General features: G+C 38.5%; 51 protein-coding genes, 1 tRNA gene and 1 pseudogene. 2 read left to right on the top strand and 51 right to left on the bottom strand.

Annotated elements, in window-relative coordinates; genetic code table 11:
* Window positions 1-400 precede the first annotated feature (400 nt).
* From lysS to spoIIE, 15 genes and pseudogenes are all read right to left on the bottom strand, one after another.
* Window positions 401-1,882: a lysine--tRNA ligase gene (gene lysS, locus AC625_RS00350; RefSeq protein WP_049679514.1), complete on the bottom strand. Its 1,482-nt coding sequence runs from the start codon at window positions 1,880-1,882 to the stop codon at window positions 401-403.
* Window positions 1,883-2,075: 193 nt separating this feature from the next.
* Window positions 2,076-3,074: a tRNA dihydrouridine synthase DusB gene (gene dusB, locus AC625_RS00345; RefSeq protein ID WP_049679513.1), complete on the bottom strand. Its 999-nt coding sequence runs from the start codon at window positions 3,072-3,074 to the stop codon at window positions 2,076-2,078.
* Between the two features lie 28 nt (window positions 3,075-3,102).
* Window positions 3,103-3,318, bottom strand: coding sequence for a helix-turn-helix domain-containing protein (locus tag AC625_RS00340; RefSeq protein WP_049679512.1), 216 nt, complete (start codon window positions 3,316-3,318; stop codon window positions 3,103-3,105).
* The gene (gene folK / locus AC625_RS00335) at window positions 3,270-3,797 is read right to left on the bottom strand and encodes a 2-amino-4-hydroxy-6-hydroxymethyldihydropteridine diphosphokinase (RefSeq protein ID WP_049679511.1); all 528 of its coding nucleotides are present in this window, start codon (window positions 3,795-3,797) and stop codon (window positions 3,270-3,272) included. The genes AC625_RS00340 and folK overlap by 49 nt, the downstream gene beginning before the upstream one ends.
* Window position 3,798: 1 nt before the next feature.
* Window positions 3,799-4,158, bottom strand: coding sequence for a dihydroneopterin aldolase (gene folB / locus AC625_RS00330; protein WP_049679510.1), 360 nt, complete (start codon window positions 4,156-4,158; stop codon window positions 3,799-3,801).
* The gene (folP, locus tag AC625_RS00325) at window positions 4,151-4,987 is read right to left on the bottom strand and encodes a dihydropteroate synthase (RefSeq protein ID WP_049679509.1); all 837 of its coding nucleotides are present in this window, start codon (window positions 4,985-4,987) and stop codon (window positions 4,151-4,153) included. Before folP ends, folB begins: the two co-directional genes overlap by 8 nt.
* A 307-nt stretch (window positions 4,988-5,294) precedes the next feature.
* Window positions 5,295-6,221 (bottom strand): cysteine synthase A, encoded by a 927-nt coding sequence (cysK, locus tag AC625_RS00320; RefSeq protein ID WP_049679508.1) that lies wholly within the window; start codon window positions 6,219-6,221, stop codon window positions 5,295-5,297.
* 202 nt (window positions 6,222-6,423) lie between these two features.
* Window positions 6,424-7,302, bottom strand: a complete 879-nt coding sequence (gene hslO, locus AC625_RS00315) for an Hsp33 family molecular chaperone HslO (protein ID WP_049679507.1) — start codon at window positions 7,300-7,302, stop codon at window positions 6,424-6,426.
* Window positions 7,303-7,357: 55 nt separating this feature from the next.
* Window positions 7,358-8,125: a type III pantothenate kinase gene (locus AC625_RS00310; protein ID WP_049679506.1), complete on the bottom strand. Its 768-nt coding sequence runs from the start codon at window positions 8,123-8,125 to the stop codon at window positions 7,358-7,360.
* Window positions 8,126-8,265: 140 nt separating this feature from the next.
* Complete coding sequence (ftsH, locus tag AC625_RS00305; protein ID WP_049679505.1) at window positions 8,266-10,314, bottom strand: ATP-dependent zinc metalloprotease FtsH; 2,049 nt, start codon at window positions 10,312-10,314, stop codon at window positions 8,266-8,268.
* A gap of 110 nt (window positions 10,315-10,424) precedes the next feature.
* Window positions 10,425-10,970, bottom strand: a complete 546-nt coding sequence (gene hpt, locus AC625_RS00300; protein WP_049683514.1) for a hypoxanthine phosphoribosyltransferase — start codon at window positions 10,968-10,970, stop codon at window positions 10,425-10,427.
* Between the two features lie 32 nt (window positions 10,971-11,002).
* Window positions 11,003-12,397 (bottom strand): tRNA lysidine(34) synthetase TilS, encoded by a 1,395-nt coding sequence (gene tilS / locus AC625_RS00295; protein ID WP_049679504.1) that lies wholly within the window; start codon window positions 12,395-12,397, stop codon window positions 11,003-11,005.
* 104 nt (window positions 12,398-12,501) lie between these two features.
* Window positions 12,502-13,494, bottom strand: a complete 993-nt coding sequence (locus AC625_RS00290; RefSeq protein ID WP_342670977.1) for a protein kinase domain-containing protein — start codon at window positions 13,492-13,494, stop codon at window positions 12,502-12,504.
* Window positions 13,460-14,209 (bottom strand): annotated as a pseudogene (locus AC625_RS00285) (vWA domain-containing protein); the annotation flags it as partial. The pseudogene AC625_RS00285 and the gene AC625_RS00290, both read right to left, overlap by 35 nt.
* A 79-nt stretch (window positions 14,210-14,288) precedes the next feature.
* The gene (gene spoIIE / locus AC625_RS00280; RefSeq protein ID WP_049679502.1) at window positions 14,289-16,760 is read right to left on the bottom strand and encodes a stage II sporulation protein E; all 2,472 of its coding nucleotides are present in this window, start codon (window positions 16,758-16,760) and stop codon (window positions 14,289-14,291) included.
* Between the two features lie 379 nt (window positions 16,761-17,139).
* Here spoIIE and AC625_RS00275 point away from each other — a divergent pair.
* Window positions 17,140-17,210, top strand: a tRNA-OTHER gene (locus AC625_RS00275).
* A 296-nt stretch (window positions 17,211-17,506) separates the two neighbouring features.
* Here the strand turns inward: AC625_RS00275 and AC625_RS00270 are convergent.
* From AC625_RS00270 to metG, 26 genes are all read right to left on the bottom strand, one after another.
* Window positions 17,507-17,962 carry a S1 domain-containing RNA-binding protein gene (locus AC625_RS00270; protein ID WP_049679501.1) on the bottom strand — a complete coding sequence of 152 codons (456 nt, stop codon included), beginning with the start codon at window positions 17,960-17,962 and terminating at the stop codon, window positions 17,507-17,509.
* 79 nt (window positions 17,963-18,041) lie between these two features.
* A complete protein-coding gene (locus AC625_RS00265; RefSeq protein WP_049679500.1) occupies window positions 18,042-18,428 on the bottom strand; it encodes an FtsB family cell division protein in 387 nt (128 codons plus the stop codon).
* 15 nt (window positions 18,429-18,443) lie between these two features.
* Window positions 18,444-19,076: a spore cortex biosynthesis protein YabQ gene (gene yabQ / locus AC625_RS00260; protein WP_049679499.1), complete on the bottom strand. Its 633-nt coding sequence runs from the start codon at window positions 19,074-19,076 to the stop codon at window positions 18,444-18,446.
* Window positions 19,073-19,381: a sporulation protein YabP gene (yabP, locus tag AC625_RS00255; protein WP_049679498.1), complete on the bottom strand. Its 309-nt coding sequence runs from the start codon at window positions 19,379-19,381 to the stop codon at window positions 19,073-19,075. Before yabP ends, yabQ begins: the two co-directional genes overlap by 4 nt.
* Window positions 19,382-19,463: 82 nt before the next feature.
* Window positions 19,464-19,727 carry an RNA-binding S4 domain-containing protein gene (locus tag AC625_RS00250; protein WP_049683512.1) on the bottom strand — a complete coding sequence of 88 codons (264 nt, stop codon included), beginning with the start codon at window positions 19,725-19,727 and terminating at the stop codon, window positions 19,464-19,466.
* Between the two features lie 24 nt (window positions 19,728-19,751).
* Complete coding sequence (yabN, locus tag AC625_RS00245) at window positions 19,752-21,221, bottom strand: bifunctional methyltransferase/pyrophosphohydrolase YabN (RefSeq protein WP_049679497.1); 1,470 nt, start codon at window positions 21,219-21,221, stop codon at window positions 19,752-19,754.
* A 1-nt stretch (window position 21,222) separates the two neighbouring features.
* Complete coding sequence (locus tag AC625_RS00240) at window positions 21,223-22,815, bottom strand: putative polysaccharide biosynthesis protein (protein WP_180320046.1); 1,593 nt, start codon at window positions 22,813-22,815, stop codon at window positions 21,223-21,225.
* Between the two features lie 442 nt (window positions 22,816-23,257).
* Complete coding sequence (spoVT, locus tag AC625_RS00235) at window positions 23,258-23,794, bottom strand: stage V sporulation protein T (protein ID WP_049679495.1); 537 nt, start codon at window positions 23,792-23,794, stop codon at window positions 23,258-23,260.
* A 179-nt stretch (window positions 23,795-23,973) separates the two neighbouring features.
* Window positions 23,974-27,510 carry a transcription-repair coupling factor gene (mfd, locus tag AC625_RS00230; protein WP_049679494.1) on the bottom strand — a complete coding sequence of 1,179 codons (3,537 nt, stop codon included), beginning with the start codon at window positions 27,508-27,510 and terminating at the stop codon, window positions 23,974-23,976.
* Window positions 27,511-27,630: 120 nt separating this feature from the next.
* The gene (gene fin / locus AC625_RS00225) at window positions 27,631-27,861 is read right to left on the bottom strand and encodes an anti-sigma-F factor Fin (protein ID WP_049679493.1); all 231 of its coding nucleotides are present in this window, start codon (window positions 27,859-27,861) and stop codon (window positions 27,631-27,633) included.
* 86 nt (window positions 27,862-27,947) lie between these two features.
* A complete protein-coding gene (pth, locus tag AC625_RS00220; RefSeq protein ID WP_049679492.1) occupies window positions 27,948-28,511 on the bottom strand; it encodes an aminoacyl-tRNA hydrolase in 564 nt (187 codons plus the stop codon).
* A gap of 598 nt (window positions 28,512-29,109) precedes the next feature.
* Window positions 29,110-29,754, bottom strand: a complete 645-nt coding sequence (locus tag AC625_RS00215; protein WP_049679491.1) for a 50S ribosomal protein L25/general stress protein Ctc — start codon at window positions 29,752-29,754, stop codon at window positions 29,110-29,112.
* A 131-nt stretch (window positions 29,755-29,885) separates the two neighbouring features.
* Window positions 29,886-30,839, bottom strand: a complete 954-nt coding sequence (locus AC625_RS00210; protein WP_049679490.1) for a ribose-phosphate diphosphokinase — start codon at window positions 30,837-30,839, stop codon at window positions 29,886-29,888.
* Between the two features lie 15 nt (window positions 30,840-30,854).
* The gene (glmU, locus tag AC625_RS00205; protein WP_049679489.1) at window positions 30,855-32,228 is read right to left on the bottom strand and encodes a bifunctional UDP-N-acetylglucosamine diphosphorylase/glucosamine-1-phosphate N-acetyltransferase GlmU; all 1,374 of its coding nucleotides are present in this window, start codon (window positions 32,226-32,228) and stop codon (window positions 30,855-30,857) included.
* Window positions 32,229-32,755: 527 nt separating this feature from the next.
* A complete protein-coding gene (gene spoVG, locus AC625_RS00200; RefSeq protein ID WP_028390521.1) occupies window positions 32,756-33,052 on the bottom strand; it encodes a septation regulator SpoVG in 297 nt (98 codons plus the stop codon).
* A 400-nt stretch (window positions 33,053-33,452) separates the two neighbouring features.
* A complete protein-coding gene (gene ridA, locus AC625_RS00195) occupies window positions 33,453-33,827 on the bottom strand; it encodes a 2-iminobutanoate/2-iminopropanoate deaminase (RefSeq protein WP_049679488.1) in 375 nt (124 codons plus the stop codon).
* Between the two features lie 21 nt (window positions 33,828-33,848).
* Entirely contained in the window at window positions 33,849-34,667 is an 819-nt protein-coding gene (purR, locus tag AC625_RS00190) for a pur operon repressor (RefSeq protein ID WP_049679487.1), read from the bottom strand.
* A gap of 61 nt (window positions 34,668-34,728) precedes the next feature.
* On the bottom strand, window positions 34,729-35,607 hold the full coding sequence (ispE, locus tag AC625_RS00185) for a 4-(cytidine 5'-diphospho)-2-C-methyl-D-erythritol kinase (protein WP_281177209.1): 879 nt from the start codon (window positions 35,605-35,607) through the stop codon (window positions 34,729-34,731).
* Window positions 35,608-35,891: 284 nt separating this feature from the next.
* Window positions 35,892-36,068: a small, acid-soluble spore protein, alpha/beta type gene (locus AC625_RS00180; protein ID WP_049679485.1), complete on the bottom strand. Its 177-nt coding sequence runs from the start codon at window positions 36,066-36,068 to the stop codon at window positions 35,892-35,894.
* A 466-nt stretch (window positions 36,069-36,534) separates the two neighbouring features.
* Window positions 36,535-36,786, bottom strand: coding sequence for a biofilm formation stimulator Veg (gene veg, locus AC625_RS00175; protein WP_028390526.1), 252 nt, complete (start codon window positions 36,784-36,786; stop codon window positions 36,535-36,537).
* A gap of 497 nt (window positions 36,787-37,283) precedes the next feature.
* The gene (yabG, locus tag AC625_RS00170; protein WP_049679484.1) at window positions 37,284-38,162 is read right to left on the bottom strand and encodes a sporulation peptidase YabG; all 879 of its coding nucleotides are present in this window, start codon (window positions 38,160-38,162) and stop codon (window positions 37,284-37,286) included.
* 339 nt (window positions 38,163-38,501) lie between these two features.
* The gene (gene rsmA, locus AC625_RS00165; protein ID WP_049679483.1) at window positions 38,502-39,380 is read right to left on the bottom strand and encodes a 16S rRNA (adenine(1518)-N(6)/adenine(1519)-N(6))-dimethyltransferase RsmA; all 879 of its coding nucleotides are present in this window, start codon (window positions 39,378-39,380) and stop codon (window positions 38,502-38,504) included.
* Window positions 39,373-39,936, bottom strand: coding sequence for a ribonuclease M5 (gene rnmV / locus AC625_RS00160; protein ID WP_049679482.1), 564 nt, complete (start codon window positions 39,934-39,936; stop codon window positions 39,373-39,375). Before rnmV ends, rsmA begins: the two co-directional genes overlap by 8 nt.
* A gap of 148 nt (window positions 39,937-40,084) precedes the next feature.
* Window positions 40,085-41,158, bottom strand: a complete 1,074-nt coding sequence (locus AC625_RS00155) for a ubiquitin-like domain-containing protein (protein WP_342670976.1) — start codon at window positions 41,156-41,158, stop codon at window positions 40,085-40,087.
* 357 nt (window positions 41,159-41,515) lie between these two features.
* Window positions 41,516-42,283: a TatD family hydrolase gene (locus tag AC625_RS00150; protein ID WP_049679480.1), complete on the bottom strand. Its 768-nt coding sequence runs from the start codon at window positions 42,281-42,283 to the stop codon at window positions 41,516-41,518.
* A gap of 572 nt (window positions 42,284-42,855) precedes the next feature.
* Window positions 42,856-44,853 carry a methionine--tRNA ligase gene (metG, locus tag AC625_RS00145; RefSeq protein WP_049679479.1) on the bottom strand — a complete coding sequence of 666 codons (1,998 nt, stop codon included), beginning with the start codon at window positions 44,851-44,853 and terminating at the stop codon, window positions 42,856-42,858.
* Window positions 44,854-45,577: 724 nt separating this feature from the next.
* On the opposite strand from metG, the gene AC625_RS00140 reads away from it, so the two are divergent.
* A complete protein-coding gene (locus tag AC625_RS00140) occupies window positions 45,578-45,865 on the top strand; it encodes a transition state genes transcriptional regulator AbrB (protein ID WP_049679478.1) in 288 nt (95 codons plus the stop codon).
* A gap of 87 nt (window positions 45,866-45,952) precedes the next feature.
* On the opposite strand, the gene rsmI is transcribed toward AC625_RS00140, so the two are convergent.
* From rsmI to AC625_RS00090, 10 genes are all read right to left on the bottom strand, one after another.
* Entirely contained in the window at window positions 45,953-46,846 is an 894-nt protein-coding gene (gene rsmI, locus AC625_RS00135; protein ID WP_049679477.1) for a 16S rRNA (cytidine(1402)-2'-O)-methyltransferase, read from the bottom strand.
* Complete coding sequence (locus AC625_RS00130; RefSeq protein ID WP_049679476.1) at window positions 46,824-47,105, bottom strand: GIY-YIG nuclease family protein; 282 nt, start codon at window positions 47,103-47,105, stop codon at window positions 46,824-46,826. The genes rsmI and AC625_RS00130 overlap by 23 nt, the downstream gene beginning before the upstream one ends.
* Window positions 47,092-47,835 (bottom strand): tRNA1(Val) (adenine(37)-N6)-methyltransferase, encoded by a 744-nt coding sequence (locus AC625_RS00125; protein ID WP_049679475.1) that lies wholly within the window; start codon window positions 47,833-47,835, stop codon window positions 47,092-47,094. Before AC625_RS00125 ends, AC625_RS00130 begins: the two co-directional genes overlap by 14 nt.
* Before the next feature lie 86 nt (window positions 47,836-47,921).
* Window positions 47,922-48,293, bottom strand: a complete 372-nt coding sequence (gene yabA, locus AC625_RS00120) for a DNA replication initiation control protein YabA (protein ID WP_049679474.1) — start codon at window positions 48,291-48,293, stop codon at window positions 47,922-47,924.
* Between the two features lie 17 nt (window positions 48,294-48,310).
* Window positions 48,311-49,138 carry a competence/sporulation regulator complex protein RicT gene (gene ricT, locus AC625_RS00115; RefSeq protein WP_049679473.1) on the bottom strand — a complete coding sequence of 276 codons (828 nt, stop codon included), beginning with the start codon at window positions 49,136-49,138 and terminating at the stop codon, window positions 48,311-48,313.
* Window positions 49,131-50,138: a DNA polymerase III subunit delta' gene (holB, locus tag AC625_RS00110; RefSeq protein WP_049679472.1), complete on the bottom strand. Its 1,008-nt coding sequence runs from the start codon at window positions 50,136-50,138 to the stop codon at window positions 49,131-49,133. Before holB ends, ricT begins: the two co-directional genes overlap by 8 nt.
* Window positions 50,139-50,192: 54 nt before the next feature.
* Window positions 50,193-50,522, bottom strand: a complete 330-nt coding sequence (locus tag AC625_RS00105) for a cyclic-di-AMP receptor (RefSeq protein WP_049679471.1) — start codon at window positions 50,520-50,522, stop codon at window positions 50,193-50,195.
* 186 nt (window positions 50,523-50,708) lie between these two features.
* Window positions 50,709-51,350 (bottom strand): dTMP kinase, encoded by a 642-nt coding sequence (gene tmk, locus AC625_RS00100; protein ID WP_049679470.1) that lies wholly within the window; start codon window positions 51,348-51,350, stop codon window positions 50,709-50,711.
* A 63-nt stretch (window positions 51,351-51,413) separates the two neighbouring features.
* Window positions 51,414-52,838, bottom strand: coding sequence for an aminotransferase class I/II-fold pyridoxal phosphate-dependent enzyme (locus AC625_RS00095; RefSeq protein WP_049679469.1), 1,425 nt, complete (start codon window positions 52,836-52,838; stop codon window positions 51,414-51,416).
* Between the two features lie 159 nt (window positions 52,839-52,997).
* Complete coding sequence (locus tag AC625_RS00090; RefSeq protein ID WP_082191222.1) at window positions 52,998-53,195, bottom strand: sigma factor G inhibitor Gin; 198 nt, start codon at window positions 53,193-53,195, stop codon at window positions 52,998-53,000.
* Window positions 53,196-53,568: the final 373 nt, after the last annotated feature.

Genomic DNA, 53,568 nt, shown 5'->3' with positions numbered 1-53,568 from the left:
GTTTGGTTTGACTTGCTCATTTGTTGTTATAGTGTGTACTCACTTAAATTTAAACGTTGGCGCTTTGTTTTGTTCAGTTTTCAAAGAGCAATCTTTGTCGTCTCTCTCAGAGGCGACTTTATTATATTACCACGTCGTTTATGTAAGAGTCAATAATTTTTTAAAATAAATTTAATGTTTTCGTAACTCGTTCTTAACAACAGATATAAATATAACACCATAATAATAACGATGCAAGACTTTTTTTAAAATCCGCTTAAAATTATAAGTTAACATATAAAATTCACTTAGTATGTAGGAATGAACTATCTCTTTATTAAAGAACATAATAATTCTAAAACTATTATAAACAAAGGACCGAGTAGATATTATCTAAACGATCCTTTGTTTATATAGAATATTAACGTTGTCTCATAAGTGGGAATAATAACACGTCACGGATGGATGGAGAATTTGTTAATAGCATGACCAGACGATCAATCCCAATTCCTAATCCTCCAGTTGGCGGCATTCCGTATTCAAGCGCTTCAATGAAGTCTTCGTCCATTTCATGCGCTTCATCATTACCTTGCTCTCGTTCTTTCAGTTGCGCTTCAAATCGTTGACGTTGATCTATTGGATCATTTAGCTCAGTGAATGCATTTGCATGTTCACGCCCAACAACAAACAGTTCGAAACGGTCTGTAAATCGTGAGTCTTGTGGATTCTTCTTGGCTAATGGTGAAATTTCAACCGGATGGCCAAAAATAAAAGTAGGTTGAATAAGCTTATCTTCTACCTTTTGCTCAAAGAATTCATTAACAATATGTCCAAATTCCATTGTATCTTTCACTTCAATACCATGTTCTTTAGCCAATTGTTGTGCTTCTTCTTTGCTCATCGTTTTCCAGAAGTCTGCTCCCGTATACTCTTTAACCGCATCAACCATATGCAGGCGTTTCCACTCAGGATTTAAATCTATTTCATAATCTCCATATTGAATAGTGGTTGTACCTAATACATCTTTTGCAATATGAGCAATTAAGTTCTCTGTAAGACTCATGATATCTTGATAATCCGCGTATGCTTCATATAATTCAATCAAGGTGAATTCAGGATTATGACGTGTAGAAACACCTTCGTTTCTGAAGACACGACCGATTTCATATACTTTTTCAAGGCCACCGACAATCAGGCGTTTCAAATGAAGTTCAATTGCAATCCTTAAATTCAAAGGCATATCTAGTGCGTTATGATGCGTCTCGAACGGGCGAGCTGCCGCTCCACCAGCAATAGAATGTAATAAAGGTGTTTCCACTTCCAGATATCCATGATCATCTAAATATCTTCTCATCGATCGGACAATCTGGCTGCGCAAAATCAAAGTGCTTTTACTTTCTTCATTTGTTATGAGGTCGACGTAACGTTTACGGTAACGCTCTTCAACGTCTTTCAATCCATGGAATTTATCTGGAAGCGGACGAAGAGCTTTCGTTAAGAAAACATAGTTAGTCGCTTTAATTGATAGTTCTCCTACATTAGTTTTGAAAACCAATCCAGTAATACCAACGATATCCCCTAAATCGGTTTGTCCAAATGATTGGTATTGTTCTTCTCCAACAGCATCCAACCTTACATAGATTTGAATTTGTCCTGTCAGATCTTGCACATGGGCAAATCCAGCTTTACCCTTTCCTCGTTTTGTCATGATACGTCCAGCAATTGTCACTTCAATTTCTTGCTCCGCTAGATCCTCTTTCGATACTTCATTATAAGCTTGTATAATTTGCTTAGCTTGATGAGTTCGATCGAATCTGCTTCCAAACGGATCTTGTCCATTACCCAAGATTGCTTGCATTTTATCTCGTCTAACCTGTAATTGGTCATTTAACTCTTCAGTCATGAACGTTCATCTCCATTTTTTCTATTTCTCTTTATATTGATTCGCTACTAAATTTAGATACTCTATTATTTTTACACAAAGTAAAGTAATCGAACAGTCTTTTCCCTTAAAAACATCCATATAAAAACTGCCAGTTATCTCCGGCAGTTAGTTTAAGCGTATTATAGGTAAACAGGGAAGTAATGTCAAATTATTAAGCCATTTGAATTGTTGACTCTTTCGCTTCAATTTCTTCCACCATATCGTATAGAAGTGTGACAACGTCTTCTCTTGTATTACATTCATTTATTCCTTTTCTTGCCTTCGCATTGCCGCGGACCCCTTTTAAATACCACGCAGCATGCTTACGCATTTCTCGAACAGCAATATTTTCGTTCTTCAAGGCAATTAGACGATCCATATGAAGGACGCATACATCCATCTTCTCACGCACTCCAGGTTCATCCATCAATTGACCTGTCTCAAGATATTTCACTGTGCGATAAATCATCCATGGGTTACCTAGTGCAGCTCGCCCAATCATGACACCATCTACTCCAGTTTCTTCAAGCATTCTTTTTGCATCTTGAGGTGTTTCAACATCACCATTACCAATAATAGGGATATTTACGGAATTTTTCACCTCACGAATGATATCCCAGTTGGCCTTTCCTTCGTACATTTGAAGGCGTGTCCGACCATGAATGGCTACAGCACTGCCACCTGCGCGTTCAACAGCTTGAGCATTCTTAACAGCGAAGATATGCTCATCATCCCAACCTATACGCATTTTTACAGTTACCGGTTTGTCCACTGCATCTACTACTGCTGATACCATATCATAAATTTTATTTGGATCTAACAACCATCTAGCACCCGCTTCACATCTGATAATTTTCGAAACAGGACATCCCATGTTGATGTCGATAATATCAGCATTCGTATTCTTATCAACGAATTTCGCTGCTTGAACTAATGATTCCTTTTCACCACCAAAGATTTGCAAGCTGAGTGGGTTCTCTCTTTCATCTATATAAAGCATATTCATCGTTTTTTCGTTTTTTAAATTTATCGCCTTGTCACTTACCATTTCCGCACAAACAAGACCTGCTCCAAACTCTTTTACCGTCAATCTAAAAGCAGAGTTACAAACACCAGCCATTGGCGCAAGAACGACCTGGTTATTCATTTCAACATTTCCAATCTTTAACACGCTGTTACCTCCTTCACTGTTGTTTAATTTACTCTTTATCTTCAATTGGCTCAAGTTCCTCTACTGTTATTCCGAGTGCTTCTGATACTTCAAGCAATAATTCATCTGAGGCTAGACGATTACCTCTTTCAATTTCACCAAGAAGCGATACGGAAATACCAATTTCTTTCGCAAACCCTTCCTGAGTAAAACCTTTTAACTTTCGAAAAGCGCGTATGCGCCTTCCCCACTTTTCTGCTTCCATAGTTGGACTCCTTCTTTATCCTCTAATTTCTCAAGAATATCGTTTAAAGGTGTATCTGTAGTCGGTAGCATGATAGTTGGATTTATCTCCAATAACGGAACGAGTACAAACGCCCTTTCCATCATCCGAGGATGCGGTACAGAAAGTCTCTCTGTCTCAATATTTTCATGATTATATAACAAAATGTCAAGGTCTATTGTTCTAGGCCCCCAATGAATATCCCTTTTTCTTCCTAATCTCTGTTCGATTTCTTGACAAACACTTAGTAAGCCTTCTGCACTTAATCCAGTACTAACCAGTATAACTGCATTTAAGAACTGAGGCTGATCTAAATATCCAATGGGTGCAGTTTCATATAGTGACGATGTTTGTACAACATTTACTTCCTTTATTTCATGTAATAGCAAAATGGCTTCTTTGATATATGTCGAACGATCTCCAATATTAGAACCAATCGATAAGTATGAATAATTCTCCATGTCACCTTCCCCTTTTAATCTCAACCGCTACAGATTGATAATGGCCAGGGATTGGTGGATCGGGTTTATATACTTTTACTGTACATGTTTGCACCTTAGAAAAGCGTGAGATCAGTTCTGAAGCTATCTTTTCCGCAACAGCCTCTACTAATTTATATGGTTTTCCTTCCATCACACTCTTACACACTTCATATAGCTCACCATAGTTAATTGAATCCTCAAGATTATCACTTTTACCCGCTGTAGCTAAATCGGTTTCTACAATCAAGTCCACATAAAAACGCTGTCCTAGACGCGTCTCTTCTGGAAATACGCCATGGTAGCCGTAAAATTGCATACTATTTAAATAGATTTTATCCACTGTATTCTTCCTTTCCTACCAAGACATCCATCATCTTCGCTACCCGTGCCATTTCCTTAACATCGTGAACCCTAATCATTTGGCAGCCTTGTTGAATCCCAAAACAAATTGTCGCAGCAGTACCTTCCATTCTCTCATTTGGTGGTAAGTCAAGAACATTACCAATCATGGACTTCTTGGAAGTTGCTAATAGTACCGGATAACCTAACGCGACGAGCTTATCAAGATTTCTCATCATCTCCAAATTCAAAGAAGTATCCTTCGCAAAGCCAATTCCAGGATCAAGAATAATATTCTGATCCAATACTCCTGCATTTTTCACAAGGATAATACTTTCATATAGATCATTAATGGCATCACGCATAAAAAGTTGATAATCGCTCTCCTTGCGATTATGCATTAATATGATAGGAACTTGAAATTCAGCAGCGATATTAGCCATGCTAGAATCTGCCTTAGCCCCCCAAATATCATTGAGAATATGCGCCCCTGCTGTTAGCGCTTCCCTTGCTACAGCAGACTTATACGTATCGATCGACATCGGCACGTCAATATTTCGTGAAATTGCTTCAATGATAGGAACAACCCGTTCAATTTCTTCTTCATCTGAAATTCTATCATAATTAGGACGAGTTGACTCTCCACCTATATCTATGATGTCTGCTCCATCCTTAACCATTTGCTCAACATGTTTCAAAGCCCGATCAATTCGATTATAACGCCCTCCATCTGAGAATGAATCTGGAGTGACATTTAATATCCCCATAATTACTGTTTTTCTATTTAAGTCCAGCGAATATGGACCACATTTAATATTTAGCAATGGCATGCATCCGTTCTCCTTATCCAAATAAAGTTCTCATATAACGAGTGTACCATAAGACGACTCTGTATTTAAGGTTGAGCAATCACATACATCAATACATAAAGCCATAAGAAACCCTAATAACCATATTCACACTTGCTTGCTGCCATTTCTAATTATTGACCAATAAAAATAAGATGTCTCAAGACAAAGGTCAGATCCCGTAATAACTAAATTCAGTAGAATATAAGTGTACGAAACACTACATACTGATTTAGAGTACGGGATCAGCCCCTTATGAGACATCCTCCTATTTTTATGAAACTAAGCCTTAATCAAAGTGATATAAAGGCGTGCTCAGATAACGTTCTCCGTTATCCGGAATAATAGCTAAAACTTTTTTTCCTTTACCTAGTTTCTTCGCCACTTGTACCGCTGCGAAAATAGCAGCTCCTGAAGAGATCCCACCTAGAATTCCTTCTTCTTTGGCAGCACGTCGGGCATATTCGAATGCTTCTTCAGTACTGATAGTAATTATTTCATCATAAATTTCAGTATTTAACGTTTCCGGAACAAAACCTGCACCAATTCCTTGGATTTTGTGCGGACCAGGTTTACCACCTGATAGAATAGCTGAATCAGTAGGCTCAACTGCATAGATTTTAATATCCGAGTATTTCTCTCGCAATATCTGACCTGTACCAGAAATGGTTCCACCAGTACCAATACCAGAAATAAAGGCATCCAGTTTTCCCTCTCCAAACGCTTCTATAATTTCAGGACCAGTCGTGTTGCGATGTACTTCAGGGTTTGCTTCATTTTCAAATTGTTGAGGGACGAAGTAGCCATTTTCCTTTGCAAGCTCATTCGCTTTTGCAATCGCCCCTTTCATCCCATCAGGACCAGGCGTTAACACTAATTCCGCTCCATATGCACGTAACAGGGAGCGACGCTCTATGCTCATTGTTTCAGGCATGACAAGAATTGCTTTATATCCTTTGGCTGCCGCCACCATCGCTAAACCGATCCCTGTGTTTCCGCTTGTAGGTTCAATAATGGTATCACCACTTTTTAGTTTGCCGCTTTTTTCTGCTGATTCGATCATAGCTAAAGCAATGCGATCTTTTACACTGCTTCCTGGGTTCATATATTCAAGTTTTACATATACGTCCGCACTATTCTCATCTTGCAGTCGGTTTAATTTTACAATTGGTGTTTGGCCGATTAATTCAGCAACAGAATTTACAATACGTGTCATTATCCACACTCCTAATACCTAGTAGTTTTATTGGTTTTATATAAAATGTACACCAACAGCATAGAACTGTCAATTTTTTTACACTATTCTGCCTATTAACCAAACCTAGTAGTAAGCAAAACCACATCGGAATTTTCCATCTGTCGGCACACCCGCGCCAAACGAAAAAGGGCTTCTTTTGGAATTTTCCCTACTCTCCATTTTACTTTAATTCTTCAATTATTGATTCAAGATCTTCCTTCGAGAAATGATAAGTCTCATTACAAAAATGACATTGAGCCTCAGCCTTACCATCTGTAACAATCATATCCTGAATCTCATCTTTACCTAAACTAACTAATGTATTCGAAATTCGTTCACGCGAGCACTCACATTTAAATTGAACAGGCATTTTTTCAAGTAACCTAACATTACCTTCACCTAATACTTCATCGAGTATTTGTTCTGGTGTTAACCCTTGTTGAATCATTTTTGAAATAGGTGTAATTGTTTTTAATCGTTCTTCAATCGCTGTTATCGTCTCATCTTCCACTCCTGGCATAAGCTGGACAACAAAACCACCAGCAGCAAGAATCGTATTATCCGGATTAACTAAGACGCCCACGCCAACTGAAGATGGGACCTGTTCAGATGTAACAAGATAATATGTAAAGTCCTCTCCAAGTTCACCAGATACTAGTGGAACTTGGCCCGTAAAGTAATCACGGAGTCCGATATCTTTTACAACTGACAGCATTCCGTCCGTCCCTACGGCTCTTCTTACATCAAGCTTCCCATGTTCATTGAGATCAAAATGAGTCTGAGGATTCGCTACATATCCTCTTACTTGACCTTTGGCATTTGCATCAACTAAAATAACCCCGAGCGGACCGCCACCCTCAATCTTAATGGTTAGTCTTTCTTCTCCTTTAAGCATAGCCCCTAACATTAGACCCGCTGACATTGAACGACCAAGTGCAGCAGATGCAGTTGGCCATGTATAATGGCGTCGTTGTGCTTCTCCCACTGTTTTTGTCGTTGAAACGGCATAGGCACGAACTTGGCCATTGTAAGCTAAAGCTTTTACTAAATAATCTTCCATCTCCATACGCCTCCGATTTGATATATTTAAAACTTACTACCTGTTAAAAAAGGGACTATCCTTTATTTTTCTTATATATTAATTGTAATCCTTTTAATGTTAAAAAGGGATCGACGACATCAATAATTGTGGATTCAGTGGCAATTAATTGCGCTAATCCTCCTGTCGCAATTACTTTAGGCGGTAACTTGCTTTGGGCTTTCATCCTGGAGACAATCCCCTCTACTTGTCCAACAAACCCATACAAAATTCCAGCTTGCATAGCCGTTATTGTATTTTTCCCAATAATTTCATCAGGACGTACAATCTCAATCCTAGGTAATTTAGCTGCTTTTGAGTATAGAGCTTCCGTTGAAATCCCAATACCTGGGGCTATCGCTCCCCCCATATATTGTTTATTCTCGTCAATGTAGCAATACGTCGTCGCTGTACCAAAGTCCACGATAATCAACGGGCATTCATATTCATCGATTCCCGCAACAGCATTAACGATTCGGTCAGCTCCTACCTCTCTTGGATTGTCATACTTAATATTCAAACCAGTTTTAACTCCTGGTCCAACAATAATTGGTTGAATACCGAAATATTTCTCACACATATTTTCAAGAGCAAACATAATTGGTGGAACAACTGATGAAATAATAATCCCATCGAAATCCTCAAAGGAAATCTGTTCGTGTTCTAATAGTGACTTAATCGTTATGCCATATTCATCTTCTGTTTTATGGCGATTCGTCTCAATACGCCAATGGAATTTCAGCTCATTTCTTTCATATACCCCTAACATGGTATTCGTATTCCCGACATCTAAAACAAAAATCATCGATCTCACCACTCCGGCAAATTATTCTCAAACATCATAACATAATGCTCTGTTTAGACGCTAACAGACGAACTTTCCATGCTTATTTTCCCCTGGAATAGGAAAAGGTATTTCCTCGGAAGGAAATACCTTTTACACTTTTATTTCTTCTGACCATCTTCGTTAGGAAATGCATTAGGTACATCATCAGAATGCTTCTCTTCGATCGGTGTATCTAGAAGAGCATCGTTTGTTACTTCTAAGCTCTCTGGATTTCTTTCATCCAAAGGCTTAAGCAACGCTTCCTTCTCTTCTTTCTTATTAATGGTAACTTTCAAGTCGCCATCATTGCCCAATCGACCGTTAAGAGCGGTATAATCACGTTCTGGCAATTTGCCATTATCATAAAGACTTTTGATTTGTCCAGCATCCAATGTTTCGATTTCCAATAACGTTTTCGCAATAAGATCTAATTTATCACGTTTTTCCGTGATGATACTTTTTGCTTTTTGGTAAGATTCTTTAATAATTCGTTGAATTTCAAGATCAATTTCATAGGCAATCGCATCTGAATAATTCTGCTCATTATTGAAATCACGCCCTAAGAAAACTTGACCCCCTTGAGACTGTCCAAACTGAAGTGGTCCGAGTTTGTCACTCATCCCGTATTCAGTTACCATGCTTCGTGCAATAGCAGTAGCCCTTTGGAAGTCATTATGGGCACCTGTGCTAACTTCACCAAAAACAACTTCTTCAGCTACACGTCCACCTAAAAGTCCAACAATTTTATCAAGAAGCTCCGGTTTTGTCATAAAGAATCGATCTTCCTTAGGTAGCATAACCGCATAACCGCCAGCTTGACCCCGTGGAACAATTGTTACTTTATGGACCGTTTCAGCATCGTCCAGTACTAACCCAATGATTGTATGGCCCGCTTCATGCCAAGCAACGATATTACGTTCTTTCTTGGAGATAACACGGTTTTTCTTGGCCGGTCCTGCAATAACCCGATCAGAGGCTTCATCAAGATCGGACATGTCAATTTTTTTCTTATCTTGTCGGGCTGCCACAAGAGCAGCTTCATTTAATAAGTTTTCTAAATCGGCACCGGAGAATCCTGGAGTACGTTGAGCAATTGCTTTTAAATCAACACTTTCTGCTAAAGGCTTATTGCGTGCATGGACTTGCAACACAGCTTCACGACCTTTAACATCTGGACGCCCTACCGTAATTTGGCGATCAAAACGACCCGGACGCAATAATGCAGGGTCTAGAATATCCGCACGGTTTGTTGCTGCTATAATGATGATTCCTTCGTTTCCACCGAAACCATCCATTTCAACAAGTAGCTGGTTAAGCGTTTGCTCACGCTCATCATGACCGCCACCTAGACCCGCACCACGCTGACGTCCAACTGCATCAATTTCATCAATGAAGATGATACATGGAGAGTTCTTCTTCGCATTCTCAAACAAATCACGAACACGAGACGCACCGACACCGACGAACATTTCAACAAAGTCAGAACCGCTAATTGAAAAGAAAGGAACTCCCGCTTCTCCCGCAACTGCTCTTGCAAGCAAAGTTTTACCTGTTCCCGGTGGCCCTACAAGTAAGACACCTTTAGGAATACGTGCACCTAGCTCAACAAATTTGCGAGGGTCTTTCAAGAATTCAACTACTTCAACAAGTTCTTGCTTTTCTTCATCTGCACCTGCTACGTCATTGAAGCGTACCTTTTTCTTGTCATCATTATACAACTTCGCTTTACTTTTCCCGAAGTTCATAACACGACCGCCGCCGCCTTGTGCCTGATTAAGCAAGAAAAAGAATAAAATAAAGATGATCACGAAAGGTATAATGGACGTGAAGAATGTCACCCATCCGCTTGTTTGCTCTGCAGGAATTGTCTTAATAGAAACTCCCTTTTCTTCCGCAAGATCGTATATACGAGTTTGCGTAACCTCACTATTGGTTACATAAGTAAAGAACTTATCTGTGCCCTTTTTGTAATCTCCTCTAATTTCATAAACATTACGTACAGGCTGGATTTCAAATGATTTTAATTGCCCTTTTTCCAATTGACTATAAAATTGGTCTTGGGATATTTCTTTAGTCGGCTCATTATTCGTATTAAAAATACTAACAATTCCAATGATGACTAAAAAGATGAGTAAATAAAATATTGTATTACGGAAGATCCGATTCATCCCTTACCTCCTCCCACTGGTAAACAACTATAGTAAATAGTATCATAGAAAATAATGGAGTTACAATAATTTAACATCGCTACTTAATTTAACGAAAATCGTTGATTAAATCATTCACCTTTTTCGTAAATTTTTGGTTTAAGAATGCCGATATACGGAAGGTTGCGGTATCTTTCCGCGTAATCCAGACCATATCCAACCACAAATTCATCTGGTACGATAAAACCAGTATAATCAGGTGTTATGTCAGCCTTTCTTCCAGTAGGCTTATCTAACAATGTTACGATACTTATTGATTTTGCTTTTCTGTAACGGAAAAGTTCTGCAAGATAACTAAGTGTTAGGCCGCTATCAATGATGTCTTCGATAATTAAAATATCACGACCCTCTACAGATGCATCCAAATCCTTAATAATCTTTACTTCACCTGAGGATACTGTGGAATTCCCATAACTAGAAACATCCATAAAATCCATTTCTAAATGTGCATCGATACGTTTTAACAGGTCACTCATAAATGGCATTGCACCCTTTAAAACCCCAACAGCTAAAGGAAATTTGTCTTTATACTCTTGTTCCAACTGCGATGCTAGCTCTTTAATTTTATCCTGTAGTTCTTCCTCAGTGATTAACACTTTTTCAATGTCGTTTTGCATGGTCATTGTAATTGATTGCCCCCTAAGAAGATTTAAGCTTTATGGTATTCTAAATAAATTAAAGATTGTTCATCATACGTATCAACAAACTCCAGATTGGACTTTTTCAGACCAGGAATCCAAACAATCACCCCTGATTGATCAGTTAGAACTGGCCAATTCCGCCTCATTTGCATCGGGATTTTTTCATTAATAAAAATATCCTTCAGCTTTTTTGTATGATTGCCTTTGCCCTTGATAACCATATGGTCACCAGTTCTTCGGTTACGGGCGATGAGTGGCAGTGTTGTTTTATGGACAGGCAGATAAAAAGAATAGTTTCCAGTTAGACTAGGAATTTCTTCTAAATACTGTGCTTTAATTTTAAATCCATTCGGTAGAAGAGTCTCTCCAGGAATCGTAATGTTGATGGAATAATCAGAGCTTTCTTTTTGTTGAAATCGAAACGTACACGTGCCATAAGATTTCTCGCAAATAAGCCCTTCTGGAAGATGTGATTCTGCTGATGGATGAGGATTAAAAAACAAAGCAAAAAGCTGATCAATATGTAATGCTGAAAGTGATGATGGTCTCTTTACATAAAGATAGTTTAATATTAGTTGAATCGCTCTTCTTTGTAAAGGTTTTGGTATCATAAGTAGCTGATTCAAATCAATTGAAGACTCACCCTTCGTTTTACTAAGCCAAATCTTTTCCATATAGCGTTCTGTCATTTGTTGCAAAAATTGCTCGTCCTCCGTTAACTCTTCACTAAACCTTTGAAAGTGCTCATGTACTTTGGGATTTTCCCGTTTCAATACCGGCAATACATCATGTCGAAATCTATTTCTCACATAATCATTATGTTCATTACTTGGATCCATTCGAGGAGTCAGTTTATAGCGACTGGCGTATATATTGATTTCCTCCTTGGTCACGACAAGAAAAGGTCTAATAATCTCTCCGTTTAGAAAAGGGCGTTTAACGGCAATGCCTGCTCGCGCCATTCCTGACGCTCCTCTCGTCATCCTCATAAGCATCGTTTCAATTTGATCGTCACCGTGGTGACCAAGCGCTAAGATGGGCAGTTGATACTTCTTCATTATTTCTTCAAAAAAAGCATAACGAAGTTTTCTTGCTGCTAATTGAGAACTGTTACCCGACCTTTCCATATAAGTAGGTACATTTATTCTTTTTCCCTCAAACGGGATATTCCATTCCTGACAAATTTTCTCGACGAACTGATAATCCTCATATGATTCCTCTCCCCGGAACATATGATCGATGTGTGCAACAACGAGCTCCAGCTCCAATCTTTCTCTTAATGAACAAAGAAAGTGCAGAAGAACTAGTGAATCAGGACCACCAGAAACACCTACAAGTAGTCTGGATTTTCGTGGGATTAATTGATACCGGTTTATCTCGGACAATACCTTCTGTTCGAACATCCTATCTTCCTTCTTTACAAACTTGTTTTATCTATCCCTAAATTGTACGCATTAGATAGCATAATTTTTCATGGGATTTACAATCCCTTAATTTTTTTACTATATCATAGGAACTGACTATATACATACAGAACATACAATATTGATACAAAAATAGCTAAGATAAGTGTCTCAAGAACGCCTCTCCCTTTCTTCCCTTTTCTTTTTCTCATTGAGCGTGTTTGACTAGTGCTGTTTTTATTTTTTTTACTTTGGGATGTTAAATTAGTTTGAACTTTCTTGCGTTCATGCTCCCTGTTTAATACGTTCAATAAATCATTTCTCATTTCATCTGCCGAGTGATATTGACCTCTCATTGCACCATCGAGTACTTTACTGTAAGGGTGAAGACCCCTTTTTTGCTTAATCAACTCATTAAGCTGTGTATATCCGTCGCCTTTTTTCGAAAAACGTTTTGGATAGAAAGAATTGATGATAATCATCGCCACTGCAAATAAATCATATTGCTGGTCTGCTTTTCTTGAACCCATCCCCCAATACCCTCTATCAAAAAATTCCGTGAACTCTTTGATAGACCGGCCGAATAATGTAGTCCCACCAACATCGATACAACGAATTTTATATGCAGGGATTGTAACGATCAAATTCTCTGGCTTCAAATCCCCAAACGCCCACCCTTGCTTGTGAAGTGCACCCAAGCTTGACAGAAGTTGCAGCATTAATACACCAACCCACGATTCCCCTTTCTTCTCAATAAACGCTAAATATCCTTCACCTCTTATGTATTCCATTACATAGAACGGAAGCGGCCTTCCATTCTTCAACCAATCGTCTGCTTCAAAAAAAGAAGGTCCAAGAGAGTGTCCCTGGACCTTGGAAAAGGATTTTAGTATATTCATTTCTGAACTAATGGACGAATAATCATCACTTAGTTTTAAAGCGACCTTTCCGTAATTGCTTTCTGCAAGATAGACAATTCCATTTGCCCCATACCCTAATTCCTCTTTAATCTGGTAAGGGTTCTTATTCCACTTCCCAGTTATGAGACTACCGGGCAGAAGGTTACACTGTTTCCTCAAAGTATGATTCGTCATCATGAGACAACAATCCCCTTAGTGACCGTTTTTTTTGAAAATACCCTAGTGCTTCGTTGATGGCAGGACCCGTCGGTGTTATTCCTCCAGTTGTAAGTTTCGGAAATATTTTCGTAAGCACCTCAAGCTTCGGAGTCCAATCCAATAGTTTCTCGACATCTTTTCTTTTCCCAGGAAATACGAACACAGAAAATTTATTATCACCCATTCTGGCATTCATACTTAGCGATAAATCCAAAAGAGCATCTTTAACAGTCGGAAGCTTATGTTTCATGCTCGCACTTGTATCTACGAGAATGAGTACTTCCAATTTGCTTGTCTCACCAAGCTCATCTACTACTTCCATAACTTCTCCGCGCTTATCAGGTGGTAAGTCTTCCATGGATGTTGAAGTGCCAAGTATTTGTTGTAGCTCTTTATTCACAAGTCCCTGTATTGTTTGCGTCATCGCCTTTCTCGTGACCATTTGGACAGTATGAGACAGCTGCTTTGAATACACAATCTGACTTATTCCTCCACCAGATAATGCAATAGATTCGATTTCCTGCAACCCTTTTTCATCAATTGTATCATTTTCCATAACCCCTATAACATTAACCGAAATCCCTTGTTCTCTTGCCAAGGCTGCCATTGCAGCAGGATCTTCACCTTGATTTGAGCAACCATCTGTAATTAACAATATTTGCTTCAATGTTCCTGTTTTCATGTTCATTCTCCCCTCGAAAAAATACTGTTACCATTTTCGACAAGAAAATAGAAAATTATACTTTTAATCCAGTTCCTTTCTTGTGCTTTCTTCATGCTCTTTTCCGACGTGCATGTACAGGAATGGTTGCCCATTTCGGTGTATTATGCATAATTTTCGCCGTAACCACTGTCATATCATCATCAATATCCCCTTTCGTTCTAACTACCTCTTCTAAAATTAAATCGGAAATCTCCTGTGGATCTTCTGTTTGTAATTCCTTCAATTTTCTTTTAATCCAAAACTCAAAGTTCTCCACATGAGTAGGACCTTCGAAAATACCATCGCTCATCATAATGAGAATATCTCCTGCCTTCAGCTCTTCACAAACTACATCCACATCGAATTCCTGAATAATGCCCATTGGTAAATTACTCGCTTCAATTTTAATTATTTTATCCCCCCTCTTTATAAAGCTAGGTATTGAGCAAATTTTCAGAAATCTAGCCTTTGCATCTTGTAAATCAATCATAGCTAAATCTAAGGTTGAAAAAATCTCATCTGTCGTTCGAAGAGAAAGGACGGAATTCACCGATTTAATTGCAATTTTTTCCTCTATACCAGACATAAGGAATTTTTGCAGAAGTTTTAACGTTTCCGTGCTCTCAAAATGAGCTCTTTCTCCATTTCCCATCCCATCACTAATGGCAATGGCATATTTGCCAAATCCTATTTCCGTCGTAGTGAAACTGTCTCCCGAGACTAGACCTCCCCCTTTAGCTGCATGGGCCACTCCAGTTTCCACTGTATACTTCTTAGCTGAACGGAAAACGACTTCACATTGTCCGTTAGGGAAAGTTGCACATTCCTCTGAGTGTACAATCACTGTTTCACCTAGAATATCAGAAAGCATGGGTGCAATTAACTTTTCACTTTCACCTCTTCCTTGACAGTATGGAACACTCATTTCAATATCGACATTTCCCTGTTCAAGGCTATAGATTTCCACATTCGTGATATGCAAACCGAAATCCTGAATAGCTTCCATAATGGACTCTTCCTGTTGATGATGGTTGATTCGTTCGCGTTGGATTTCCTTTGCAAAATCGTCCATAACAGCTGATACGCCTTTTAACTGATCCGCAACTAACTTTCGGCTTTCTTGGACTTGCTTTTTTAATTTTTTATTGGCTTGATAATAGAGCAACTCTTGAGAAATCGTCGCAATAACTTTTGGACTGTTAATACAATACTTTCCCCATTCCTTTACAGTCTTTTGGGGAAGCTGTCCATCATGTTCACTTAATTGAAACATAATTTCCTGCATCCCTTCATATGTTGTATCAAAGTTCTTTGCCCAGCATTGTTCTTTTTTAAAGCACGTCTGACACGTCCTTTCAGTCACATTGCTTAAGAAGTAATCGAGTTCCTTTTCATCGTCCTCTACCTCTCCTCTGTCGTCCATTTGTGAAAAGCTATTGGATAGCGCTTCGAATACATTCGAAAATTGTGATACCCTTTGCGCCGTTACATCTCGTACTTTCCGCATATACTGCTGTTGTTCATTCGTATGTTCATTAGTACCCGGAATATGCTTTGAAATCTTTCCAATCGCGGAACTTGGTGTAATAAAAAATAAAAGTACAGCAATTAATGTTTCATATAAGGTAATCGTAATATTGTTCGATCCCTCCCCGTACAAACCTATAAGTAAGGTAGCGATAACTAATCCTATTGAAACGCCTACCTTTTTTCCATCACGCAAAAGTCCACCAAGCAAACCCGAAAAAGCAAGCAAGCTCATTTGTAATAAACTTGTTACGCTAGATAAACTGAAAATCAGGCCAGTAACTACCCCAACTGTGGAACCGATGGCTGCCCCACCTGCTAGTCCGAATAAAAGAACAAGATAGCGGGATAAAATATGTTCGACAGAAAGATCGTACATGGACCATCCAATTGTTCCAGTCATGACTGAAGCAAGTAATATAATAATCGAGATAATTTCTTCAGTCTTTAAAGATTGCGATTTTTTTCTAACTGTAAGAAGAGGAATCGATTGAATAAATATGAGTGTAAGAATTAGTGCAAGCCCTGCTTCTACCCCTACCATCATGCCATCATATAATACAAGTGTACGGTGAATCATATATTGCTTGGACAAACCAACGATGACTAACGAAAGAAATACATACAAAGAAATGACTTTGAATTGAGATTCTGGTTTTAGCTTCTTCATCTTGTGAAAAAGTAAAAATAACAGCGTGCTAAAGAAAAGAGTAAGGCTGTTTGAAATAGAAACTGTTAACGCCCCCATCATTAATCCGACCAATGCCAACGGGGCACGATCTCGCCTCATCAAGAATACAGCGGCGAAGAAGGCTAATCCAAATGGGGATAATTGCGATAATATAAGTGCTCGTCCTAATAAGAAACCAATGAAGGCTAAGACGATTCCACGTTTTATGAAGAGATCTATTAACTTTGTCTGAAGATGAGTGATCCAATGAATAGCGCCCGCTTTCGCTCCTTGCAGGTGCACCTCGGCAATGGGCTCCAATACATTTCGTTCAATCTTTTCCATATATGAAACACTCCCATTCATATTAGTATTTTTTATTATAAAGAGAGTATTGCACATTTTTTGTCAGAATTTTATAAAATCTAATTAAAAACGTTCGACTAATTTCTATAGGAATATTCAATTACATACAGATTTTTAAACCATTCTCTTAACAACTAAGCCTTATATTCAAATTCGTCTAAATAAAAGGGAGGTTTTTATACTTTCATTGGGAATAAAACTGGGAATATTGTGATTCATCTGTATGAAACGACAATCAGCAAAAATGCCTTCGGTCCTTGTCTACAAAAAACTAGTTATTCCAACATAAAATTATTGGTTAAAGCCTACATTATTCCTTATGATTGTATAAGATATAACTTGTGCTTTGAGGCATTACAGCGGCGCAGCTTAGCTGGTTAGAGCGTACGGTTACCCGTAAGGTTGGGGGTTTGATCCCTTCTGCCACTATCAAATAGATGCAAGGGACTTAGGCAATTTGTAAAGTAAGTGTATAGATAAACAGAAGCGTCCCAGTTACATTCTTTTCATTAAGGAACCAACTGGGACGTTTTTATATTTAATTACACATTTGCTTTTACCGGGTAGTTAAACGCAGTAGGGGTATTACAACCTGTTAACCCGGGATAATTATATTCGTATAGTTCCCTGAGCAACAAAAAAGCAAGCTTAGTGATAAGCCTGCCTACTGTATTATATATAATTTTTCAAGGAAAAATTGCTAAACTATTGTTTTCAGCAGCAGTTTATCCGCGTCTTCCTCCTCGGCCTCCACGTTTTGTTTCTGTACTACGTTTGAGAGAAGTTAAGCGGTCTTCGCTATCTTTTAGGAAACGGGTCATTTTTTGCTCAAAGTTTTCCTTTGGTTGGAAACTTGTTTTTGAGCGGGAGTCTTTGGAACGGCTATCATTTCCTCGTCCTTGACGTGGACGTTGTGAATAAGAAGATTGTGGTTGTCCCTCAGGTTTATCTTTTGCCTTTTTAATAGACAAGCCAATTTTTCCGTCTTTTTCAACGTTGATGACTTTAACTTCAACTGCATCACCGACTTTAAGATGATCATTGATATCTTTTACATAATTATCGGCAACTTCACTGATATGAACAAGCCCTGTTGAGCCTTCTGGTAATTCTACAAACGCACCAAAATTAGTAATCCCTGTTACTTTACCTTGTAACTTGCTGCCTACTTCGATTGACATAAAAAAAATGTTCCTCCTTAGAAATGTTAACTATCACTTCATATTATATTATAACGAAAGGAAAAAAACAGTGTCAATATTAGTCACTATCGTCCTCTTTTTCAGGCAGATTAAAAATGATCTCCCCTTTTTCAGATAAGAAGTATTCCTTTCTTGCCAATTTCGCTATATACTCGTCATCCTCAAGCTTAACAATTTCCTCTTTTAATACGTTTGCTGTCTTCTTTAATTGAGCTAACTTACTCTCAACCTGCTCCATTTCTGCAGTCTTTGTTTCTAGGGCCTCTGCTTGGGTAATAAGCGTAATGGCGGTCAACACTGAAATAATGGCAGCACATATTCCATAAAAAGTGAGGCGTCGAATCAATCCGCGTCTCTTCTTTATATATGTATGCTCTTGTTGCTCTTGTTGTAAGACATAGTCTGATTCAATTTTCGCCACTTTCTTTTTTCGGAGGCTATCCACTCTATTATTCACCCCTCAAATTTTTTTACTTCTCCACTTCACAACAATTACTTTTATAAACTTCTTCATTTTTATAAATATTCCTGTAATTTCATTATAAAACTTACCGACGTTTTTTGTAACAGCATTCGGCAACTTATTCCAAAAATATAAGAAAATCCAGAAAAAAGGTCGTAAGATTACCTTTAAGGTTATAAAAATTAAGCGGATGATCCACTTAACGATTGAAAAAAGAACTTTCCCTATACCAAATATCAAAAATACAATCCCAGTTACCAACCATTTTATCGGTTGGTAAATTAAAAGTTGAAATGATTTCCTCATAAATTTCGCAGTTGCAATAACACTCGTAATAAAGGCTTCAAGAATTTTATGATAGCTCTTTTTCAAAAGCGCTTGATATGCAGAGAATCCACAAAGTAATGCAAGAAAAAGGTAGAAACGAAACTCCCCTTCATTGATTAAGAATAGCACATAAAAGATGATTAGGCCTTGTACAACCCAGAAAAGAAAGTCATTTAGAAAAACAAACCAGGCTCTTCGCTTTGTCCGCTTTAAAAAGCGGTTATACGTATCCAAGGCAGCGCCGAAGCAGCTGCCCATTCCAATCATGGCAAGTAAGGTATAAAATTGAATAGTTAGCGTCATTTGAACAGCTTCCCGAAGAACCCTTTTGCTTTTTCCCCTGAATGTTCATCTAAATAGACAAGATCAAAAATTTTACCTTTAATGGATACAATACCCTTTTCTACGTCTAAATTTTTCATTTGTAGATTTTGCCCGCGTATTGATAAAAAGCCCATATTCGTTTCAAGAAGAAACTCTTCATTATCAAAGCTTTCTACTTGTTTTACTCCAGTAATATCTAGTAAACGGCGACCTCTCATGGTGACGTCATGTTCTTGAATTGTTGCTTTCTGATTGTTTTGGACTGGTTCATAATATTGGCTCATCTTCATCCCTCACATTAAAACGTTTTGTACATGTCTATGTGAGATTTACAAAGATTAGAACAAGCCTCGCTAGCCGGCCGCTTTACTCACCACCCAATTTTTCCTCTTTCAGAACCGTGTACATATTGGCTGCTTCTTCTTTTTTTGTTGATTCCTGTATTTTTTCGATTCGCACTGTAACCCTTTTTTGTCCGAATTGAATAGCCAGCTCATCACCTTCTTTGACATTGGAACTCGCCTTAGCAGGGGTACCATTAATACTAATACGTCCTTTATCAGCCACCTCTTTAGCCAATGTACGTCGCTTTATTAAACGCGATATTTTCATAAACTTATCTAGTCTCATCGTCATTTAGATTCTCTCCTTAATTTATAATCCTTTAGATTTTGCTTCCTCCCAAAAACGATCAAGCTCATCCAGCGAATAATTAGCAAATTCTTTTCTCTCATTTTGAATACACGCTTCAATATATGTAAATCGATTATAAAACTTCTGATTAGCAACATATACTGCTTCCTCAGCTTGAATCCCATAAAAACGGGTAACGTTCACAAGAGCAAAGAATAGATCACCTAATTCCATTCTTAGAGCAGCCTCATCCCCTTGATCCATTTCCGCTTCTACTTCGATTATTTCTTCTTTAACCTTTTTCCATGCTTCAGAAACTTCATTCCAATCAAAGCCTACTTTTGCTGCTCGTTTTTGATATTCATGCGCACGAATTAAGTTTGGAATGAATTTACCAACATCATCTAGCAATGATTTATTTGTAGATCCTGCCTGTTCTTTTTCTTCTTGTTTAATTTGTTGCCAATTTTTTAGCACATCTTCTTCCCCGTTCACTTCGATATCACCGAAGACGTGTGGATGACGGCGAACCATTTTTGAAGATATACCTTCTATCACATCTTCAATCGTAAACATTCCCTCGTCTTCGCCAATTTGGGCGTGCAGCAGGACTTGCAGGAGAACATCTCCTAGTTCAGCTATAATTTCATCTTCATCTTGTTTGTCAATGGCATCAATTAATTCATACGTCTCTTCGATTAAGTACTGTTTCAGGCTTTCATGCGTTTGTTTTATATCCCACGGACAGCCATTTGGTCCTCTTAATTGTGCAATAATTTGCCTAAAGGTAGAAAATTCTCGATACTGCTTGTTTATTTCTTTGACAGGTGGAACATAGACACTTGTCAGATTACTAAGTTCCATTTCACGATCGAGCTCATAAAGAGGTAGTCTTTTTACCAATTCAGTTTCGCTGCCAGCTGCGGTAACGAGATAAACAGCGTGGTCATCAGGCAATTTTTCCATAAGTGTCAGCTTAACATTCGATGCAATAAACGGATCATATACTTGTCCAATGATCATATGCTGATTGATATGCAAATCGTCTTTCTCAAGTGCTGTCCCATCAAGAAGTTGAAAACCTTCAATTGGGTCAATCTTCACGGCCAGAAACAATGCATCAAGAAAGCTTTGACCTCCTTCTACTTTAACAGATACTCCATATTTTGGTCCCTTTTCAATAAGAATCTGTACCGTCTTTTCAGCCACCATTGGATGGCCTGGCACCGCATAGAGTACCGCCTCGACCGAAGCTTGCTTGAGCAATGTCTCAGCAATTTCCTCATAGACCTTCTCAAAAGTATCATGCTTTTCATAAACATCATCAAAGCTAATGAATGAAACACCTTCGTTCATCAATTCATTTATGACAGGATGTTCCACCGTTCGCGCGAAGCAGGAAGATGCTTGCTTAAGTTTTTTATAAATGCCATAAGGAAGCTGGTCTAAGTCACCTGCACCAAGGCCGATTATTACAATATCGTTTACCATTTTATCGATACTCCTCTTTATGTAAATATGTAACCAGCTTTTCTCCTAACGGAAGAAGAAGAAGCTCATTCTTTGTAAATAGCCCAGTCTTAAGGATACTGTAAATAAACAGGATTCCTCCCAGACTTACACCGATTAAAGCCTGGACACTAGAAATGGATCGACCTGATAGCTGAAAAAGTTGAAAAAGCTGATTATACACAATCAAAGTCACGGCCATAGTAACCGTTGCTCCTACGATAATGTATACACTGTTTTTTTCAAACAAAGGCTTACTGACTTTTGTTTGTAGAAAAACAGCTAGTAGCAGTGCCATTAATACGAAACAAAGAACGGTGGCAACAGCCGCTCCCGCTATTGAGTAATGGGGTACGAGCAGTCTGTTAAGACTCCATTTACAAGCAAGCCCAAAACCAACTGCCACAACTGGCGCCCACGTATGACCCATACTTTGCAGAATGGCTGATTGGGCCATAATAACTGATGTAAAGAGAATGGAAACGGCTAATATCGCAAGAGTACCGGAACCTTTCATGTCAGTGAATAGCATGATATTTACCGGTTTAATCAAGCAGATTAATCCGCTAGAAGCCGCCACTCCAACAGAGGTGCTAACTTTCAGTGTAAAACTTATTTTGTTTGCCAGCTCATCCTCATCCTTTTTTTTCATAGCGAGAGAGATGATTGGAATCATTGTCAGTGATAAGGACGTGGCGATAACCGTTCCAAGCTGAATAAGCGGCTGACCACGGTCATATACCCCCTTCCACTCTTTTGCCTCGGTAGCACCTAAGCCGATTTCTCCCAATAGATTATAAAGTTGCAGAGAATCGACAAGCTGAATGAGCACAAGAATTAATCCTGTCACGCAAAAAGAAAAACCTTGAAAGATTAGAGCTTTCATGACGAATGGGAAATTCCTAAATCTCAAAGATGCTTTTTTTAGGTTTGACCATTCTTTCCTAAAAATAAGAAAACTCAAGAGAATGAACAAACCCATTAAACCACCTGTTACAGATCCAAAAACAGCACCTGTACCAACTTCATATAAGGAAGAACCATGTCGAATAAGAAATAAAGACAGCAACAAGATGGTAGCGACTCTTATGAGTTGCTCTAATACTTGAGACAAGGCTGTTGGAATCATATTTCCTTGTCCTTGATAATACCCCCTGATTACTGATGCAGCAGGCATTAGTAAAAAAGAAAACGCGATGATCTTCAAGAGCCCTGTTAACTGTGGATCACCCATAGCAGCTGCAATCGAATCTGCGAAGAAAAATAAACCACCAAACATCACTATACCTAATGCTCCAAGTATGGCCAATGAACTCATAAGAATTTCGTTAGCAGAAAACCCATCTCCAGAATCATCACGTTCTGCCAATAACTTTGATATTACTGCAGGAAACCCCAAAGTTGACAGTGTTAGAGCAATCCCATAAAAGGGATACACTTGCTGATAAATATAAAAGCCTAAATCTCCAACTATGTTTTGATACGGAATGCGATAAGCGGCACTTAATACCTTCACTATAAGACTGGCAATACTTAATATGAACGCCCCTCGTACGAGCTCTCTTGTTGTCTTCAAAGGCCCTCCAACCATCTTAAGAACCCCTTCCACACATATGTGGTTGTATTATAGCATAAAGTGAAATTTCTATCAGTGGGGGGTCCTCGCCCACTGGTGGCCAGCCTCATTCTAATGTCGCTAAATCGAAAGCTAACGCTTCGATAAAGCAACACCCCGAACCCGATCTAAGCACGCCGCGTCCTCATGTCTTCGTCTGTGTGACCCACATCTTGTGAACCTCAACTATACCTCTGCTTACACATTGGTAAGTTTCACTGTATCTCACCAATCAGGGTATTACGGCCTGTTGAACCGGGATAAAGCGAAAAGTGGAAGCATTCCGGTCAAGGGAAGGTTAACTAAAAATCACCACTCCGCTACTTTTTAGTCTCCAACACATAAAAAGGACAGCATCACGCTGTCCCTTTTGATATTTGTATAATGCCTGTCTTATATTATATTATTGTTCCATTTGTCTAGCTAAAAAGCTTGCTGCTGTTTCTACCGCTTTATGTTCTACTTCCCCTACCGTTTCTTCCTTAGAGAAGATCACGACGGCTCCAATTGGATCACCATTGGCAACAATGGGGGCCACTGTATATGATTGAACTTCTTCTTCATTGGAATCGACAAATGAGACTTCTGATTTCGCTGTAATGATTATTGAATTACGATCATCCATCGTTTTTTCAATAAAATCACTTACATTTTTGTTTAAATAATCCTTTTTTGAGCTGCCTGCAACTGTGATATATGTATCACGATCACAAATTAAAACAGGATTACCCAAGCTATCGAACAAGGCCTCTGCATATTCCTTTGCAAAGTTTCCCAGTTCACTAATAGGTGAATATTTTTTTAAAATAACTTCTCCATCTCGGTCTACAAAGATTTCTAATGGATCTCCTTCACGAATACGCAAGGTTCTGCGAATTTCTTTTGGGATTACCACTCTTCCTAAATCATCAATTCGGCGAACAATACCAGTTGCTTTCATCTTGTGTTGCCTCACTTTCATCAAAATTGATTTCCTAATAATGACTTCGTATTTAAGACAAAATCATCATCGACCTTGAATATAGTATTTTTCTAATGGAAAGTTCTATACACTTTGAAAAAATTTTTCTTTATTTCCTTACAAAATTACTTTATCGACAGTGTACCTATTTCACCTAATTATTGATTCATCGTTTGATTTTCTTTATTAACATGCTGCAGGCCCTTTACTAGCTCGAATAGTACACTCAACCATTTGTCATGGTCCATACCTTTTGAATGGAGCACAAGCTTCATTCGGTTCCCCTCCATACCTAGACCAACTGCACGACCAAACTTCGAACTCAAAAGGAATACTTTTTGTCCATCAATTTTACTACTTTCTTGTTCTGAGATAAAAATCGTGATTTCCTGCTTCAATTGCTTAATGCTTTCAACAGATGCAAGACTCGCATACACTTTAATTTCTGAAATTAACAATAAATAGGCTACTTCAGGTGGATAATCTCCAAAACGATCGACGATTTCCTCTTTCAATTCATCTAAATCCTCTAGAGTGGAGACGCCTCTAAATCTTTTATACATTTCGATCTTTAGATGTCCATCAGAAATATACGTATCAGGGATATATGCATCCACATCGACATCGATTTCAAGCGTTGTTTTCTCTTCGACTGGTTTATCATTCCTTTTTGCTTCCACAGCTTCTTTGAGCATTTCCGAGAATAAATCAAATCCAACAGAGTCAATAAATCCGTGTTGCTGAGATCCTAGCAAGTTTCCAGCTCCTCGGATTGATAAATCACGCATAGCAATTTTAAAACCTGAACCTAGTTCAGTAAATTCTTTAATCGATTGAAGCCGTTTCTCGGCTACCTCCGTCAAGACCTTGTCCATTCGGTAGGTAAAAAATGCATAGGCAATCCGATTAGAACGCCCTACTCGGCCCCTAAGCTGATAAAGCTGAGAAAGCCCCATTCTATCTGCATCATGAACGATTAATGTATTTACATTTGGAATATCAACACCAGTTTCGATGATCGTTGTACTGACTAACACATCGTACTCACCTTCTAGAAAACCAAGCATGACCGCTTCTAATTCCTGTTCCGTCATACGGCCATGGGCATAGGTGACTCGGGCATCTGGAACTAACATGGAAATTTCCTCTGCCTTTCTTGCTATATCCTCTACCCGATTATAAAGAAAGTAAACCTGCCCTCCTCTTGCCATCTCTCTTTCAATTGCCTCGGTAACTAAAACACCGTTGTACTCCATCACATAGGTCTGAATTGGAAAACGATTCTCAGGTGGCGTTTCAATGACAGATAAATCCCTAACACCAAGCATAGACATATGCAACGTACGCGGAATAGGCGTCGCTGTTAATGTCAATACATCTACATTTGTTTTAAGCCTCTTGATTTTCTCTTTATGAGTAACGCCAAAGCGTTGTTCTTCATCAATAATAAGCAAGCCAATATCTCGATATTCGATATCCTTCGACAATAGTCGGTGGGTCCCGACAACGATATCTATCGTGCCCGCTTTCAGGCCTTTCATCGTTTCAGTCTGTTGCTTTCTCGTTCGGAAACGGCTCATTTGTCCAATATTAATCGGATAATCCTGGAATCGTTCACGAAGTGTTTCAAAGTGTTGCTGAGCAAGGATTGTAGTTGGCACTAGAAAGGCTACTTGTTTTCCATCGGCTATCGCCTTGAAGGCGGCGCGAATCGCCACTTCTGTCTTGCCATATCCCACATCACCACACAATAAACGATCCATCGGTCTTTCGCGTTCCATGTCTAGTTTTATCTCATGTATGGAACGCAGCTGATCATCGGTTTCGTTATAGGCAAATGCACTTTCAAATTCACGTTGCATATCCCCATCTGGAGAGAAGGCGTACCCCCTTGCTTCTTCTCGCTCTGCATAAAGTTTAATAAGATCATCTGCTATATCTTGAACAGAGGATTGAACTTTGCTTTTCACTCGCTTCCAATCGCTTCCGCCCAATTTATAGAGCTTCGGTTCCTTACCTTCTGAGCCTACGTATTTCTGAACGAGATTGATCTGATCTACCGGTACATATAATTTATCATCAGCTTGATAGCGAAGATGCAAATAATCCTTATGAATACCATTAATCATAAGTGTCTCGATACCTAGGTATCTCCCTATCCCGTGATTAACATGAACTACATAGTCTCCCACTTTCAATTCTGAATAGCTTTTAATCCGTTCAGCATTCGAAAGCTTTTGACGTCTTGTTGATTTTTTTGTTTTTTTATTAAATAATTCCTGTTCAGTGATAATCGCATATTTTTGAAGTGGTAATTCAAACCCGGTGTTCAAACTGCCTTTAAGAATTTGAATCCTTCCCGGTAAAATCTTACTTGTATCGGAAAGTTCCGCAGCGTCGATGTCATAATCCGCCAAAAGACCTACTAGTTTTTTTACACGTTCATCATCAGGGCCTAAAATGACTACTGCATATTTCCCTTTTTTCCAACGTTCGATTTCAGCCTTAAAAACGTTCATTTGTCCATGAAAATTTTGCATTTGCTTACATGTAAAATTCAAGATATTTTGCGGATTTGTATGCGGTACATGACGCAAAAACAATGATAAGTAAATCAGCTTCTGCTTTGATTGTGCGAAAAGCTCAGGGAGCTTATGCGAAATTTGTATATCATGAACAATCTGTCCCGCTTCGAGCAAACTTGTGTACCATTCCGCTTCCTCTTTTTCAAGTGTATCGTTAATCTCCTGAATTCGACTTATCTCATCTAGGATTACCAACCCATTACTCGGCATGTAATCTAGCAAACTAGTAGGATTTTCATAAGCAAGACTTAAATATTTAAAGACTTGGTCAGGTCTATGTCCCGTTTTCAGCTGCTCTAACTCATAAGAAATCGTTTGCAGCATTTGTTCCTTAGCTTTATCATTTTTTATTTTTGATAAACTTTTGCTTAATTTACTCTCAAGCGATTTGATAATTCTTTCATAATGTTCAGACTCCAAAAGGTTTTCAGACACTGGTCCAATCTTTACGCGGTCAAGCTTATCGAGCGAACGTTGATTTTCAAGTGAAAATGTTCGAATGGAGTCAATTTCTGTATCAAATAACTCAATCCGAATTGGATTGGGTTCTGTTATAGGATAAATATCAATAATTCCGCCTCTTAAGCTAAATTCGCCAGGAGATGACACCATTTCTGACCTTGAATACCCCATGGAAATGAAAGTATGTAATAAGTTGTCTAAATCAACGTCTGTACCTAATGAAAAGTGTAATTGATATTTCTGCCATAATTCTTTTGAGGGTAGCATCTTTCGCAAGCCCGGGATTGGAACGATGACAACTCCTTTTTCGGCATGTGACCAATAATTTAAGGCTTCTATGCGCTGCGCTCGCAACTCGGGGCTTGCCACACTCAACTCGGCTGCAATTAACTCATTCGCAGGATAGATAAACAACTCCTCTTCCGGAATAAAATTCACCAAATCCTCCTGAAGCTTCTGAGCTTGTAATTGATTATGTGTAACAACCAGCAATGGCCTTTCAGTTTCTTCGTACAATGCAGCAATTAACATCGATCGGGATGAACCTGATAATCCAGAAACTAATTGTTCCTTCAATCCTTCATTTACTCCAGTAATTAACGAATGGACTTCATTATGTTTGGAGAACAAATTTTGTAAACCATTCATATCTTCTTCTCCTCCCTTTTCTGACTACTTTACCTACTTTATATATATTCCTTTTAATAAAAATCAAAAATCAACGAAACGGAAAAATGCTTTGGATTTCGATCCAAAGCTTACTTCCGCTTAATGAATTATATAATCATTTTGATGCAAGTCAGGGTTCCTTTGCAATGCTTCGTGACAATCTTCGCAAATTGCCTTCACATGTACATTCCCCACTGAATCATAAGCAATCATATCTTGCCGTTCTTCATCATTAAGTTGGGTAAGACCCAGCTGCTCTGAATGTAGTATGGTCTCACTTATCGTACCAATCTTAGTACCACAATGCCTACATGTGTAATGGAGAGCCATTCACTAACCCCCTAATTTAGAAAGATTACCCTTAGTATAGGCCTAAATAGGAGGTAATTATTCAGCATGCAGAACATTTTTTAGGATTACGATTGATTATACTCATTCATAACTTGTAAGAATGGAGACTTCAACCATGCCTCACATGCATGAGCGCTTTTTTCAATTATCGGTTCAATCCTTGTCCACTCTTCTTCCGTAAATCGACCTAATACATAGTCAGTCACAGGAATTCTACCCTCTGGTCGGCCTATACCGATTCTAATTCGGTTGAATTCTTGCGTACCAAGATGAGCGATTGTTGATTTAATTCCATTATGTCCACCTGCACTGCCCTTTTGACGCAAGCGAATTCTACCAGGAGGCAAATCTAAATCATCATATAGAATGACTAAATCATCATTCTCAAGCTTAAAGAAGTTCATAACAGCCGAAATGGATTCTCCTGATAAGTTCATATATGTCAGTGGCTTTAGCAACAAGACTCTTTCACCATTTACCGAGCCACTTCCATAGATTCCTTTATGCTTTGCTTGATCTAAAGGAATGGACCACTTTTTCGAAAGCTCGTCTATCACTTCAAACCCGATATTATGTCTCGTTTTCTCATATTGTCTGCCGGGGTTCCCCAGCCCAACGATTAACTTCATGATTCACACTCCATTTATAAAAGAACATCCATGAGCATCTGCTCTAAAACCCATCGATGAAAAGTATTCAGGTTCTAAAAACTGTATTACCCAATGAAGGTGGCGGTGCGGAGCTAATTTTTTAGAAGCCCCGTCCCTTTTCCACGGAAAAAACCGTCACCGGTCCTTGGTTACAGTACACTAAATTTCTATACATTATATAAAAAGCTTACCTCATCTCTACGGATCGTTGCAAGCGGTATGAGACCTAATATCATAAATGTACTGTTCTCTTAAAAGAGATTGTTTAAAAGCCCAGTAAAAGGGCTTGATAATTGCATCAAAGCTCATTAATGACCTTCTGCTAAGATCGCCTACGTCCTGTGCGTAACACAGAAGTCAGCATATCCTGCGCAAGTCCGGTCCCCAAGTATTACTGTATACGTGCAGGTCTAGAGACGATCGCCCCTCGAACTTCTTGGCTTTTTTTATCTTCCATTTTGAACACGCACTATAACAAAAAGGACGCAACCTTTATCGGTTACGTCTATTATATCATGAGCAGAATGTTCTATATGCAAGAATTCTGTCGAACAACTATCAAAATATACGACAAATCTTACGCTTTAGATTCAGGTGAAGCTTTTGTTTCACGACCTTCTTCATTATCAGGAGTACCACCGTCCTGCTGCTCACCTGTATTAATTTCCTCTTCTTGTCGTGGAGCAAGTACTGATGCAATAACCTCATCATCATCATGGTTGAATGTAATCTTATAATTTCCTTTTACATCCCCTACTGTTACGACACTTCCTACCGTTAAACTTGTTACATCTACATCGATTGCTTCAGGAATATCATTTGGCTTAGCAGTAATCGTCAATTCATGAACAGATTGTTGTAATACACCGCCATCCTTAACACCCGAAGATTTACCTACAAGATTAACTCTTACATGTGTCTGCAGTTCAGTAGACATATTTACAATAAGAAAGTCTGCGTGATAAATATCATTTTTAAGTGGATCTTGCTGATAGTCTGTAAGCATTACATTCTTCTTTTGACCTTCAACTTCTAAAGAAATAATCCCATTTCTCCCAACGTCCTTAATCATCTTAAAGAAATCACCACTGTTAATTGAGATTGCCACGCTTTCATTTTTGTTACCGTACACAACTGCTGGAATTTCACCACTCAATCTTAATTGACGTAATGTGGACCCTTGAGATTTAGCGCGCTCTTTTGCTACTAATACATGACTCATTTATCTCATTCCGCCTTTCTAATCAAAATTCAAAGCATCTCTCTATAAAAATTGCCCTTAAATTGAAACTTCTAAACGTATTTTTGGAAATATAAAAAACAGCAAGAAAATGATCCCTGCTGTTTTTTATATTAATCAAATAATGTACTAACAGATTCCTCTTCATGGACACGGATAATTGCTTCCGCAATCAATGGAGCTACTGATAATTGAACAATTTTATCTATTTTTTTCTCTTCACATAAAGCAATCGAGTTTGTTACGGCTAATTCCTTAATTTTGGAATTTTGGATTCTATCAATAGCCGGCCCTGATAAAACTGGGTGTGTACAGCACGCATACACTTCCTTCGCCCCATTTTCGATAAGAGCATTAGCTGCTAATGTAATCGTCCCAGCTGTATCGATGATATCATCAATTAGAATAGCTGTTTTCCCTTCAATGTTCCCGACAATATTCATAATCTCTGCCACATTTGGACGTGGTCGACGTTTGTCGATAATAGCAATCGGTGCTTTTAAGCGCTCTGCCAATTTACGGGCACGTGTAACCCCACCATGGTCAGGAGAGACAACGACGACATCTTTCAAATCTTTCCCCTCAAAATAATCGGCTAAAATAGGTACACCCTGCATGTGGTCAATCAAAATGTCAAAGAACCCTTGGATTTGTGGAGCATGTAGATCTAATGCAATTACGCGGTGTGCGCCAGCTGTTTCTAATAAATTAGCGACAAGCTTAGCTGTAATAGGCTCACGAGCGCGCGCTTTACGGTCTTGACGAGCATACCCATAATACGGCATCACAATATTAATTGTTTTGGCAGAGGCGCGTTTTAAAGCATCGATCATAATCAATACTTCCATCAAATGTTCATTAACAGGATCACTTGTTGATTGGATGACATAAACATCACAGCCACGGATACTTTCTTCAATATTAATATGAATTTCACCATCACTAAAATGAGTAACAGAGCACTTCCCAAGTCCTACTCCAATCACTTCTGCAATTTCTTCTGCTAAACCAAGGTTTGAATTTAAAGAAAAAACTTTTAAATTTGGATCTAAATACTGATTTGACATGATGACCTCCACAGGTTATTTATTAAATTTCAGGTTCTTAACATAATCTTCCTTATTAAGTTGGCGAGCACGAGCAATGGAGAAGGCTTTCCCTGGTACATCCGAAGTAATCGTAGATCCAGCAGCAACGTACGCCCCTTTTCCTACAGTCACTGGTGCCACCAAATTAGAATTACAGCCTATAAAGACCTCATCTTCAATTTTGGTTAAATGTTTGTTAAAACCATCGTAATTAACTGTAATGGAACCACAGCCTATATTTACATCTTCTCCAACTTCAGCATCTCCAATGTAACTTAGATGAGATGCTTTACTTCCCTTACCAAAAACCGTTTTCTTAATTTCAACAAAGTTGCCGATTTTCACTTCATCCTTAATATCCGATTGCGGGCGGATATGAGCAAAAGGACCAATATTAACACGATGACCAATGCTACTGTCAGAAGCAACCGACTGTCTCAAACTTGAACTGTCACCTATATGGCAATTATCAACTTCTGTTTGGGGTCCAATAATACAATCGTTCCCAATCACGCTGTTTCCTTTAATAATCGATCCTGGATATATGACTGTATCCGAGCCTATTGTAATATCAGCCTCTATATACGTATTTTCAGGGTCAATAATGGTCACGCCACTTCGCATATGGGTTTCGTTAATACGCTGACGCATCAATTTCTCTGCCTGTGACAAAGCAACGCGGTCATTGACCCCCATCGTTTCATTAAAATCTTCCGTTTGATAAGCGGTAACCGTCTCACCCTGAGTTTTTAGAATTTCAATGACATCTGGAAGATAATATTCACCTTGGGAATTATCATTAGACACATTTTGTAAAGCTGTAAATAAAGCCTTGTTATCAAAACAATACGTACCCGTATTAATTTCCTTCACATTGCGTTCTAAATCATTCGCATCTTTGTGTTCCACAATTTTCTCTACATGACCCGCTTCATTTCGAATGATACGACCATACCCATCCGGGTTTGTCGCTAGGGCTGTCAGAATACTCGCTTTTGCATTCGTTTCTTCATGAATCTTCATCAGAGCTTCCATGGTTTCCGCTTTAATTAACGGCGTATCTCCACAAATAACAATTGTCGTTCCGTCCTTGTCGCCCAGCACATGATTTGCTTGCATCACAGCATGAGCCGTCCCTAACTGTTCTGCTTGTAAAGCATACACACATGCAGAACCAAGCTGTTCTTGAACCTTCTCCGCACCATGTCCAGTAACAGTTACAATCTCTTCTACTTGTAGTTGGCTAACCTGATCCACAACATGTTGGACCATTGGTTTGCCACATACAGGATGCAAGACTTTGTATAGCTTAGATTTCATTCTGGTACCTTGTCCTGCTGCCAAAATGACTGCATAGCGATTCATCATAACAGGCCTCCATCTTTACCTTTTTATCCATTAAAAATATATCTTAAATAGGTATAGTTTTCAATAAGAAAAGCTAAAAGCGCGACATTCCTATGTCCTCGCTATTCTGACATATCCCTACTACATCCTTATATCTTCGTCGAATTCAGCACACCCTGTAAAGCCAAACAAACAAATATTCTCACAAAGGCTAGATTGTATTTGTGAGAAAGATAAAGAAAATACATATTCCATTCAAGCTTAACGTACTACATCATTTTTAATAGGATGTACCCTTCATTCAATAAGTTAGAGCACCATATGCATTTGCTCAATTAGTCACAAGCTAGTCTGTTTTTATTATATACCTTTCCAAAGACTTTTTTAGCACTATTAACAAATTTTATAGGGGAAATTTTTTCTACATGCATAATAAAAGATTAAACGGGGGAGAAAGCTGGAAAATTCACAGCAAATTGTGAAAGAATAATAAAAAGAGCCTTACTTATGAAGTAGGCTCCTGATGCTTTTCCAATTAAATTGTAGATTTACGAAGCTCCCGCTCCCGCTTCTTCTAATTCAACTTCTAATTCTCCTAAACGATGATATTCCGCTAAAACAGCTTCCTGGATTTTACCACGTGTTGAAGAGTTAATTGGATGGGCAATATCGCGGAATTCTCCATCCGGTGTTCTTTTACTTGGCATTGCCACAAAAAGACCATTATTACCATCAATCACACGAATATCATGGACAACAAATTCATTATCCAATGTAATGGATGCGATAGCCCTCATTCGACCATCAGTATTTACGCGGCGTAATCTTACGTCAGTTACTTCCATTCCTGTTCACCACCTCAAATTAATTAAAAACTTAGAATATATATTCAACACAGATAGTGAATTCTCCTTTTTTAAAATGGATTTTTTTAAAAAAAGGAGAAAGTTTTTAGATCTTATTCCTTTACTATTATTAATAGGGTGAAGTGCGGGAGTTTTTCGATTGGAGAAAAAGAGGACCTACATACGCTATCTCAAAAAGTTAACAATTAACATAAAAATCAACTTTTGTATATAATCTTATAATAATTACTTTATTGCTAGTTTAACACTAAGACGTTACTACTGTTGGCGTATATGCCCTGTTCGACCCTGATGGGCAGAAGTTTTGGGGAAGGCTGCTTGCACTAGACACGAAAGCTCATTTAAAAAAAGTTGGTTTTTCCATAAAAAAACGCTCGTATTATTTAACGAGCGCAACCACTTCTATTTCAATTAAAGCATCTTTGGGAAGTCTAGCTACCTCTACACAAGAACGTGCCGGCTTATGAGTTGAAAAGTATTCACCATATACTTCATTGATACTGACAAAGTCTTCCATACTTTTAATGAAAACTGTCGCTTTAATAACCGTTTCCAAGGAAGCACCGGCTTCTTTTAATACGGCTTTCAAGTTTTTAAATACTTGGTGAGTTTGTTCCTTTACATCACCTGTTACCATTTCCCCTTCAGCTGTAAGTGGAATTTGTCCCGAACTAAAAAAAAGATTATTGACGATAATTCCTTGTGAATATGGACCAATTGCAGCAGGTGCCTCATTAGTATGGATAGAATTCATCTTGCCATCTCCTTTTATCATTCAATTATTTACATAATTACCTCTTGATACTGATATTATTTTATCACGTTCATCGACTTCTGTAAGTTTAATTAAAGAAACGAATTGATCAACGAGACGTTCTTCAATTTCATCTGACTCAACGAAAACAGTAATTCCGGCAAGAGTTGCCTTGAACTCTTCTAATAGGCTAACCATCCCTTTAACTGTCCCGCCAGCTTTCATAAAATCATCGACGATAAGGACTTTAGACCCTTCTGCTAGACTTCTTTTTGATAAAACCATTGTCTGAATGCGCTTAGAAGATCCGGATACATAATTAATACTCACCGTAGGCCCTTCTGTCACTTTGTTATCTCTCCGAACAATCACAACAGGAACATTTAAATAATTGGCAACCGCATATGCAAGCGGAATTCCCTTTGTAGCCATGGTCATGATGACTTCTACTTGCTTGTCTGCGTAAGCCGCTGCAATAATTCGACCAATCATATTCACTGTCTCAGGATGCCCCAAGATATCTGTCATATATAAATATCCACCAGGTAGCAGACGTTCAGGGCTCGCTATAACACTACAAAGATGGTCGATAAAAGCGGTGGCTTCATCTGACTTTATGCCTACCAAGTATTTAACACCACCGGCAGCCCCAGGTACTGTTGTTAACGTCCCAATGCCCCTCTGTTCAAAGGTCTCTTTAATAATGGTTAAATCTTCACTAATCGATGACTTTGCCGAACTATATCTTTCTGCAAAGAAAGTGAGCGACACTAAGCGGCCAGGATGAGCTAGTAAATAATTTGTCATATCAATAAGCCTCTCGCTACGCTTAAATTTCATTTCAACACTCCTCGTTAAAAAAACGAATATTATATTATAAATATACCACTAACGTACGTATCTATTCAAGGGCGCTTAAATCACCTAGCATTCGAACAGCATATACTTGATCGCAAAAGCCACGCAAGCCATTGTAGACTCGCTGCATACGAGAATCATGCTCTACAAGACCAAACACCGTAGGACCGCTTCCACTCATCAGCACCGCATCTGCTCCAAAGGTCTTCATTTGTGACTTAATATTCGCAACTTCGGGATATAATTGTAAGGTAACTTGTTCAAGTACATTCCCTACACCATTGCACACTCTTTCATAGCTATTATTTTCAATTGCGGAAATCATTTCCTTAATGTTTGGATGACCCATATTCCCAACTTGGAGCCTTCGATAAATATCAGCTGTTGATACTCCAATGGTAGGCTTAGCTAAGACTACCCAACATTTAGGCGGAACCGGCAATTGAGTAATTTTCTCGCCTCTGCCTTTCGCTAAAGCAGTACCGCCATAAACGCAAAATGAAACGTCTGAGCCAATTTCAGCGCCGATTTCAGCAAGCTCGTCCATAGATAAATTTAGATTCCAAAGTTTATTCAACCCCCTTAGAGTAGCTGCAGCATCACTGCTTCCACCAGCTAAGCCAGCTGCTACAGGGATGTTTTTTTCTATAGCAATTTGAACCCCTGTGTTAATACCATATCGCTGCTTTAATACGAATGCTGCTTGATAAGCTAAATTCCGATGATCGTCCGGAACAAAGCGATTATGTGATAGAATTTCGATTTGATTTCCACGGATTTCTTTCAGTTCAATTCTATCTGCCAAATCGACCGTCGTCATGATCATTTCCACCTCATGGTATCCATCCGGCCGCTTAAAAAGCACATCCAATGCTAAATTAATCTTAGCCGGTGCTTTCTCCATAAGCTTCAATATTTCCACCTACTTTTACGTTCTTCTTAAAGTTCTTGTCCTATTTTATCATATTTGTTTTCATTCTAAAGGTTTTTTCATGGTAATTTCAATGCACGCTATTCAAAACTGCAATGAAAATAAGGAAAGTTATGAAGGTGATATGGAGGGGGTCATAAAAAGCCAGACCTATCCGCATTGGCCATCCAACGTTTTGTTAGACTCCATGGGTGGATAAAGGGTCTGGCTTTACAATCTTATGTGCAGCGATGATTGATTAAGTGTTCGGTACAAATGCGCTCAATCATGCTTGATTATCTTTTCTCCATCAATTGGCGTTCCGCCATTTCGATAGCAAGTTTAACCATATTACCCGCATCGCGTGCTCGTATTCCTCCCCAGCCTTCTTTTTGGACCACATCATAAAACCCTAATTCCTTAGCCAGCTCTTCTTTAAGACTTGGTGACATGATGCCTTTTCTTCTGCCCAAACGAATCAGCCCCTTTTATCATGCTGCACAATACTATTTTCTACATTCGCAAATAAAACATGAACTCCTTATTTATCCATTGGAAACCTTCATCGCATTAAGATTCAGCCATCGGTTGAGGAACAACTTTATAGAACTGGTCAACCAGCTCAAAATTTGGTATTAAAACACTATATTATAGATTTTTACTTAAAACCTAGATTGACTGGTCTCAAATAGCAACGCTGCTTTAAGTGAACGAAATTCCATCCCTCTTTCCTTCATACAAAAGAAAAAGTACCCCGAATAAGGAAGTATGATGTAGCACACCACATCCTTATTCAAGACGTCCTAGTTTGCATCCTATAGATATTGATATACGGCCTAATCTCCAAATTTTAGGACGCATGCGTTTCGTACTAATATTTATTAAGAAATCCCTGTTAAAATAAAAAAGCAGCAAACAATTGTTTGCTGCCGCTTAAAGTTACATTTCTTGCTGTTTATTCAAAAAGGTTAATTCTACGGTTTCCGTTAATACATCTGCATAGCTGTAAGATACTCTTTCGAACGCATTTTCATCCTGATCGAGCTCAATCACAAAGACAGCCGGATAAGTCTCTGCTAACGTACCAAAACGTTCAACAGTTTTTCTTCTTCCGCCGTTTGCTTTTAAGAGCAACCGTTTCCCCAAATTGGAGTCTAGTGAATTTTTAATATCCGCTAAAGTTTTTGGCATTTTCGGTCCACCTCACTACGTTTAGTATATCACAAACCGGCAACAAGGTCAAACAAAATAATAAATTATATCAGTATTTAAATTTGTTTGTCAATATTTTTTTATATAAATCCGTAATAATTTAGATACTTTTTTTATTATCTCTATAATTTTGAAAAATTATGTAAATATACCCCTTCCAATCTTCCCCATATGATACATATGGCGTTACATTAAAACGCCACGATGTAGTTCCAAGGAAGGCCGCACACAAGAAAACAAACTTCAATGAGGTTGTAAAGCTGAACCACCTTTTATAGACTTTCACCCGAAACCAGATTAACTTACCATTTGATAAGCAGCACCGTTTAAGTAAACGAAACTCTGGGTGCTCTTTCCTTCGTCCAAAAGGCAGTCGCTTTAAAAAAGGGAAATCAGCTATAATTCCCACATCCTGTGGACCTCAGACAAGCATATTTAACTAGATAAAAACAAGCTGCATACAATGAGATGCAGCTTTATTCATCTTTATTGATATGATAAGGCATACCTGTTCTAAGAACGCCCCTCGTTTCAATACCACCGAGTCCCTTTTCTCCAGTTAATGTATTTCTAAGCACATCCCATACATGAATATAGTCGGTAAAAGGCGTGAAGCTAATTTTGGCGACTATATATACAGGATCTAACGCATGTATATTCACTCTGGATGGCGAACTCGCATAATTGGCGCCCGCTTGTATTAATGATTCAAAATGTGATTGACATGCCCCGGCAAAGATAACGAGTTGGTCAAGGTGTGCAACTTTATTTCTTGCTTCCCTAACTGTTTGCACGAAATGCTTGGAATGTCGATAAGCATTTAAATCCTGGGCAGAACCTTTGGACTTCGAATACGCATCATGCCCCGTTATAACCAAGATGTCCGGCCGATATTGATCAATGAGGCCACCAATGCGACTGGGCATTTCTTTCTCATTACAATAAACCCCCTTTACTGGGATCCCAATCTTTTCATATAATGTGAGGCATTTATTCAAATACGAGGCGTCTCCATCCACATGTAGTACTTTTCCTGGAATTTGAAAATACTCACCATTATACCGATACCCATCGCTTGATTGGTAATTGCTTTTCTCTGTTTGTAATTGTTTATCTTGGCTAAATAAATGATACGATTGCTCTTGGAGAGCTTCACTTGTTTTTTGCCGGGTTTGCCTTTCTTCATCATTAATCTTAATTAAATCGTCAAAAGGAGCGTCTGCAATTAAGCGAATATCCTCACCATAAAGAATCGCAACCTGCTTTCCCTCCACTAAACGTATGTCAATCACTCTGAATAAGATGTCACATCGATAAGATGACCGTCCAACAATATCATTCACTTGTAAATTCATGCTCTCACCTCGTGACAAGATAACACCAAGTCTTGTCAGATTTTCATTCCTATTACACTATGCAGGCTCATCTCGATTGGTGAAATGTCCATACTTCAGCTTAGTGTTATTAGGTAGAGCGCAAACGCCTTTTCCAACTTCTAGCTTATGACTAGAGGAGTTTGGTCACCTGCACTAGACATCAAAATTCATTGAAAAATGACTACAAAAAAGAGGTTATCCCAAGGGTCTGACCTCACACTCTGTAAACCGTTCATCGTGTCATATTCACGTCTTAAACGATATATAGTAGGTGTAGGGTCTGGCCCTTTTGTTATGGGATAGCCTCTTTCACTCTGTTTATTTAAAATGAAGAAGGAGCGCATCACTTAGTCTGCCGAATTCCTCGATAGATAAGGTTTCTCCTCGTCTTGTTGGATCTACTCCTGTCTGTTCTAGCGCGCTAAGAATTTGGTCCTTTTTAGATTTCCCATCAGGAAGCTGGCTCGTTAAATTATTGAGAATTGTCTTCCTACGCTGTGCAAAGCTTGAACGTGTCACTGTAAAGAAAAACTCTTCATCTTTCACTTCAACAATCGGTTTTTCTCTTTTCATCAATCGAATGACAGCGGACTCTACATTCGGCTGCGGCATAAACACCGTTTTTGGAACAATCATGACCGTTTCCGCTTCTGTGTAGTATTGAATCGCGATTGATAATGATCCATATTCCTTCGTTCCTGGTTTGGCAGCGATACGATCTGCTACTTCCTTCTGCAGCATCACAACCAAACCGCGAATCGGTAAGTTTTCTGTCAATAATTGAAGAATGATCGGAGTCGTTACATAATAGGGAAGGTTCGCAACAACCATTACATCATCAATACCCGCAAACTCTTCAGCTATGACTTTCTCCACATCCGCTTTTAGAATATCTTCATGGATGACTGTTACATTATCATAAGGAGACAATGTATCTTTTAAAATAGGTAGCAGACGCTGATCAATTTCAAAGGCTGTCACTTTCTTACTTCTTTTCGCAAGTTGTTCCGTCAATGCACCAATTCCCGGTCCAATTTCAATAGCGCCGCTCTCTTCGTTCAATTCAGCATAATCAACAATTCTTCGTAATATATTCGTATCAATTAAAAAATTCTGACCCAAGCTCTTTTTAAAAGCAAAACCATACTTTTTTAAAATTTCCTGTGTGCGAATGGGTGTTGCTATATCCTTATGCATGTTCTTCCTCCTGATCCATCTTTTTTAATGCCTGATAAAAATCATTACTTGTGATTTGGAACATCTTCAACCTTTTATATAACTGTTTCCCGTTTGTAAATCCGATTTTCAATAAAAGCCCTAGCTGTTCTCTTCGTTCGCGTGCTCCAGCTCCACCAATCAGCCCAGCATCAATTAGCTCTTCCTTGGAGATTTCTTCGCCTGCATCCTCATCCATCGTTTGAGCTTCCTTCAACGCATTACGGATCGCTTCAGGTGAAGCGTGCTCAACACCGATTCCTCTACCTGACTTTGGAAGTGCCTCCTGCTTAGATAAGAATGCGTGCTTGCAGCCAGGTACTTGTTCTGTGATTGTATTTCGGATTTTCTGTCCAGGAAAATCAGGATCAGTAAAAATAATAACACCCCTCATTTGCTGAGCAAGTTTCACTTGATCAATCACTGACTCGTTCAAAGCCGATCCATTTGTTTCAATTGTATCAGCATTGACAGCCCGCTTAATTGCAACGGTATCATCCTTACCTTCTACAACAATAATCTCTTTAAGTTTTTTCATCTTTTCCTCCAAATAACTGAAACTATTTATAGCGTCACACCGTCTAATTAGTATAGAATTGTGTATGTTTTAAGATAGTTGAACTTCACTTGTACCATTATAACGTAAAAAAGCAGGAGATATGCAATCCCCTGCCACTGTAAAATGATTAATTTAAGACGCGGATTTTCACTTTTTTTACTCCCCATCGGTATGCATCCGACTTTGAGGGGAAGAACACATCAATTTTATGGCCTTTAATGGCCCCACCTTTATCGGCTGCAACTGCATATCCATATCCCTCAACATACACCTTTGTGCCAAGTGGAATGATGTTAGGATCAACAGCGATGACTTTTGCATTAGGGTTTTGTTTTAGATTAATCCCTGTTGCTGTTGTTCCAGAACAGCCATTACAGCCTGCTGTATAAGCAGTCGACGACACGTAGATCTCCCTGCCTGAACCTTGTGAATTATCTTCTCCACGGGATACTTGAGCAACTAATTGCTTCGTTCCTACCGCTACCACTTTGTCTGTCTTTTCAGTCACAACTTTTTCAGATATAAACGCACGAGCAACTTCTTTGCCATTTTCTTTTGTTACTTCAAATTGCTTAGATAATAGTCCGTTCTTACCTTCACTAATGACTTTTTCTTTTCCTTCATGCAAGGAATGATCCTTCTTCGTGATGGTTGCGAACTGAACAGGTTCTTCCACTACATCGGTGACTTTTTCAATTCTTATGACGTTTACAATATTCTGTGGTTGAACGTTTTCTGCCAACTGTGGCTCAACTCGATCTAATTCATTGAGCCCCACACCTTGTTTCCTTAAAAAGTCAGCGACCGTAGTCGAAGTTGACCAAACCTGCTGTTCACTGCCACCTACAATCAGCTTAATTGGAAAAGCCTTTTCGATGGCAATCTGCATGTTATCTTCAATTTTTGTATCTTTAGATAGGCTAAGCTTATCATGTTCCGCTACATCCAATTTTTGTTCCGAAAGAAATCCCTCTACTTTTTTAGCAGTTGTCCAAATGACTGTTTCTTTACCATCTACATTCAGCTTCACTTGCTGGGCTGGTCTCCACTCAACCTCTAACCCATCCTTTATGATACTGTCTTTCGAGGGATGTATGTAGTCTTCAGCTTTTGCAGTAATCTCAAACTCTGCCAATATATCATTTACAGTGGCCGCATGTGTTTTCACAATTGTTTTCTGTCCATTAAGCGTTAATGACACCGTGTTCTTCGTCCCCTGATAAAGCAGCATTCCTACTGAAGCAGCGACTATTATAGTACTGCCTAGCACAATGGCTATTCTTTTTTTCCCAAAAGACTTGGGAATTAGGTTTTTCATAGATTGTAATATAATGAAAAACTCCTCCTTCCTCTGGGTGATTATATAGACATTCTAACAAAGCTGTCAACTCATACATTTCTTTAGTTGGAAAGTAGTTCCTATTATGAGCACTCTCTAGCAACTTGAAAAGAAAGAGTTATCGACACGTCTATCCTATGAACCGCTTGAGATTTGTAGAACTTTCAAGAAACATGTTTCCATTAGACAAACTTAGCAACAAACTGACAAAAATTGCTGTCAGTTTATGCCGAATAATTTCTTCGCATTCCAAGTTGTTGCCTTCGCTACCTCTTCAAGAGTAATCTCTTTAATTTCTGCAATTTGCTCTGCTACCAATTTTACATAGGCAGGCTCATTTCGTTTTCCACGGAATGGATGAGGAGCAAGATAGGGACAATCCGTTTCAATTAGCAAACGGTCTAGTGGGATTTCAGCCGCGACTTCTTTCGGTTTTTTAGCATTCTTAAATGTTACAGGTCCTCCAAGTGAAATGTAGAAGTTCATCTCTACGCATTCCTTGGCAATTTCGGGACTACCACTAAAGCAATGCATAATGCCGCCTACTTCATGTGCATTCTCTTCTTTTAGTATTTCTATGATGTCTGCTGTCGCTTCTCTATTATGAATAATGATTGGTAGTTTCACCTTTTTGGCTAGATTGATTTGTTTTCTAAACACATCTTTCTGAATGTCTTTTGGTGATTTATCCCAATGGTAATCAAGTCCCATTTCTCCAATTGCAACGACCTTAGAATGCGCCGCTAATTCCTCAATCCATTGTAGGTCTTCGTCTGTCATGTCAATTGCGTCAACAGGATGCCACCCCACCGCAGCATAAATAAAATCATATTCTTCAACCAATTCCATTGCGCGTGTTATCGTCGGACGATCAAAACCAACAACGACCACATTCGAAACACCATTTTCTTTCGTCCTTTGAATCACCTCTTCCAAATCTTCCTCGAACTGCTTATCATTCAAATGAACATGTGTATCAAATAACATCTTCTTCGCCCTCTCTAGTAATATTCTATTAGTAATTACAAGTTTTCATGTTTCACATTTATGTAACAAATATATTACATACAAAACTCCTATTGCGTTAACACTCCGTTATTTACCATGACAGCTCAATCCTGTAGCAAGATACACCCACCTAATCACAATGGTGGCGGTGCGGAGCTGGATTTTTGATACTTTCTCGATAAAATAAGTATGCCCGCTAAATGGATGGGCTATATTAGTAAATCGCGAAGCCCCATCCCCATGTCCTTCATACTAAAATACAAGAAAAAACCCTTTTATTTTACAAATCCTTTTTATCCTTGCCAATAGACTTACTCTTAATCTGTAGTTTATCAAATACCTTTTTTATTATACTAAGCGAGCCTCATTCTTTTTAGCGTTAGCCTATAAGTAAAATAACTATTGAGCAGTTTGTTGAACCACAACTTATCGTCCATGAAGCTATATTGAAAATAAACCAAAATTATTAGCATAATAGGCCATATAATAACGGAAAAAAATAGCATAGAAATGTTTCACATGGAACATTTCTATGCTATTTAGGGATAGGATTATTTTACCTTCGAGCCATTTGGCAGTGTATCAGGAACTGTTGCTATTGAAAGCTTTCCTTCGCCGCTTCCCGCTAGAATCATCCCTTGAGATAATTCACCACGCAGTTTCACAGGTTTAAGATTCGTTACACAAATTACCTTTTTTCCCACCAATTGTTCCGGCGTATAATATTGAGCAATCCCAGAAACTACTTGTCGTTTTTCATACCCTAGGTCAAGTTGTAATTTCAGCAATTTATCTGCTTTTTTGACAGGTTCCACTTCCAGCACTTGTGCGACACGTAATTCCACTTTCATGAAATCATCAATCGTTATTTCATCTACTTCAGGAATTTCCTCTACTTTTGGTTCTTCTTTCATGCCTTCTGGTTGTGGAGCACTTCCTTGCATTTGCTCTTTGATAAACTCTATTTCTTCCTGCATCTCAAGACGCGGGAAAATAGGATTCCCTTTTTCAACCTTTGTTTGCGCTGGAATGAGGCCAAATTTCTCTAGGCTATCCCAAGTCTGTAATGTTCCATCTGTAATAGTTAGTTGATTAAAAATTTTCTCAGGTGCTTGTGTTAAAAATGGCTTTAGTAAAATGGCCGTTCTTCTTAACGTCTCAGCTAAATGTACCATCACACTTTCAAGCTCTTCACGTTTTTCATGATCTTTCGCTAATACCCACGGCTGTGTTTCATCAATGTATTTATTCGTTCTACTTACTAGTTGCCAAATTCCAGAGAGGGCCACTGAAAACTCCATTTTTTCCATGGCTTCTTCGTAGTTGGTCACTGCAGTTTTGTTGGCTTCAAGAAGGGATTCATCAAACTCCCCAATAGAACCTTTATACTCTGGGATAACCCCATCAAAATATTTTTCGATCATTGCAACGGTACGATTTAGTAAATTCCCTAAATCATTTGCTAAGTCAAAATTTATTCTTTCCACAAAACCTTCTGGCGTAAATACACCGTCAGAGCCGAAAGGAACTTCACGAAGTAGGTAGTAACGAAGTGCATCTAATCCATAGCGTTCAATTAACGTTACCGGATCGACTACATTTCCTTTGGATTTTGACATTTTGCCATCCTTCATTAACAACCACCCATGAGCAAACACCTTTTTAGGAAGTGGAATATCAAGTGCCATTAGCATGATTGGCCAATAGATCGTATGAAAACGAACAATTTCCTTCCCAACCAAATGTACATCTGCAGGCCAGTAGTTTAGATATTTCGAATCATCCTCTGTTCCATATCCTAATGCCGTAATATAATTCGAAAGAGCATCAATCCAGACATAAATGACATGTTTGGGATCTCCTGGTACCTTAACTCCCCAATCAAAGGTTGTACGAGAAACAGCTAAATCTTCTAGACCTGGCTTAATAAAGTTATTAATCATTTCATTCTTACGGGATTCAGGTTGAATGAATTCTGGATTTTCTTCGTAATATTTCAGAAGTCGATCTGCATATTTTCCCATCTTGAAGAAATAAGATTCTTCCTTCACTAGTTCTACTGGATGACCGCTATCCGGACTCTTCCCTCCGACAATCTTGCCGTTTTCTTTAATCGGGTCGACTAATTGAAGTTCGGTATAGAAGGTTTCATCTGGAACGGAATACCAGCCCTCGTATTGATCTAAATAGATGTCTCCTTGATCAAGCAATCGTTTAAAGATTTTCTCTACTACATCCTTATGACGGATTTCTGTTGTTCGAATAAAGTCATCATAGGATATATCAAGCTTCTGCCATAAATCCTTAATTCCTGAAACTATATTATCCACGTACTCTTGAGGGCTAACTCCTTGCTCTTCAGCTTTTCGTTGAATTTTCTGACCATGCTCATCTGTGCCAGTTAAATACATGACATCAAATCCGCGCATACGCTTGTAACGAGCCATCGCATCACCAGCTACTGTTGTATACGCATGCCCTATATGTAAATTCCCACTCGGATAATAGATTGGGGTTGTAATATAATATGTCTTCAGTTTATCTTCCATTGTTTTTTCCTCCTATCATATTTAGATCCATAAATGATGTTCACTAACTAAATTTTAACCTATACCTCTATATTACCTTATCTCACCATAAGAGCGATAAAAAAAAAGCTATTAGGATTGATTTTTTAATAGAGATAAAGCGAAACTTCCATCAGTCGGCTTGGTCTATATAATGACGTCAATGCTCCTTCGTCTGATTAGCATAGGTTCCTCGTTGATGGTGTTTTGAACGCCATGTTTTTTCTTACTGTCAGCATTACCTCTTACACCCAAAGAATATACCCAAAACTCCAAAGAATCGCAACTTGTTTTCTAACCTTGAAAAACCTATTCATCACTTCCCTTTTATTAACAATTTATATTGTGTTTCGGATTTACGGAGAAGTATAATAGAAAAAGGAAAAAGCATATTTTAAAAGAATATGGGTTTCAGATCACTTTGTCGAAATATGTCGAAATTAACAACAAGTATAATAAGTTAATATTGGAATACATCCCCATATTTTTTCCTCTTCCCTCTATTACTTCATTAAAATCTTTCTATTCGTACCTTAAATTAAGCTTCTTTTTAATTTTTTTCAAAAAAATGTATAAATTTTAATAAAAGCATTGACGTATTTGGGAATGGCTGGTATTATAATATTTATAAAATTTGTCGAAAATTGACGAAATAGAGATAAAAGGTATTAGAATACTATTATAAATTGAGAGGAGATTTTCATATATGAAATCTACAGGAATTGTACGTAAAGTTGACGAATTAGGACGGGTGGTAATTCCAATTGAATTACGCCGTACATTAGGAATTGCAGAGAAAGACGCTTTGGAAATCTACGTTGATGATGAACGCATCATTTTGAAAAAATATAAACCTAATATGACTTGTCAAGTTACTGGTGAAGTATCTGATAATAATTTAACACTTGCTAATGGAAAATTAATCCTTAGCCGTGAGGGTGCAGAACTACTTATTAAAGAAATTCAACAAAGCATGGAATTAGAAACTGTTTGATTATTTTTTAAGAAGGCTTCCTTGGAAGCCTTCTTTTTTGTAAACTAATCTTGACTTCCATTCCGAAGCAATTCGCAGTGGTTATTCTTACCCGTTTGGTTGATTTTCCATTACATGATAAGCGTGATACACATCTCTTTTCTGCAATCCGCGATCTATTGCTGTCTGCTTGATTGCATCTTTTGAGCTAAGTTGTTTTTCATCGATGTAATATTGAACATGCTCAACAAGCTCAATACTTTGCCACCATACGACTTCTGTTTGTTCCTCCGCAAATTCTGCACCTTCAATAATCAAGCAGAACTCGCCTCTGATTTCATTTTCAAAAGCCCATATTTGTGCTTCATCTATCGTACCTCGAATAAATTCCTCGAATTTCTTGGTTAGCTCTCGGCATAGAACAATTTTTCTATTTCCTAGCACTTCACGCATGTGTTTTAATGTATCTTTTAATCGATGCGGCGATTCGTATACTATCCAGGTTGCCTCCATCCTTTTTAACTTCTCCAGCTCTTTTTTCTTTTCTTTGGCATTTCGTTGCAAAAATCCATAAAAGTAAAAAGGCTGTGGGACTAATCCTGAAGCAATTAAAGCAGTAAGCGCAGCATTCGCACCCGGTAAGGGAATAACTGGTATTCGCTGCTCTAGTGCTTCCTGAACAAGTTCGAACCCAGGGTCTGATATAGTCGGCATACCGGCATCACTCACTAATGCAATTGTCTGGCCTGAAAGAAGCCGCTCAATCATCTGCTTCCCACTCGTTTGTTTATTATGTTCATGATAGCTAATAACTTGTGTTTCAATTTCAAAGTAATTACAAAGCTTTCTTGTATTCCGTGTATCTTCTGCAGCAATGATATCCGCCTCCTTAAGAATTCTTAAAGCTCGATAGCTTATATCCTCAAGGTTACCAATCGGAGTTGGTACTAAATATAAAACGGATTGCTGTCCTTCCTTTTCAAAGCTTTTCTGTTGCCACATCTGCATTCTCCTTGCCGATTATTTTTTCTTTTTGTTTTCTAGATAACTGCTTAAAGCGATACTCAGCCCGCATTGCTTCTGTTTTCATTGGATACGTTTCAAAATGGACAAGCTTTACCGGTCCGCGGCCTCGTGTGTATTTAGCACCCTTTCCTTCATTATGAAGCTTTATCCTTTTCTCTAAATCATTTGTATATCCCGCATAATAACTATGGTCCCGACATTCAAGAACATAGAAGATATGCTTATTCTTCTCCATATAAAATCCTTCTAACCTCAGGAGTATACACATTATCCTCATTGTACACGACAAGCGGTGGCAAAATCTTTAAATCAGGACTTCCATCCTTAATTCCTTCTATTAGAATGGTGTTGGCTTCTTTACTTGCTTTCGGATAAACAAATTGCAATCGTTTTGGTTCCAACCGATACTCTCTCATTAAACTAAGAATATCCATCAGCCTTCCTGGACGGTGAACGAAAGCTGCCTTTCCACCTTGACGCAACAAATGGCTTGTACTCTGAATGACATCTTCAAGTGTACACATAATTTCATGTCGTGCTATTGCAAAGTGTTCATTCCTATTGATTTCTTCTTGTGATGGTGTTGGAAAATAAGGTGGATTACATGTCACAACGTCAAATTTATCATTCCCAATTTCTTTTGGGAATGCTTTTATATCACCATGAACCATCTGAATCTGTTCAGAAAGACCGTTATATTTTACACTGCGCTCTGCCATGTTAAATAATCGTTCCTGTATTTCTACCCCGATAATCTTCCCTTTTGTTCTTGTGCTCAGTAAAAGCGGTATCACACCATTACCTGAACAAAGATCGGCGATTCTTCCTTTTTGAATCGGGATATTTACAAATTTAGATAAAAGTACTGCATCAAGAGAAAATGAAAACACACTTGGACTCTGAATAATTCTCAATTTTTCTGCTAATAAATGATCGAGGCGCTCATCGCCAATTAATTCTGCCATCTTCTTCACTCCATTTTCAAATTACTATTTATAAAAGCATTGTTTACTTCAACGAAAAAGCCTTCCCTAAACAGGAAAGGCCAAGCTTACTTTTTATTCAAAAAGGACAGGCAAAACAAACAATCGCCTTCTTTTCTAAGGCTACCAAAATGCAAATTACAAATATGGAAACCTTCTTGATATAATCGAGCCAGATTATCATAGCCTTCGCCGATATCCATTGTCTTATCATCAGGACTTTCTTTCCGTGCCTTTGCTTTGGTTTTATCTTTTGTAGAAGGGCTAGGATTCTCTCCAAGGTTTAGACGCCTGCGCAAATGTTCATTCTCAAGCTTAATAGATTGGTTATCCTCAAGAATCTCAGCAAGATGTTGCTTTAATTCCCCAAGCTGTGTATATAAATGACCAATTTGGGCTTCCATGCTCGTTACTGATTCAAATATATCTTTCTTATCCATGCTTTCCCACCACCTTGTTAATCTGTGGCTTGAATAGAAACGGCTCCCTCGTTTAGAATCTCATCTAACGTATACTCTAATACTCTATTCTGTTCGACTAATTCAACTTGAAGAACTCGTTCTAGAATATTAAGCCCCACTACCTTGCCTTTTCCATTAGGTGTCCGAATCATTTCACCCAAGTCAGGAAGCAATTCTTTCGCATTTTCATACTCATCATTTTCATATTTAAGACAACACATCAAACGCCCACATAACCCTGAGATTTTTGTCGGATTAAGCGATAGGTTTTGATCTTTGGCCATCTTAATGGAAACTGGTTCAAAATCGCCAAGAAACGTTGAACAACAGAGCATCCTGCCACATGGCCCTATTCCACCAAGCATCTTTGCTTCATCTCTGACACCAATTTGGCGTAATTCAATTCGCGTTCTAAAAATGGCTGCAAGATCTTTCACTAAGTCACGAAAATCTACGCGACCATCCGCCGTGAAATAAAAAACAACCTTATTGCGATCAAATGTATATTCCACATCAACCAGTTTCATATCAAGTTGATGTTCCTCAACCTTTTTACAACATGTATCATAAGCTTCAATAGCAGCAGTTTTATTTTCCTCGACAATTAGCTTGTCCTTTACGTCAGCAACTCGAAGCACTTTCTTCAATGGCAGTACAACGTCGTTCTCGTCTACTTGTTTCCGCTCCGTAACAACTTTGCCGAATTCTACTCCACGCACAGTCTCTACGATAACGAAATCATCCTTTGAAATGATAAGCTCGCCCGGATCAAAGTAGTATATTTTGCCCGCCTTTTTAAAACGGACCCCTACAACATTATACAAATGATGATCCCTCCTGCAAATTCAACACAAGCTGTTCCATCAACAGCTGCGGATTTGTATTGGACATTAGCTTCCGTTTCGCTTCCAAAATAGAGCTCATCTGCTCAGCCAAACGCCTTTGAGTAAGATGAAGAGCACGCGACTCCAACTCCTCCTGTATATTTTGAAAGACAACTTGGTCGCGTCTATCCAACTGAATATATAATAAATCTTTATAAATGAGATATAAAAGATCTAAACCACGGTCCAGTTGATCTCTTTCTTTAAAGTGTGTAAACCACTCCTGCTGAAGATATAATAATGCCTTCAGTGAATTTGTATTTAACACTTCATATAATTTTACCACTATTTTTTGGGATTGTGCAAACCATTCCTCTGAACCTAATAGGATTCCCTCTTCAAAGTTCTGCGTCAGGTGGGATATAATAGAGGACCTTTGCATGTCCAATCCATGATTCAACAACCTTTTCTTCACCATTCCTGGTGATAACGGCTTGAAAGATAAGGTTTGACATCTTGATAAAATGGTAGGTAAGATACGTTGGATTTGTTCAGTCATTAGTATGGCAACCGTGTCTGCAGCTGGCTCCTCTAAAAATTTCAACAAACTATTTGCAGCCTGTACGGACATTTTATCTGCACTTATTACTAAATAAATTTTTCGTTTCGACTCTACACCCTTTTTTGAAAACTCTTCTTGAAGACTTTTAATTTGATCCTTTTTTATTGAAAGTCCGTCCGGTTCGATAAGATGGACATCCGGGTGGTTTCCACTCATAATCCGCTTACAATGACTGCATTGGTTGCATGGCTCATATTCATTTTTCAAATCTTCACAAAGAAGGCTTTTCGTAAAAAGCATCCCCATTTCTTTCTTGCCCGTACCCCTCTCTCCATCAAAGAGATACGCGTGAGCAACTCTTTCCCGGAGAATACTATTCTTTAGCATCCCAGTAATTTGTGGCTGCAACTCATATAAATCCTGCCAGGTTTGTGTCACAATAAATCAACTCTCTTATATCTATAAAATAAAGAAACGATATGCCTTCATGTGCTAGAATTGTAAAAACTGTTCAATCGGCAATACAAATACCGTTGCTCCTCCCACTTGAATTTCAACTGGATAGGGTACGTATGAATCTGCATTCCCCCCCATTGGAGATACAGGTGCAACCAGCTGTTCGCGGGATTGACAATTCTTCTTAATGACTTCTAATGCTTTATCTACGCGATAGTCATCTGTACCAATCATAAATGTCGTATTCCCTGATTTTAAGAACCCGCCTGTACTCGCTAGCTTCGTGGCCCTAAAATTATGTTCAACAAGCTCTGTAAGCAGCCTTTGACTATCTTTATCCTGTACAATTGCAATAATCATTTTCATCCCTATCATCCCCCATTGCAGTTGATTGGTCGAGGAGCAGACCATTTTCTTTAATTATAACAATTATTTATATCCTTAACAGTGATTGATAGGCATTTTTTTAAGCTACTTGCACTAGACACCAAAATTTATAAAAAAAAGAAGCGACTAGTTCAATTGATTAAACAGACGCTTTCATAAATATAATTATTGGATACGTTCCTTGATGAATTCAATCACTTTCCTCTTAGTCGTATCGACGACAATATCTAAAGGTTGCGCTGCATCGACGATATAAAACCTTTCTCTAAAGCGTTCCATTATGATTTGATAGCCTTCTCTCACTTTTTCGTGAAATTGTAACTCTTCCATATCAAGACGATTAACTTCCCGTTCCTGATTACTATGGACACGTTGGAGCCCCAAAGCCGGGTCAATATCAAAATATATTGTTAAGTCGGGCATAACCCCTGCTATTGCAAACTGGTTCATTTTATATACTTCATCAATACTTAATCCTCTTGCATGACCTTGATAAGCAAGAGAGCTATCAATAAAACGATCACAAAGAACGATCACGCCACGATCCAAAGCAGGCATAACCTTTTCAACTAAGTGCTGTCTTCTTGCAGCGGCATATAATAAAGCCTCAGTTCTTCCGTCCATTACTGTATTATCTTTATTCAAGATGACTTCCCTAATTTGTTCAGATATCGGAATACCACCTGGCTCTCTCGTAATGACCACCTGATAGCCAATATCAGTCAGTACTTCTCCCAGCTTATGAAGAACCGTTGTTTTACCTGCCCCTTCAGGACCTTCAAACGTAATAAATATTCCGCGACTCATAATTATTTTACCTCCAGCCAAACTTGTTTCCCGTCTAAGTATACCATTTTCAAACTACAAAGGTCATTCGAAAACCATAAGCTTTCCTATTCTTAATTCTTTTCCTCCATGAAACCTTGATCCAGCTATGATTATCTGTTCTAGGTACTGTATTTGCTCTTCGGCAATACGTTCACCCATCATAATAATTGGAATTCCTGGGGGATAGGGTATGACCATTTCAGCAGCAACCATTCCAATACTCTTGGAAATGGAAACAGACCGCTTTCTTCTTTTCTTCATTTCCGGATAAGTTAAGGCGAGGGTTGTAATCGAGTCTGACCGTTTATAAATCAAGTGATGCCTTGCTTCCCCATTTCCTTCACAAACAACATCGGCAATCACGGATGCAATGTTTTGAAAATATTCAAGGCTGTTCTCTTTCATTAACGGTAGGACAAACAAAACATTCCTGTGGTCCGCAAGTTCTGTAAATACGCCTTTGTTTTCTAATTGACGTTGAAATTCAAATCCCGTTATTTCCTCATGAGATCGTATCGTTATTTTTAAAGGATCAAGCATATCCTTTTCTAAGATTTCAATATGGCCGATCTCGTCCAGCTCTTTTCGAAATCCAAGAATAGTCTTCATTAATATAGCCTTATCATATCCCCCGAAGGAAGCCAAATAAGACCGTGCTAAATCCAACGATGCCATAATTGGATAAGAAGGGCTACTGGACTGAAGCATTTGTAAGTAAAATTCCACTTTCTCTCGATCTATGAATGAACTGTTTATATGTAAATATGAACCCATTGTCATCGCAGGTAGCGTTTTATGGGCTGAATGGACAACGATATCGGCTCCAGCCTCAATTGCACTTTCGGGAAAGGGATCTCCAAGACAAAGATGGGCACCATGTGCTTCATCTACCAATACAGGGATCCGCTTTGAATGTGCAAATCTTACAATCTCACTCAAGCCACCACAATGTCCATAATAGGTAGGATGCGTTACAATGATTGCCTTTGCCTGCGGATATAACAAAAAAGCCTCTTTAACTGACTCAAGCCGCAAGCCTTCAGAGATACCCCAATCCTCATCTATCTTTGGTTCTATAAAAATTGGGCTTACACAAGCCAGCATTAACCCATTCAATACAGATTTATGACAGTTCCTCTGAACGAGCACCGTATCGCCCTCTTTAAGGCTCCCAAGAATCATCGCCATATTCCCCACGGTTGACCCATTTACAAGGAAATAACTATACCTAACACCGTAAAGGCAAGCCAATAGACTTTGTGCCTCTAATATCGGTCCTTCAGGTGCATGGAGATCATCCAAACCACTAATCTCTGTAGCATCAATAGAAAGCAATGGATTGAATATTGATCGAGCCCTCTCTGAAAAAACCAGTCCATTTTTATGACCTGGTACGTGAAATGACCTTGTCTGTTTTTCCTTATGTCGGATAAGCGCATCAAACAATGGTGTATTTTCTTGATTCATATTATTACCTCTCTACTATTATCTTATTCTCTTATTTTATCAAAGTTCATTATTTGTATTTTCATATATACATGTAAGCTATGTATTCTATTCCAAGCAGGTATAGAGACCAATTAATTTGCCTCTATACCTACTCTATTTGAATAAACGATCAAGTCATTACGAATAAATTTCCGGTGTATTCACTTTTTTTAATCGTTTTAAGTAATATTTATACCTTGGATCATCTGTCTCCGTCCCAATCATAGCTAACTCACATTGTTTACAAATGAAAGAAGTATATAAGTGTATTCCATCATCCTTGACCTGATCACATACAATGCAGGTTTTCTCTGTATTCTTCTTTAACGTGCTAATTTCCAAACTCTCCACCTCCCTGTTTGCATTCTCCCCCAAAAAGCATTATTGTATACAATTTTCAAAACAGTGTGAGAGATATTGATTCATTTGCCTATAATAATGTATGAAAGAATTTTTCAATGTGTGTATGTCTACCTTTTTTATTTCATTCTTAAAGCAAAAAAAGACCAGCTATAAATAGCTGATCTCTCGAATTGCTTGGCAACGTCCTACTCTCACAGGGGGAGACCCCCAACTACCATCGGCATGTTATGTCTACCTATTTCATTCTTAAAGCAAAAAAAGACCAGCTATAAATAGCTGATCTCTCGAATTGCTTGGCAACGTCCTACTCTCACAGGGGGAGACCCCCAACTACCAGCTAAGCTAA

Origin of the sequence: Peribacillus loiseleuriae, from assembly GCF_001183985.1 — a bacterium.
Lineage (GTDB): Bacteria > Bacillota > Bacilli > Bacillales > DSM-1321 > Peribacillus > Peribacillus loiseleuriae.
The sequence above is the reverse complement of the archived record's forward strand: the minus strand, read 5'-3'. Positions and strand labels throughout refer to the sequence as shown.

What these genes read in the sequence shown, in the direction of transcription:
- rsmI (WP_049679477.1), bottom strand. Translation starts at nt 46,846, where the DNA reads ATGTGGCAACAGAAAAGCTTTGAAAAGGAAGGACAGCAATCCGTTTTA.
- AC625_RS00130 (WP_049679476.1), bottom strand. Translation starts at nt 47,105, where the DNA reads ATGGAGAAGAATAAGCATATCTTCTATGTTCTTGAATGTCGGGACCAT.
- yabQ (WP_049679499.1), bottom strand. Translation starts at nt 19,076, where the DNA reads ATGACGCTAACTATTCAATTTTATACCTTACTTGCCATGATTGGAATG.
- glmU (WP_049679489.1), bottom strand. Translation starts at nt 32,228, where the DNA reads ATGATGAATCGCTATGCAGTCATTTTGGCAGCAGGACAAGGTACCAGA.
- ftsH (WP_049679505.1), bottom strand. Translation starts at nt 10,314, where the DNA reads ATGAATCGGATCTTCCGTAATACAATATTTTATTTACTCATCTTTTTA.
- yabA (WP_049679474.1), bottom strand. Translation starts at nt 48,293, where the DNA reads ATGGATAAGAAAGATATATTTGAATCAGTAACGAGCATGGAAGCCCAA.
- folK (WP_049679511.1), bottom strand. Translation starts at nt 3,797, where the DNA reads ATGGAGAATTATTCATACTTATCGATTGGTTCTAATATTGGAGATCGT.
- spoVT (WP_049679495.1), bottom strand. Translation starts at nt 23,794, where the DNA reads ATGAAAGCAACTGGTATTGTTCGCCGAATTGATGATTTAGGAAGAGTG.
- spoIIE (WP_049679502.1), bottom strand. Translation starts at nt 16,760, where the DNA reads ATGGAAAAGATTGAACGAAATGTATTGGAGCCCATTGCCGAGGTGCAC.
- AC625_RS00140 (WP_049679478.1), top strand. Translation starts at nt 45,578, where the DNA reads ATGAAATCTACAGGAATTGTACGTAAAGTTGACGAATTAGGACGGGTG.
- spoVG (WP_028390521.1), bottom strand. Translation starts at nt 33,052, where the DNA reads ATGGAAGTAACTGACGTAAGATTACGCCGCGTAAATACTGATGGTCGA.
- AC625_RS00125 (WP_049679475.1), bottom strand. Translation starts at nt 47,835, where the DNA reads ATGGCAGAATTAATTGGCGATGAGCGCCTCGATCATTTATTAGCAGAA.
- folP (WP_049679509.1), bottom strand. Translation starts at nt 4,987, where the DNA reads ATGCCATTGCTAAATATTAAATGTGGTCCATATTCGCTGGACTTAAAT.
- lysS (WP_049679514.1), bottom strand. Translation starts at nt 1,882, where the DNA reads ATGACTGAAGAGTTAAATGACCAATTACAGGTTAGACGAGATAAAATG.
- veg (WP_028390526.1), bottom strand. Translation starts at nt 36,786, where the DNA reads ATGCCAAAAACTTTAGCGGATATTAAAAATTCACTAGACTCCAATTTG.
- hpt (WP_049683514.1), bottom strand. Translation starts at nt 10,970, where the DNA reads ATGCAAAACGACATTGAAAAAGTGTTAATCACTGAGGAAGAACTACAG.
- metG (WP_049679479.1), bottom strand. Translation starts at nt 44,853, where the DNA reads ATGGAAGATAAACTGAAGACATATTATATTACAACCCCAATCTATTAT.
- AC625_RS00215 (WP_049679491.1), bottom strand. Translation starts at nt 29,754, where the DNA reads ATGAGTCATGTATTAGTAGCAAAAGAGCGCGCTAAATCTCAAGGGTCC.
- AC625_RS00150 (WP_049679480.1), bottom strand. Translation starts at nt 42,283, where the DNA reads ATGTTATTTGATACACATGTTCATTTGAATGATAAGCAGTTCGAGGAA.
- AC625_RS00310 (WP_049679506.1), bottom strand. Translation starts at nt 8,125, where the DNA reads ATGATTTTTGTTTTAGATGTCGGGAATACGAATACCATGTTAGGGGTA.
- AC625_RS00340 (WP_049679512.1), bottom strand. Translation starts at nt 3,318, where the DNA reads ATGGAAGCAGAAAAGTGGGGAAGGCGCATACGCGCTTTTCGAAAGTTA.
- yabN (WP_049679497.1), bottom strand. Translation starts at nt 21,221, where the DNA reads ATGGTAAACGATATTGTAATAATCGGCCTTGGTGCAGGTGACTTAGAC.
- ridA (WP_049679488.1), bottom strand. Translation starts at nt 33,827, where the DNA reads ATGAATTCTATCCATACTAATGAGGCACCTGCTGCAATTGGTCCATAT.
- purR (WP_049679487.1), bottom strand. Translation starts at nt 34,667, where the DNA reads ATGAAATTTAAGCGTAGCGAGAGGCTTATTGATATGACAAATTATTTA.
- cysK (WP_049679508.1), bottom strand. Translation starts at nt 6,221, where the DNA reads ATGACACGTATTGTAAATTCTGTTGCTGAATTAATCGGCCAAACACCA.
- AC625_RS00290 (WP_342670977.1), bottom strand. Translation starts at nt 13,494, where the DNA reads ATGATGACGAATCATACTTTGAGGAAACAGTGTAACCTTCTGCCCGGT.
- yabG (WP_049679484.1), bottom strand. Translation starts at nt 38,162, where the DNA reads ATGAATTTACAAGTGAATGATATTGTTGGACGGTCATCTTATCGATGT.
- rnmV (WP_049679482.1), bottom strand. Translation starts at nt 39,936, where the DNA reads ATGAAAAAACTTAAAGAGATTATTGTTGTAGAAGGTAAGGATGATACC.
- AC625_RS00270 (WP_049679501.1), bottom strand. Translation starts at nt 17,962, where the DNA reads ATGTCAATCGAAGTAGGCAGCAAGTTACAAGGTAAAGTAACAGGGATT.
- tilS (WP_049679504.1), bottom strand. Translation starts at nt 12,397, where the DNA reads ATGTTCGAACAGAAGGTATTGTCCGAGATAAACCGGTATCAATTAATC.
- pth (WP_049679492.1), bottom strand. Translation starts at nt 28,511, where the DNA reads ATGAAGTTAATCGTTGGGCTGGGGAACCCCGGCAGACAATATGAGAAA.
- hslO (WP_049679507.1), bottom strand. Translation starts at nt 7,302, where the DNA reads ATGGAAGATTATTTAGTAAAAGCTTTAGCTTACAATGGCCAAGTTCGT.
- AC625_RS00250 (WP_049683512.1), bottom strand. Translation starts at nt 19,727, where the DNA reads ATGAGACTAGATAAGTTTATGAAAATATCGCGTTTAATAAAGCGACGT.
- tmk (WP_049679470.1), bottom strand. Translation starts at nt 51,350, where the DNA reads ATGAGTCGCGGAATATTTATTACGTTTGAAGGTCCTGAAGGGGCAGGT.
- AC625_RS00095 (WP_049679469.1), bottom strand. Translation starts at nt 52,838, where the DNA reads ATGAATCAAGAAAATACACCATTGTTTGATGCGCTTATCCGACATAAG.
- AC625_RS00105 (WP_049679471.1), bottom strand. Translation starts at nt 50,522, where the DNA reads ATGAAAATGATTATTGCAATTGTACAGGATAAAGATAGTCAAAGGCTG.
- rsmA (WP_049679483.1), bottom strand. Translation starts at nt 39,380, where the DNA reads ATGCATAAGGATATAGCAACACCCATTCGCACACAGGAAATTTTAAAA.
- yabP (WP_049679498.1), bottom strand. Translation starts at nt 19,381, where the DNA reads ATGAGCCAATATTATGAACCAGTCCAAAACAATCAGAAAGCAACAATT.
- mfd (WP_049679494.1), bottom strand. Translation starts at nt 27,510, where the DNA reads ATGAATGGTTTACAAAATTTGTTCTCCAAACATAATGAAGTCCATTCG.
- fin (WP_049679493.1), bottom strand. Translation starts at nt 27,861, where the DNA reads ATGGCTCTCCATTACACATGTAGGCATTGTGGTACTAAGATTGGTACG.
- AC625_RS00210 (WP_049679490.1), bottom strand. Translation starts at nt 30,839, where the DNA reads ATGTCAAATCAGTATTTAGATCCAAATTTAAAAGTTTTTTCTTTAAAT.